This window comes from Streptomyces griseus (assembly GCF_001715295.1).
GTDB lineage: Bacteria > Actinomycetota > Actinomycetes > Streptomycetales > Streptomycetaceae > Streptomyces > Streptomyces griseus_G.
This window is the reverse complement of the sequence record NZ_MDKB01000003.1, coordinates 1,184,814-1,242,484: the sequence shown is the minus strand read 5'-3', so window position 1 is coordinate 1,242,484 and position 57,671 is coordinate 1,184,814. Positions and strand designations below refer to the sequence as shown.

Sequence of the window (57,671 nt, the reverse complement as noted above, 5' to 3'; positions counted from 1 at the left end):
GGGACCGGCCGAACGGGACCCGCGCGGAGTTCACCTATCCGGGTGGCGGGCCGGACGCCGCACAGGTCCGGAGGGGGTGACGGCCGTCGCCGGGTGGACAGCCGGGCACGGCTCGCCGACCCCGATGGGGGACGTCCCCCGTATCCTGTGGACGTCATCGACTACGAAAGCGGTCATCCATGCGTGTGTACGTCCCCCTGACGCTCTCCGGTCTTGCCGAGGCGCACAGCGCGGGCCTGCTCGGCCCGGGTCCGCTGACCGCCTACGCCGTGACGCCCGGACTGCGCGAGTGGTACGTCTCCGACGACATCGAGGAGCTGGAGTACGCGGCGCTCAGCCGGGCCGCCTCGGCCTCCCTGCGCCTGATCGCCGCGAGGCCCGACGAGCCCAGGCGCCGGGTCGTCGTGGCCGTGGACGTGCCGGACGGGGCTGCGGTCGCCGATCCGGACCACGTCCTGGACGCCTCGTCACTCGGTGAGGTGCGCGTCGCCGAGGCGGTGACGCTGGCGAAGGCCGCCGCCGTGCACGTGGACTCCGACGACGCCGAGAAGGACGTAGCGGCGGCAGCGGCCGCGCTGGGCGCGGCCGATCTCGGCGACGACGACGCGCAGTTCACCGTGGACGGCGCCGAGGACCACGAGCTGCTGTGGTTCGGCGTGCAGGAGATCCCCGGCCTGATCGGCTGAGCGCCGGGCCGCCGGGCGGCGGCCGGGGGAGAGGCACTGTCGTACCCGGCGGGTATTTTCTCTGTATGGCGACACCCGGGAAGCACCCCACCCATCTGGTCTGGGACTGGAACGGCACCCTGCTGGACGACGTCCACGCGGTCCTCGGGGCGACGAACGCCGCCTTCGCGGAGGTCGGCCTGGCGCCGATCACGCTGGAGCAGTACCGCGAGACGTACTGCGTCCCGATACCGAGGTTCTACGAGCGGCTGCTCGGCAGAGCGCCCACGCAGGCCGAGTGGGAGCGGATGGACGGCATCTTCCACCGCCACTACACCGAGCGGCGGGCCGCCTGTGCGCTGACGGAGGGGGTCGAGGAACTGCTGGCGCGGTGGTCCCGGGCCGGCCGGAGCCAGTCGCTGCTCAGCATGTACGGCCACGAGCACCTGGTCCCCGTGGTCCGGGGGTACGGCATCGAGCGTCACTTCGTACGCGTCGACGGGCGCACGGGTCCTTCCGGCGGCAGCAAGGCGCAGCACATGGAACGCCACTTCGAGGTGCTGGCGGGCCTGGAGGGGGCGGCCCGGGCCGCCCCCGAGCACGCGGTCGTCATCGGGGACGCGGTGGACGACGCCGTGGCGGCGGCGCACGTGGGGGCGCGAGCCGTTCTCTACACCGGCGGTTCCCACAGCCGCGCCAGCCTGGAGGCGGCGGGGGTACCCGTCGTGGACACCCTCGCCGAGGCCGTCGCGCTGGCGGAGCGGATGGCGGACTGACGGCGCATGCCGGGGACGGCCGGGGGCGTTCCCTCGGCGGGCCGGCGGGCTCCCGGCTCGCTGGGTGTGGGCCCGGGTGAGCTCGTCCGCGAGCGTGTCGGCAGGGGCGACGGCGCGCTCAGCCGACGGTGTCCGGAGAACGGGAGAGCCGAGGGCGTACGGCGAAGCACCCGGCGAACCTCCGGGTGAACCCTGGGGTGAGCGCGCCTGCCGATGGACCGGGCGAACATCCGGCCGGGGCATCCGGTGGGCGTCGGCGGGCGTACCTCTGTCGATGGACCGGGCGAACGCCCTGGCGAGGCAGTTGGCGAGCGCCTGCGGACGTGATTCTGCCGACATGTCGGGCGACCAATCCGCCGGGGCATCCGGTGGGCGTCGGCGGGCGTACCTCTGTCGATGGACCGGGCGAACACCCTGGCGAGGCAGTTGGCGAGCGCCTGCGGACGCGATTCTGCCGACATGTCGGGCGACCATCCGGCTGAGGCATCCGGTGGGCGTACCTCTGTCGATGGACCCGGCGAACACCCTGGCGAGGTAGCTGGTGAGCGCCTGCGGACGCGGTTCTGCCCACGTGTCGGGCGAACATCCGGGCGAGGCAGCTGAAGGGCGCCTGTGGACGTACTTCTGCCGATGGACCGGGCGAAGACCTGGCGGGGGCATAGGGTGAGCGTCTGTGGATGCGCCTCTGCCGGGGCACCCGGCGAACACCCTGCCGAGGCAGTCGGTGAGCACCTGAGGACGCGACCCTGGCGGACATCCGGCCGAGGCGCCCCGCGAGGGCTCCCGCGAACACCCGGCCGAGGCGTTTCGCGAAGGCTCCCGTGAACACCCGGCCGACGTACGCGGTGAACACCCGGCCGGGGCGCCCGGCGAAGCCGACCGCCCGGCCCAAGGGTGCCGACGGGCCGACGTGCCCGTCCTGGAGGCGGCGGCTGCACACGGGTCCCGATACGCGCCGGGACGGCCCGGCGCGATGTCCAGAGTGTCAAAGTTCGGGGTCATCTTTTGTACACATGCGGCCCATGACGGTGGTGGGTACGGGAGAGATAGCCTGGGTCCGTGATCAGCGCGATACGCCTCGGGGGCAGCGAAGCCCCCGGCCTGCGCCCGGAGTGCCACCGCACCCGGGCGATCCGCGATCTCCGCACCCCGGGCCGTCTGCCGAAAATGGCCGATATGGCCCCGGGTATCTCCCACGGCGGCATAGCGTCGACCGAGACCGGAAACCCCGTGTCGTGGCGGTACGTCGTCTTTTACACCTACGTCACGCAACGGCGCGCGACAGGAGCCAGAGGACATGCAGACCAAGCTGGACGAAGCCAAGGCCGAGCTGCTCGAACGGGCGGCCCGGGTAGCTGACAACAGTCCGGGCGGTGGTGTCGGTGGCCCGGGAGGTACCCCCCGGGTGCTCACCGCCCAGGCGGGCACAGGGGCGGACCGGGACGAGCGGCCGGGCCACGAGACGCTGCTCGCCTATCTCCAGCGCTACTACCTGCACACCGCTCCGGAGGACGTCGCCGATCGCGATCCGGTCGACGTCTTCGGTGCGGCCTCCTCCCATTTCCGTCTCGCCGAGAACCGCCCCCAGGGCACCGCGAACGTCCGCGTCCACACCCCGACCGTCGAGGAGAACGGCTGGACCTGCAGCCACTCCGTCGTCGAGGTGGTCACCGACGACATGCCGTTCCTGGTCGACTCGGTCACCAACGAGCTGTCCCGACAGGGCCGCGGCATCCATCTGGTGATCCACCCGCAGGTCGTCGTCCGCCGCGACGTCACCGGCAAGCTGATCGAGGTGCTCGCCGACGACCGGCCCGGGGGCAACGGCGTCAAGCGGACCAAGGGCGCCGAGGAGACCCGGGCCGAGCTGCCGCACGACGCGCTCGTCGAGTCGTGGATCCACGTCGAGATCGACCGCGAGACCGACCGCGCCGACCTCAAGCAGATCACCGCCGATCTGCTGCGCGTCCTGTCCGACGTACGGGAGACCGTCGAGGACTGGGAGAAGATGCGCGACGCCGCCCTGCGGATCGCCGACGACCTCCCCGTCGAGCCGCTCGACGACCTCGGGGACGACGAGGTGGAGGAGGCCCGTGAGCTGCTGCGCTGGCTCGCCGCCGACCACTTCACCTTCCTCGGCTACCGGGAGTACGAGCTCCGGGAGTCCGACGCGCTGACGGCCGTGCCCGGCACCGGCCTCGGCATCCTGCGCTCCGACCCGCGGCACAGCGAGGACGAGGCGCACCCGGTGAGCCCCTCCTTCGGGCGGCTGCCCGCCGACGCCCGCGCGAAGGCCCGTGAGCACAAGCTGCTCGTCCTGACGAAGGCGAACAGCCGGGCCACCGTGCACCGCCCCAGCTACCTCGACTACGTCGGCGTGAAGAAGTTCGACGCCGACGGCAACGTCATCGGTGAGCGGCGCTTCCTCGGGCTGTTCTCCTCCGCGGCCTACACCGAATCCGTACGCCGGGTGCCCGTGGTGCGCCGCAAGGTCGCCGAGGTGCTGGAGGGCGCGGGCTTCACGCCCCACAGCCACGACGGCCGTGACCTGCTGCAGATCCTGGAGACGTACCCGCGCGACGAGCTCTTCCAGACGCCCGTCGACCAGCTGCGGTCCATCGTGACCTCCGTGCTGTACCTCCAGGAGCGCCGCCGGCTGCGGCTCTACCTGCGTCAGGACGAGTACGGGCGTTACTACTCCGCACTCGTGTACCTGCCCCGCGACCGCTACACCACCGGTGTGCGGCTCCGTCTGATCGACATCCTCAAGGACGAACTGGGCGGCACCAACGTCGACTTCACCGCCTGGAACACGGAGTCGATCCTCTCCCGGCTGCACTTCGTCGTCCGGGTCCCCCCGGGCACCGAGCTGCCGCACCTCACCGACGCCGACGCCGACCGCATCGAGGCGCGTCTCGTCGAGGCCGCCCGGTCCTGGTCCGACGGCTTCCAGGAGGCACTCAACGCCGAGCTGGGCGAGGAGCGGGCCGCCGAGCTGATGCGCCGCTACGGCCACTCGTTCCCCGAGGGGTACAAGGCCGACCACTCGCCGCGTGCCGCCGTGGCCGACCTGGTCCACCTCGAAGCGCTCACGAGCGACAGCAAGGACTTCTCGCTCAGCCTGTACGAGCCCGTCGACGCCGGTTCCGGTGAGCGCCGCTTCAAGATCTACCGGACAGGTGAGCAGGTCTCCCTCTCCGCGGTCCTGCCCGCGCTCCAGCGGCTCGGCGTCGAGGTCGTCGACGAGCGCCCGTACGAGCTGCGCTGCGCCGACCGCACGCATGCCTGGATCTACGACTTCGGGCTGCGGATGCCGACGGTCGCCGGCAGCGGCGACTACCTCGCCGACGACGCCAGGGAGCGTTTCCAGGAGGCCTTCGCCGCCGTCTGGACCGGCCGGGCGGAGAACGACGGCTTCAACGCCCTCGTGCTCGGCGCGGGGCTGGACTGGCGTCAGGCGATGGTGCTGCGCGCGTACGCGAAGTACCTGCGGCAGGCCGGTTCGACGTTCAGCCAGGACTACATGGAGGACACCCTCCGCAACAACGTCCACACCACCCGGCTGCTGGTCTCCCTGTTCGAGGCCCGGATGTCCCCGAGCCGGCAGAAGGCGGGCACGGAGCTGACCGACGGGCTGCTCGAGGAGCTGGACGGCGCCCTGGACCAGGTCGCCTCCCTCGACGAGGACCGGATCCTGCGGTCCTTCCTCACCGTCATCAGGGCCACGCTGCGGACCAACTTCTTCCAGAGCGCGGACGCGGACGGCACCCCGCACGCCTACGTCTCGATGAAGTTCGACCCGCAGGCCATCCCGGACCTGCCCGCGCCCCGTCCGGCGTTCGAGATCTGGGTCTACTCCCCGCGCGTCGAGGGCGTCCACCTGCGCTTCGGCAAGGTCGCCCGCGGTGGTCTGCGCTGGTCGGACCGGCGGGAGGACTTCCGTACGGAGATCCTCGGCCTGGTCAAGGCGCAGATGGTCAAGAACACCGTGATCGTGCCCGTCGGCGCCAAGGGCGGCTTCGTCGCGAAGCAGCTCCCGGACCCGGCCGTCGACCGTGACGCCTGGATGGCCGAGGGCATCGCGTCCTACCGGACGTTCATCTCGGCGCTGCTCGACATCACCGACAACATGGTCACGGGCGAGGTCGTGCCGCCGGCCGACGTCGTCCGTCACGACGAGGACGACACCTACCTCGTCGTCGCGGCGGACAAGGGCACCGCGAGCTTCTCCGACATCGCCAACGAGGTGGCCGAGTCGTACGGCTTCTGGCTCGGCGACGCCTTCGCCTCCGGCGGTTCCGCCGGGTACGACCACAAGGGCATGGGCATCACCGCCCGCGGCGCCTGGGAGTCCGTCAAGCGGCACTTCCGGGAGCTGGGGCGTGACACCCAGACCGAGGACTTCACCGTCGTCGGTGTGGGCGACATGTCCGGTGACGTGTTCGGCAACGGCATGCTGCTCTCCGAGCACATCCGGCTGGTCGCCGCCTTCGACCACCGGCACATCTTCATCGACCCGGACCCGGACGCCGCCACCTCGTACGCGGAGCGGCGCCGGCTGTTCGAACTGCCGCGCAGCTCCTGGGCGGACTACGACCCGAAGCTGCTCTCCCCGGGCGGTGGCGTCCACCCGCGCTCCGCCAAGTCGATCCCGGTCAACGCCCAGATGCGGGAGGCGCTCGGCATCGACTCCAAGGTCACCAAGATGACCCCCGCCGAGCTGATGCAGAACATCCTCAAGGCATCGGTCGACCTGCTGTGGAACGGCGGCATCGGCACATACATCAAGTCGTCCGCCGAGTCGAACGCCGATGTCGGCGACAAGGCCAACGACGCGATCCGGGTCAACGGCGAGGACCTGCGGGCCCGCGTCGTCGGTGAGGGCGGGAACCTCGGGGCGACCCAGCTCGGCCGCATCGAGTTCGCCCGGTCCGGCGGCCGGATCAACACCGACGCCATCGACAACAGCGCCGGCGTGGACACCTCCGACCACGAGGTGAACATCAAGATCCTGCTCAACGGACTGGTCCGCGACGGTGACATGACCGTCAAGCAGCGCAACAAGGTCCTCGCGGAGATGACCGACGAGGTCGGACGGCTCGTGCTGCGCAACAACTACGCGCAGAACGTGGCGCTCGCCAACGCCTGCACGCAGGCGCCGTCGCTGCTCCACGCCCACCAGCGGTTCATGCGCAGGCTCGGCCGCGACGGCCACCTGGACCGGGCGCTGGAGTTCCTGCCGAACGACCGGCAGATCCGCGAGCTGCTCAACCACGGCAAGGGCCTCAGCCAGCCCGAACTGGCCGTACTGATCGCCTACACCAAGATCACGACGGCCGACGAGCTGATCTCCACCAGCCTGCCGGACGACCCGCACCTGCAGAAGCTGGTGCACGCCTACTTCCCGGAGCAGCTGAGCGCGGCGTTCCCCGAGGCGGTCGACGGACACGCGCTGCGCCGCGAGATCATCACGACCGTGCTGGTCAACGACACGGTCAACAGCGGCGGCTCGACGTTCCTGCACCGGCTGCGGGAGGAGACGGGCGCGTCGCTCGAGGAGATCGTGCGGGCGCAGTACGCGGCCCGTGAGATCTTCGGGCTCTCCGCGGTGTGGGACGCCGTGGAGGCGCTCGACAACCAGGTGGCCGCCGACGTGCAGACCCGGATCCGGCTGCACTCGCGCAGGCTGGTGGAGCGCGGCTCGCGGTGGCTGCTGGGCAACAGGCCGCAGCCGGTCGAGATCGCGGAGACGGTCGACTTCTTCCGTGAGGGGGTCGAGAAGGTCTGGGGCGAGCTGCCCCGGCTGCTCAAGGGCGCCGACCTCGACTGGTACCGGTCGATCCTCGGCGAGCTCACCTCGGTCGGGGTCCCCGAGGAGCTCGCGGTGCGGGTCGCCGGGTTCTCCTCGGCCTTCCCGGCGCTGGACATCGTGGCCATCGCGGACCGTACGGGCAAGGACCCGCTGGCCGTCGCCGAGGTCTACTACGACCTCGGGGACCGGCTGGGGATCGCTCAGCTGATGGACCGGATCATCGAGCTGCCGCGGGCCGACCGCTGGCAGTCCATGGCCCGCGCCTCCATCCGCGAGGACCTGTACGCGGCGCACGCCGCGTTGACCTCGGACGTGCTCGCCGTCGGCAACGGGACATCGGCCCCCGAGGAGCGGTTCGCCGCCTGGGAGGAGAAGAACGGGCCGATCCTGGCGCGGTCGCGGTCCACCCTGGAGGAGATCCAGAGCTCGGACGCCTTCGACCTGGCCAACCTGTCGGTGGCGATGAGGACGATGCGGACGCTGCTGCGTACCCACGCGTGATCCGGTGCGGCCCCGGGGCCGCTCACGGACGAGACCGCCGGACGGGCCGATGGGGCCCGTCCGGCGGTCTCGTCCTGTGGCCGGTGCGGTTCGTGTTACTTGCCGGCCTTGGAGGGTGCCGTGAACTTCTCGTAGGCCGCCACGACCACGTCGGCCGGGCCGTCCATCCGCAGGGTGCCCGCCTCCAGCCAGAGCGCCCGGTCGCAGGTCTCGGTGATGGACCTGTTGCTGTGGCTGACCAGGAAGACCGTTCCGGCCTCCTTGCGGAGCTCCATGATCCGGTCCTTGCTGCGCCGCTGGAACTTCGCGTCGCCGGTGGACAGGGCCTCGTCGATGAGTAGCACGTCGTGGCTCTTGGCGGCCGCGATGGAGAAGCGGAGCCGGGCTCCCATGCCGGAGGAGTACGTGCGCATCGGGAGCGTGATGAAGTCGCCCTTCTCGTTGATGCCGGAGAAGTCGACGATGTCCTGGTAGCGCTCGCGGATCTGCTCGCGCGTCATCCCCATGGCCAGGCCGCCGAGGACGACGTTACGTTCCCCGGTCAGGTCGCTCATCAGCGCGGCGTTCACGCCCAGCAGCGAGGGCTGGCCCTGGGTGTGGATCCGGCCCTGCGACGGGGGGAGCAGCCCGGCGACGGCCTTGAGGAGCGTGGACTTCCCGGATCCGTTGGAGCCGATCAGGCCGATGGCCTCACCCTTGTACGCGGCGAAGCTGACGCCCTTGACGGCGTGCACCGTGCGGGCGCCGCGGGGCTGCCGGCGCGAGACGATCCGGTTGAGGGCGGAGGTCGCGCTGCCCCTGCCGGTGCGGGCGCCGTTGACCGTGTAGGTGATGTGGACGTCGTCGACGACCACGGTGGGTACGCGGGTGTCAGGGGTCTCAGCCACGTCCGTATCGCTCCTCGGCCTTCCAGAAGTACACGAAACCGCCGATGCCGCAGACGAGCGCCCAGCCCGCCGCGACGGCCCATACGTGCGGGGGCATCTGGTCGCGGGTGAAGCTGTCGATCAGCGCGTACCGCATCAGGTCGATGTAGACGGCGGCCGGGTTGCACTCCAGTGCCAGCAGGACCAGCCGCGGAACCCTGTCCCCCGTGAGCAGGTTGTCGAGGCTCCACATCACGCCCGACGCGTACATCCACGTACGCAGTACGAAGGGCATCAGCTGGGCGATGTCGGGGGTCTTGGCGGTCAGCCGCGCCACGACCATGGACACCCCGGTGTTGAACAGCGCCTGCAGGGTGAGGGCCGGGACCGCGAGCAGCCAGGACGGCTGCGGGTACTGGCCGAAGGCGAGCAGGATCAGCAGGAGCGCGCCCAGCGAGAACATCAGCTGCTGGAGCTGTTGCAGGGCCAGGGCGATCGGCAGGGACGCGCGGGGGAAGTGCAGGGCGCGGACGAGTCCGGTGTTGCCGCTGATGGCCCGGGTGCCGGCCGTGATGGAGCTGGCGGTGAAGGTCCAGATGAAGACGCCGGTGACGAGGAAGGGCACGTAGTCGGCGACTCCGTGCTTGGTGTTCATCAGGACGCCGAAGATGAAGTAGTAGACCGTCGCGTTGAGCAGCGGGGTCATGATCTGCCAGATCTGGCCGAGCTTCGCCTGGCTGTACTGGGCGGTCAGTTTGGCGGTGGCGAACGCGGTGATGAAGTGCCGGCGGCCCCACAGCTGCCGTACGTACTCGGTGAGCGAGGGCCGGGCCCCGCTGACGGTCAGGCCGTGGCGGGCGGCGAGTGCGGCGAGCTCGCCGGGTTCGTACACCGGGAGGAGGGCGGGGGAATCGGGGCCCACCGGGGCCGGCGGTGCTGCTGTCTGGCTCACCGTGATCGCTTTCGACGGGGGGGTGAAGAACGGGGCGAACGGTGCGGACGCGTACGGGCGGATGGGACGGCACCGTATCGTCGCAACGCTGACAGTAGGACGTTTGTACGTCGCAACGCAACCGTTCCGTCGTCACGGTCTATCATTCGGGGATGACCAGCGAACGACGAACCGGGCGCCGAACCCCCGCGGGTGCCGCCGTGCTGCGCGAGGACGTCACCGACGCGATCCGCGCAGCCGTGTTCGAGGAGCTGGCCGCGGTCGGTTTCGCGCGGATGTCGATCGAGGGCATCGCCCGGCGCGCCGGCGTCGGCAAGACGGCGGTCTACCGCCGCTGGAAGTCCAAGCTCTCCCTCGTCCTCGACCTGGTCACGGCCATGGCGTCCCAGGGCATACCGGCTCCGGCCACGGGTTCGCTGTACGGAGACGTGCGCGCGGTCCTCGAACTGGCCGCGTACGCCCTGCGCCACCCCGTCGCCTCGCAGGTCATCCCCGACCTGCTGGTCGAGGCGGCCCGCAACCCGGAGATCTCCGGGGCCATCAAGGCCGCCCTGCTGGACCAGCAGCAAGGGGTGGCCGCCGTGGTCGTACGGGCGGCGGTGGCCCGGGGCGAACTGCCCGAGGACAGTGATCCGGACCGGGCCCTCGACCTGATCGTCGGACCGCTCTACTGGCGCCTCGTGGTGGTGCGCGGCGGGCTTCCCCCGGGCTACCTGGACGATCTGGCCGCCTCCGCGGTCCGGGCGCTCAAGGGCTGAGAACCGCCGGGGACCCGTCTCCCGGCCGTCGGGCGCCCACGGGCCCGGCCTCAGGGGCGGTCGGCGAGGAGCCGGTCCGCGACGCGCCGCGCCGCACCACCGTCGTCGAGGTCGCAGAACTCCCGCCGGAAGCCCTCGTACGCGTCCGGGTGGGCGTCCGCCCACGCCCCGGGGGACCGCAGGGCCCCGGCGACCTCGTCCGTGGTGGCGAGCAGCGGCCCCGGGGCCCGGGCCTCGAAATCGAGGCAGAAGCCGCGCACGGTGTCGCGGTAGTGCTCCAGGTCGTAGGTGTGGAAGAGCATCGGCCGGCCGGTGAGGGCGAAGTCGAAGACCAGGCCGGAATAGTCGGTGACGAGGACGTCGGCGATCAGCAGCAGCTCGGTGGCGTCCGGGTGCGCCGACACGTCACGCAGGCCCGGGACCGGCGGTACGCCGCCCGTCACCAGGGGGTGCCTGCGGACCAGCACGGTGGTGCGGCCGTCGAGCGAGCGGGCCAGCGCGGCCAGGTCGAGCGCGGGCTCCCAGCGGTACAGCGGGGGTGAGCCCTCCGGCACACTGCCCGGCGCGTGCGCCAGGTGATCGCGGTACGTCGGGGCGTACAGCACCACGCGGTGCCCGTCCGGGACCCCCAGCCGCCGTCGTACCCGCTCGGCCGCCTTGTCCCGGTCCGGAGCGAGGAGCAGGTCGGCGGCGGGGGAGCCCGCCTCCAGCACCTCCCCGCGGTAGGCCAGGGCGCGGCGCAGATGAGGGGTGGCGAAGCCGCTGGGGGAGACCAGGACCGACCACTGCGCCGAGCGGTGCGCCAGTGAGGAGAGATCCTGGTGGTCGGCGTACAGGGAGTCGGTGAGGTCCAGCCCGAAGCGGCCGAGCGGGGAGCCGTGCCACAGCTGCACGACGGTCTGGCCGGGGCGCCGTTCGAACCACGCGGGCAGCATGCCGACGGCGACGACGCGGCGGGCCCGTGCCAGTGCCTCGTACCAGCCGGTGCTGTGCGCCACCACGGGGACGGCGGTCGGCGGCACCTGGGCGGCCGCGCCCGCCGAGCCGTCGGTGACCCAGAGGTGCTCGACGTCGGCGCTCCGGCGCACGAGCTCGGCGTGGACGGCCCGTGAGCCCCCGCCGGCGGTCAGGCCGGTGTGCAGACCCGTGTAGAGGACGGCCTCACGGAGCGGCAGCCGGCGCTGCGCCGGATGGTGCGCCGTACGCAGCAGGCGCTGCCGGTACGCGCCCCGCTCGGCCTCGCCGAGCACCGGCTCGCCGTGCACGGTCAGCCGGTCGTCGTGGAGCCGGTCGACGCGGAACGCGGCGCCGGCGGGGCGGACCGGCAGCTGCGCGGCGAGGGCGGCCGTCACCCGCACGGCCGGACCGTCCAGGAGCACCTCCCACTCGCCTTCGCGGGGCGGGGGGACGAGGGTCGCGGAGAACCGTCCCGCCTGCCGTTCCACGGGGAGGCTCACGGTCTCGCCCAGGGTGGTGTGGCGCAGGACCAGGGCGCCGGGCGGGCCGTCGCCGGAGTCCGGGCGGGCCCGTCCGAGCGTCCCCCCGATGCGCGGCCCGCCCTCCGCCCCCGGTTCGGCCCGGTCCGCGCGCGGAGGGCCGGACACCTCCAGCACCAGCCTGCCCGAGGCGTCCGCCAGGGCCGGCGGCGGCAGGTCCGGGGCGGCGGCGAGGGGGACGCGGGCACCTCCGGTCAGGAGCCAGGCCTGCCACCGCGTCCCCGACCGGGAGTCGGCCTCACCTGCCGCACCGGGCTCCCGGGCCTCACCCGCACCACCGGCTCGCCCGGCTGCGGCAGGTACGGCACCCGGGCCCGCCGCCGGATCCACGAGATCCGCGAGCGGAATCCGTACGGTGAACCGCCTGCGGTCCCCCTGCCGATCGCTCTCTCCGTGCGCGCCGTCGCCCTGGCGCGGTTCGCCGCTCTCCTGCGCGTCGCCACCCCGGTGCGCGTCGCCGTCCTCCGCCCCGGCGGGCCTCCCGTGCCCCCCGTACTCCCGGGACTCCCCGGAATCCCCGTACCGCACCGGGCAGCTGCGCTCCGCCGATCCGGCGCGGGTCAGGACCAGGGCCGTGGGCCGGGCGCCGCCGTACAGCCGGCCGGTCAGCTCCAGGGTGCCGTCCGGCCCGGCGCGGTGGCCGTCGGCCAGGGCCGGGAGCCGTTCCACGGTCAGTTCGAGCCGGCCGCCCCGGTAGCCGAGCACCGCCCGCCCTCCGCCGCCCAGTTCGCGCACCAGCGGCTGGGCGGCGGCGGCCTCCACCGCGCGCAGGGCCGCCCGCCGGACGGCACCGCGCCCGGCCACCACCACGCCCACCTGCCAGCTGCCCGGACCGAGCCGTTCCGGGTCCAGGACCATCTCGAAGCCCGCGTGGTCGTAACAGTGCAGTTCCTGGCCCGAGTCGGCGGTCGCCGCCGGCATCAGGACCCTGCGGACCGGCACGCGCCGCAGCCGCCTGCCCCCCGCCTCCCGCACCAGCCCCACCGTGAGCGAGTGGCCGGCCGCCCGGGCCGGGAGGTTGCGGATGTACGCGTACCCGCGCAGCCTCAGCTTCCCGTCCTCGCCCCAGGACGCCTCCACCAGCCGTGCCACGGCGGGCAGGTCGCCCCGGCCGATCCGTACACCGGTACCGCCCGGCCCGCCCGGGACGGTGGGATGCGCCGCCCGCCGCCGGCCGGGAAGCCCCTGGACCGCGAACGTGCCCGTCCCGTTGGCCCGTTCGAAGGCGAGGACGGCCAGCAGCTCCTCCAGCCTGCGTTCCCGCACGAGCTGCCACCTGAGACGCGCCTCGGCCGGCAGCCCGGCCGCGGCGTCGCCGCCCGCCCGGTCGAGGAAGGCGCCCGCGCCCGCCATGAACGCGGCACGGTAGGAGGGCCCGCCCATCGGCAGGCCCTCCAGGAAGTACACGAAGTCGTCGCGCAGGCAGGACGCGTCGTACAGCCGTCGCTGCGCGGGGTCGCGGTCCGCCAGGAAGGCGCTGACCTGCTCGCAGGCCGCGATACGGTCGCGTACGCCCCGGACGTCCGTGCGCCGCCGGGTGATCGAGCCCTCCCTGACGCGCCAGTGGTAGACGTGGTCGTGGAGCACGTCCACCGAGGTGGCGAGGTAGTGCGCGGGGATCATCACGGGGGTGTCCTCGTAGAGCCTGCCCACCGGGAAGGTGAAGGCGTGCCGGTCCCAGAAGGCGCGCCGGAACACCTTGTTCCAGGCCACCCGGTCGGCCAGCAGCCGTGGGTCGCGGGTGATGTGCGTACGGGGGTGGTCGGCCGTCAGCCAGCGGTACTGCCAGGCCTGCTGCCCGCCCTGTCCGGTGAGCCGCAGGACGTTTCCCGTGGCCAGGTCCGAGCCGGTCGACTCCAGGGAGGCGACCATCCGTGCGTAGGCGTCCTGGACGACCACGTCGTCGCTGTCCGCGAACGCCAGGTAGGGAACGCCGGGCGTGGTGCGGGCCACCCCCGCGTTGCGCGCGGCGCTCAGTCCCGCGTTGGCCTGGCGCACACAGCGGAAGCGGTCGTCGCGGGCCGCGAACTCCTCCGCGATCCTGCCGCTGCCGTCCGTCGAGCCGTCGTCGACGAGCACCACCTCCATGGCGGCCAGGGTCTGGCCGGCCAGGGAGGCCAGGCACTCTTCCAGATACTCCGCGACGTTGTGCACGGGGACGACGACGCTGAGGAGTGGCTTCATGGACGGATCAACCCGGGGGAGCCGCCCGGGTCACCGGAGCTGACCCGAACGGATGAATGTGCGTCACGGAGGAGGCGTGTCCCGCACTACGCTCCGCTGCCATGCTCGTCAGTGTCGTCATGACCGCCCACCGCGTCCAGGGATACCTGAGGGCGGCCGTCGAATCCGTGCTCGGCCAGTGCGACGGGGGCTGGGAGCTGATCGCCGTCGGCGCCGGCCCGCCCGACGGGGGGCTGGCCGTCGCGCGGGAGTTCGCGGAGCGTGACCCCCGGGTACGGGTGGTCACGGAACGGGCGGGGAGCCCCCGCGGCCCGGCCGCGGCCCGCAACGCCGGCGCGGCCGAGGCGCGGGGCGCGTACCTGCTCTTCCTCGACGGCGACGACCTGCTGCTGCCGGGCGCGGTCCGGGAGATCACCGCGCGGCTGTCCCCGCAGCGGCCGAGCAGTCCCGTGCGCCCGGCCCCGGAGCGGCCCGATGGCCCCACGACCCCCGCCGAGGAACGGCCGGAGACTCCCTCCCGTGCGCACGCGGCACCGCCCGACGTGCTCCGTCTGGGCCACGACCGCGTCGACTGGTGGGGCCGTACGGAGCCCGGGGACGCCCTCCCCGCAGCCCGCAACCAGCTGTTCCGCCGCGCCTTCTGGGCCGCGCACGGTCTGGCCTTCACCGAGGACGAGGCCCCGTACGACGACGTCGTGCCCGTCCACCGCGCGGCCTTCCTCGCCTCGGACGCCGGCACCCTGGCCACCCTGGACCGTGTCTGCGTGCGCCACCGTCTGCGGCGCACCGGAACCTTCGCGACCGAACCCGGGCGCCGGCACTTCGCCGTGATCGGCGCCTACCACCGGCTGGCCGCCGAGACCGGCGGCGACCCCCGGGTCCTGCCCGCGCGCACCGCCCACCTGCGGGCCGTGCTCGACGACCCGGGCCGGATCGCCCCCGGCGACCGCGCGGCCTTCTTCCGGGAGGCCGGACTCCCGGGCCGGTACGCCGCGCACCGGGCGAAGGAGGCCGCCCGGGTGCGGCGCGCCCGGGCCCGAACCGCGCTGCTCGCCGCCCGCAGGACCCTGCGCGCCCGGGCCATGAGGGCCGCCTACCGCGCCGACCTGCACCGGCCGCTCGACCCGTGCCTCGCGGTCTACGGGGCCTACTGGAACCGCGGCGTCGCCTGCAACCCCGCGGCGGTCTACGAGAAGGCCCGTGAGCTGGTCCCGCACATCCGGGGCGTGTGGGTCGTCTCCTCCCGCCACCGCGACCGGATGCCACCGGGCGTGCCGTACGTGATCGAGGGGTCGCGCGCCTACTGGCGGACCATGGCCACCGCCACCTACCTCGTCAACAACTCCAGCTTTCCCGGCGGCTTCACCAAGCGCCCGGGCCAGGTCTACCTGCAGACCCACCACGGGACCCCGCTCAAGACGATGGGCCTGGACCAGCACCCGTACCCCGCCCTCACCAACGGGGTGAGCTTCGAGAGGATCGTCGCCCACACCGACCAGTGGGACTTCAGCCTCTCCGCCAATCCGCACACCACCGAGGTCTGGGACCGCGTCTACCCCTCCTCCTACGAGCACCTGCCCCTCGGCTACCCGCGCAACGACGTCTTCTTCACCGCGACACCGGAGCGGAGCGAGCGGATCCGGGCCGCACTCGGCATCGCGCCCGGCAGGACCGTGCTGCTCTACGCGCCGACCCACCGCGACTACCGCCGGGGCTTCCTCCCCCGGCTGGACCTGGAACGGCTCACCCGCGAACTGGGTGAGGAGTTCGTGGTGCTGGTGCGGGCCCACTACTTCTACGGGCGCTCGGCCGGGCAGCTCGCGGGGGACCGGGTCGTCGACGTGACCGCGTATCCGAGGACCGAGGAACTCTGCCTCGCCGCGGACGCGTTGATCACCGACTACTCGTCGCTGATGTTCGACTACGCCTGCCTGGACCGCCCGATCATCACCTACGCGCCGGACTGGGAGGCCTACCGGGCCGCGCGCGGCACCTACGTCGATCTCCTCTCCGGCCGCCCCGGTGACACCCCGGGGGCCGTCGCCACCACGGAGGACGGACTGCGGGAGGTGCTGCGGACGGGGGCCTGGCGCTCCCCCGGGGCGGACGAACTGCGCGCCGCGTTCCGCCGGCGCTTCTGCCCGTACGACGACGGGCGCGCGGCGGAACGCGTGGTGCGGCGGGTCTTCGCCGCCGGACCCGCCTGACGCCCGGCGTCACCCGTACGGGGCGTCCCCTGCGTGGCCCGCCGTCGTTGTCCTCAACAGCGCGTGTACACGGCAACGTTGGGAGAACGCCATGCACCGGTCCGCCTACGAGCAGATGGAACTCTGTGTCCGGGAGTATCTGCCCCCGTCCGGCAGGCACCGCGTCGTGGACCTCGGCTCACGGATCTCCGGCAAGCAGACCCGCACCCACAAGGGGCTGCTGGCGGACCACGACGTCGACTACGTCGGGGTCGACGTCCTCGACGGGCCCAACGTGGACGCGGTGATGACCCGGCCCTACCGCATCCCCGTCAGGTCGGGCACCGCCGACGTGGTCCTGTCCGGCCAGGCGTTCGAGCACATCCCCTTCTTCTGGGTGACGATGCTGGAGATCGCCCGGGTGCTGAAGCCCGGCGGCCACGCCTTCATCACCGCCCCCTCGCGCGGTCACGTCCACGACGCGCAGGACTGCTGGCGCTACTACCCCGACGGCTTCCGCGCGCTGGCGGCCCACTCGCGCCTCGAACTCCGCGAGGCGTACACGGACTTCCCGCCGGCCAGGGGCATCTGGCACGACTACGGGTCCATCGACGCGAAGGCCGCCTACTGGGGCGACTCCGTCGGCGTCTTCCGCAAGCCGCAGCGCTACCCCCGGCTGACCATGCTCGCCGTGCGGGAGACGGCGGTCTGGTGGGCCAACCGGGTCGGCGGGGTGGAGCGGGTCCCGCTGCCCCGCCCGCTGGACGGCCGGGACCGGTGCGGGCGGCGGGAGAGCCCCGCGGCCGCATCAACCACAGGTTGACGAAAGGTGACATGAGCCGCAAAGCGCGCGTACTGTCCGGCGGCATGGCTTGGCGCAACGCCGTCAACGGCGTCCTACAGCAACTCACCGGATACCAGCTCAGGCGCGCGACCGTGCCCGCACCGCGTACCGCCCCGGCGGCGAAGGCCGGGCAGCCCACCCCTCCGGTGCAGCGGCCCGCGGAACCGTCCCCGGCGAAGAAGCCCGCCGCGGCGAGGAAGCCGCAGTTCCCCGCGGACTACGACGACGAGGCGAAGGACATCATCCGTGCGGTCAAGCCGTACACGATGACCTCCCCGGAGCGGCTCAACGCCTTCGTCCTCGCGACCCGGCACATCGTCCGGCACGACATCCCCGGCGCCGTCGTCGAATGCGGTGTGTGGCGCGGCGGTTCCATGCAGGCCTGCGCGAAGACGCTGCTCTCGCTCGGCGAGACCGGGCGCGACCTGTACCTCTTCGACACGTACGAGGGCATGACGCCGCCCACCGCGGAGGACCTGCGGCGCGACGGCCGCCCCGCCCGGGAGCTGCTGGACGCGCAGGGCAAGGACCGGCCCATCTGGGCGGTGGCCTCGCTGGAGGACGTCAAGGCCGGCTTCGAGCAGGTGCCCTACCCGAAGGACCGCGTCCACTACGTACGGGGCAAGGTCGAGGACACCGTCCCGGACCTCGCCCCGGAGCAGATCTCGATCCTCCGGCTGGACACCGACTGGTACGCCTCGACCAGGCACGAACTGCGGCACCTGTACTCCCGCCTGGTGCGCGGCGGGGTTCTCCTCATCGACGACTACGGCTACTGGCAGGGCTCCCGCCAGGCGGTGGACGAGTTCCTGGAGGAGACCGGGGAGCGGTTGCTGCTGCTGCGCATGGACGAGGGCCGCATCGCGGTCAAACCCTGACCACCCGGTACGCGTCGTGAGCCCCGTGCCTCCCCGGCGCGGGGCTCGTTCGTTATGCAGAAGACCAGTTGATCCCCGTCCGCCCCGGAAGGATCGTGCGCAGCGCATGGCACCCCGTCTCACCGTCGTCGTCCCGCTCCACAACGTCGAGGAGTACCTCGGGGCCTGCCTCGAGTCGCTGGCCGCGCAGACCATGGCCGACCTGGAGGTCGTCATGGTCGACGACGGCTCGACGGACAACAGCGCCGACGTGGCGATGGAGTTCGCCCGCGGGGACACCCGCTTCCGGCTGATCAGGCAGGAGAACGCCGGACTCGGCGCCGCACGCAACGCGGGCGCCGCCCAGGCCCATCCCGGCGGGCGGTACCTGGCGTTCGTCGACAGCGACGACGTCGTACCGGCCGGCGCCTACGCCCGGATGCTGGCCGAACTCGACTCCTCCGGCTCCGACTTCGCGACCGGCAACGTCCTGCGGCTCCGGGCCGGCGGCGCGCTCGAACAGTCCCCGATGTTCCGCAGGCCGATGGAGACCCACCGCAGGGCCACCCACGTCACCCGGGACTGGATCCTCCTCGGCGACCGCATCGCCTGCAACAAGGTGTTCCGCAGGTCCTTCTGGGACGGCCACGCCTTCGCGTTCCCGACCGGGGTCCTGTACGAGGACATCGCCGTCGTCCTCCCCGCCCACTTCCTCGCCCGGAGCGTCGACGTCGTCGAGGAGCCCGTCTACCACTGGCGGGACCGGGACGGCTCGATCACCACCCGGCGCGCGGTGGCCCGCGGCATCCGCGACCGCGTCACGGCGGTCTCCACCGTCAGCCGGTTCCTGGCGGACCGGGGGACGACCGAGGCACGGCGGCGTTACGACGCACACGTGCTCTCCGGCGACCTGTGGCTGTTCATGGAGGCCCTCCCGGACGGCGGCGCCGACTTCCACGAGGCCTTCCTCACCCACGCCAACGCCTTCGCCGACACCGTCGAACCCGCCGTCCTGACCGGGCTGCCGCTGCACCTGCGGGTCAAATGGCAGCTCATCCGGGAGCGCAGGACGGCTGAGCTGCTCGCGCTCCTGGCCCACGAGTCCGGGGACCGGGACACCTTCCACGTCCGGGGTCTGCTCCGCCCGAGGGCCCAGTACCCGGGTGTCGAGGGCCCCCTCCCACGCCGGGTCACCGCGCTGTCCGCGGCGGACCTCCCGGTGCACGCGCACCTCACCGAGGCGGTGTGGCGGGACGGGAAGCTGCACCTGAAGGGGTACGCGTACGTCCGCAACGCCCCGGCCAGGTCGGCCGGGACCGGCTGGCTCAGGTCGGGCCGGCGGGTGCTCCCGCTGCGGATGCGTACGACGGTGACCGACGAGGCCGCCGCCCGGACGGGCCGCTCCGTGCACCGCTACGAGCGCTCCGGCTTCGAGACCGTGGTGGATCCCCGCAGGCTCGCCGTCAGGGGCTCCCGGACGGTCTGGAAGCTGGAGTCCGTGGTCGTCGCCGCGGGCCGGCCGCGCCGGGGCCCGATGCGGCTGCTGGGCAACCCGGCCGCGCCCGCCGTGCGGTACACCGACGAGCGCACCCGGATCGTCCCCGTGCTCAGCGGCAACAAGCTGGAACTGCGCGCCGAGCGGATCGACGCGGTGCTCGCCGGGCACGCGCCGGCCGCCGCCCGGGACGGGAGGGGTGACGCCGTCCGCCCCGCGGTGCGGATCGCGGTGCGGGTCGTGGGCGCGGACGCGCCGACGGGCCTGACGGCCCTGCGCCTCCAGGAGTGGCGCACGAAGGAGACCCGGGAGTTCCCGCTGGCGGCCGGCGACGGAACGGACGGCCGTACCCTCCTCGCCGACGTGCCGCTCGACACGTTCCTGGGGGCCGACGGCGACTGGGGCGTCCAGCTCGTGGGGGCGGGCCGCAGGCTGACCGTCGCGGCCCGCCCCGAGACCGACGCCGGGCGCTACCCGCTGGCCGGGGGCCGGGAGCTGTACGCGGCGGCCAACCCCTCCGGGGACCTCGTCCTCACCGACCGGGACGCGCAGCCCGTCGTCACCCGCGTGTCCTGGCCGGACGGCGGCGCCCTCGCCCTGGAAGGGACCCTTCCCGGCATGCCCGGACGGCCGCTCGAACTCGTCCTGCGCCACGCCGGCCACCAGGAGGAGACGACCTTCCCCGTGGAGTTCGAGGGGCCGGCGTTCCGTACGGCGCCGACGCCGTCGGCCGTCGAGGGGATCGGCGGCGCGCTGCCGCTCGCGGAGGGCCGCTGGTACCCCTTCCTGAGGGAGCGGGGCGAGCGGGACCCGGAACGCTACCTGCCGCTGCGCGCGGTCCCCCAGCTCCACGCCGCGCTGCCGGTGCACCGGGACTCCGGCGGCCGCCGCTTCACCCTGGAGCGGCGTTTCCACGACCGGCTGAGCCTGGAGTCCGGCAGCGCCCTGCCGCTGCGGGACCGGGGGGCGTACGGCCAGGGCCGGCTGCGCCGGGAGTACGCCACCGCACGCACCCGGGGGCTGCGCGAGGCCGTGCTCTACTCCAGCTTCGACGGGCGCCAGTACTCCGACTCGCCCCGGGCCGTCCACGAGGAACTGGCGCGCCGCGACACCGGCGTCGAGCACCTCTGGGTGGTGCGCGACCAGCAGGCCGCCGTGCCCGCCGGGGTGCGGGCCGTGGCCCTGCACAGCGCCGAGTGGCACGAGGCGCTGGCCCGCAGCCGCTGGATCGTCACCAACACCCAGCTGCCGGACTGGTTCGAGCGGACGGACGGCCAGTTCGTCGTCCAGACCTGGCACGGCACCCCGCTCAAGCGCATCGGCCGCGACCTCGAGGGCACCCCGTGCGCCGACGCCGCGTACATGGCGTCCATGCCCGCACGCGCCGCCCAGTGGAGCGTGCTCGTCTCGCCGAACACCTTCTCCACCCCCGTCCTGCGAGGTGCCTTCGGGTACACGGGCGAGGTACTGGAGTGCGGCTACCCGCGCAACGACCTGCTGTACGCCCCCGAGCGCGCGAAGACGGCCGTCGCCGTCCGGGAGGCCCTGGGCGTCCCGGACGACAGGCGGGTGGTGCTGTACGCCCCCACCTGGCGGGAGGACCGGCCCAGGCGGAGCGGCCGGTACGGTCTCGATCTCCAGCTCGACCTGGAGCGGGCGGCCGAGGAGCTGGGGGACGGCCACGTCCTGCTGGTGCGCCGCCACTACCTGGTCGGCGGCAGCGTCCCGGAGAGCGACTCCGTGCGCGACGTGTCGCGCTACCCGGACGTCGCCGAGCTGATGCTGATCAGCGACGCCCTGGTCACCGACTACTCGTCCCTGATGTTCGACTTCGCCCAGACCGGCCGCCCGATGCTCTTCCACACCTACGACCTGGAGCACTACCGCGACACCTTGCGCGGCTTCTGCTTCGACTTCGAGAGCCGTGCGCCGGGCCCCCTCCTCACCACCTCGGCGGAGGTCGTGGAGGCGTTGCGTGACCCGGAGGCGGCGGTCGCGGGCCACCGCGAGGCGTACGCGCGCTTCCGCGAGGCCTTCTGCGACCTCGACGACGGCACCGCGTCGGCGCGGGTCGTGGACCGGATGCTGAAGGGGGCGGGGGCGTGAGCACTCCCGACGTCAGCTGTGTGATCACCGCGGGCGCGGGCGGCGAGGCCGCCCTGCGGGAGTCCGTGGAGTCCGTGCTCGACCAGTCGCTGCGCGCCGTCGAGGCACTCGTCGTCCTGCCCGCCGACGGTGACGCGGCCCTCCGCGCCGCGGCCGGCGCGCTCGCCGGACGGTCCGGCGGCCGGGTCCGCGTCCTCACCGCCGAGGCGCCGGCGGGTGCCGTCGCCGTCCTGCGCAACACCGGGCTGGACGCGGCGGCGGGCACGTACGTCCTCGTCCTCGACGACGGCGAACTCCTCCGCCGCCACGCCTGCCGCAACCTGTGGGAGGCCGGGACGCGCACCGGCGCGGACCTCGTCGCCGGGCGCTGGAGCCGGCTGACCGGCGACGGGGCCAAGGAGCAGGAGCCGCACTGGCAGCACGCCCTGTTCGCCCGCTCCCGGGCCGTCGAGCGGTTCACCCAGGCTCCCGGACTCGCCGTGCACGACGCCCTGGTGACCGGATTCTGCCTGCGACGCGAGGCCCTGGAGCAGCACGGTCTGCGCTACGACGAGGACCTCACCCACAGCGGGATCCTCTTCGGCGCCCTGGCCGCGGCGGTGGTGGGCCGGATCGCGCTCGTCCGCCGCCGGATCGTCACCCGGCGCGCCCTGCCCGACGGCGGCCGGGACCTCGCCGGACTGGTCGAGGCGCACCGGCGGGTCGGCCATGTCCTGGTCGCGCAGGGTCCGGACGGCCTGTGCGAGGAGCGGGACCGCGCGTTTCTGAGGGACCACCTCGTGCCGTTGGTGCGCTCGTTCGTGCTGCGGCCCGCCGCCGAGCGCGACCGGATCACCGCGACGGCCGCCCGGGTGCTGCCCGGCTGCGTCACCGAGGACGCTCTGCTCACCCTCCCGCCCGTGGAACGCGTCGGCGTACGGCTGCTGGAGCGCGGCGATCCGGACGGGGTGCTCACGGCGGCGTACGCGATGCGCAGGCGCGGCACCGTGGCGGCACCGCTCACCCTCGGCGGGGACGGGCGGGTGTACTGGGGCAGCGGGGACGACCCGGTGCTGGACGTCACCGCGCTCGGCCACCAGCACCGCACGTTCGGCGAGCTGCGCCTGATGAACCGGGTCACCCGCTACGAGGCCGACGGCGGCAGGGTCCTGCTCGCGGGCCGGCTCGTCCTGCCCGGCCACACCGGCCCCGAGCCGGACGCCCCGCTCACCGCCCACCTGGAGTTCCGGGTGCGGGACGGCTCGCGCGCGTTCCGCTTCCCCGTCGACGAGCTGCGGCGCGACACCACCGGGGTCGCCTGGCGCACCCGGGTCCACCTGACCCGCGGGTTGCGCCCGTTCGGCGTCCGGGACACCGTGTGGGACGCCAGGATGGTGCTGGAGGACGGCCGTACCCGCTCGGTCACCGACCTGTTCGCCGCCCACGATCTGGTCGGTCCTGCGGACCGCTCGCCCGCTCTGCCCCGGCTGGGCCGCACGGCGGGGGACATCTGGCAGCCCTACGTCACACTCAAGGACCACCTGGCGCTCCGGCTCGACGCCCGCGGACGCCCCGCGCGTACGGCCCGGCGGCTCGTCCACTACGCCACGCACTTCCGCCCCGCCCGCAGGGTGAGGCTCCTGCTGCGGGCCCTGCGCACCCGCCGGGACCGGTTGCACGCCCGTGGCTTCAAGGCCCGCGTCTACGACTCCTGGCTGCTCCGGCTGCCCGTCCGCAAGGGGGCCGTGGTGTTCGAGAGCCACATGGGCAGGTGCTACGGCGACAGTCCCCGGGCCGTGTACGAGGAGGTGCGGCGCCGGGGGCTGCCCCTGCGCTGCGTCTGGTCGTACGAGAGTTCCCCGGCGGGCTTCCCGCCCGGTGCCCGGCTTGTCCGCCGGTGGTCCTGGCGGTATCTGTGGGCGCTCGCGCGGGCCGAGTTCTGGGTGGACAACCAGGGCTTCCCGCAGCAGCTGCGCAAGCCGTCCGGCACCACCTACCTCCAGACCTGGCACGGGTCGGCGTACAAGCGGATGGGCTTCGACGAGACGCGCGTGCGCATGCAGAACGCCCCGCAGCGCGAGCGGCTCCAGCGGGCGGTGCACCGCTTCGACCACTTCCTCGTCCGCTCCGAGCACGACGTACGCACCCTGGCCCGTGCCTACCGTCTCCCGGAGGAGGCCCTGCTGCGTACGGGGTATCCGCGCAACGACGCCCTGGTCGCGGCCCGCGCCCGGGACGAGGCGGAGGGGCGGTTTCCGCGGCCGTCGCTCGCGGCGGAACTGGGGCTCCCCGACCACCGCGAGGTCGTGCTGTACGCGCCGACCTTCCGCGCGGGGGGCGGCAGGCGCAGGCGCCGCCCGCTGCTGCTGGACGCCGCCCGCTTCGCGGAACGTTTCGGCGACCGGTACACGCTGCTGGTACGGGCCCACTACCTGGAGGCGGCGAGCCTTCCCGTGTGCCCGCCCGGCACGGTCGTGGACGTCTCCGGCCACCACGACGTCAGCGAACTGCTCGCGCTCGCCGACATCCTCGTCACCGACTACTCGTCGATCATGTTCGACTACGCGCTCCTGGACCGCCCGGTCGTCCTGTTCGCACCCGACCTCGACGCGTACGCCGCCGAGCGGGGCAGTTACTTCGACCTGCGGGAGAAGGCCCCCGGGCCGGTCGTCGGGACCGAGGACGAGCTCTTCGCCGTACTGGACCGGCCGAAGGCCGCGGACGCCGGCTTCCGGGAACGGCGCGCCGCCTTCGCCGAGGAGTTCGGCGGCTACGACCGGGGGGACGCCGCCCGTGCGGTCGTGGACACCGTGTTCGCCCGGCACATCGTCCCGGCCCGCAGGGCCCGTACCGGGGAGGCGGGCCGATGAGCGGCAGCCGTGAGGTCCGTGACGTCTTCATCGTCTCCAACAGCACGGACGAGCTCGGCGGGGTGACCGGCTGGACGCACCGCACCGCCCGGCTGCTGAGTGAGCGGGGCCACCGGGTGCACGTCGTGGGGATCCACGCCTCCGCACTGAAGATGGCCCTGCCGGAGCCGCTCGGCCACCCCGTCACGGCGCTGTACCCGGCCCATCCGCCGACGCCCTGGGCGCCCGAGGGGGCGTGGGACCGCCTCCGTGTCGCGGCCAGGCGCCGCGAGGCGGCCCGGGTGGCGGAGAAACGGCGTGCCGTCGCCCGGCTCTCGGAGCTCTTCCGCACCGCGCGGACCGGTGGTGTGGTGATCGTCAGTCAGGTCTGGGCGATGGAATGGGTCGGCGAGGCGGACACGTCCGGGCTGCGGGTCATCGGGATGAGCCACGAGTCCTACGACTACTCCCGGGCGAGCCACCGCTACCGCTGGATCAAGGACCACTACGCGAACCTCGACCGCTGGCTCGTCCTCACCGAGGAGGACGCCGACCTGTGGGCGGGCGACGGGATGGACAACGTCGGCTTCATGCCCAACGCCCTGGCGGCCCTGCCCGACGTGCCCTCTCCCCGGCGGGAGAAGGCGGTCGCGAGCATCGGCAGGCTCACCGACCAGAAGGGTGTCGACATGCTCCTGGACACGTGGGCGCTGGTCGCCCCCGAACGCCCCGACTGGCGCCTGGACGTGTACGGGGCCGGCGAGGACGAGGCGGATCTCCGGGCCCGGTGCACGGACCTGGGTCTGGACGGGTCGGTCCGCTGGAGGGGCCGCACGGACGACGTGCCCGGAGCGCTCGCGGCCTCCTCCGTCTTCGTCCAGTCCTCGCGCGGCGAGGGCTTCCCGCTCGCGCTGCTGGAGGCCATGGCCAGCGGGGTGCCGTGTGCGGCCTTCGACTGCGCGCCGGGGGTGCGGGAGATCGTGCGCGACGGTGAGGACGGGCTGCTCGCGCCCGCCGGGGACATCGTCGCGCTCGCGGACCGGCTGCTGCGGCTCACCGGCAACCCGCGGATGCGGGACGCGATGGGGGACCGGGCGCGGACCGCCGTCCAGCGGTTCTCCGAGGCGGAGATCATGGACCGCTGGGAGGACCTGTTCGCGTTCCTGGAGCGCTGAGCGGCAAGGGCGGGAGGCGGCGGGCCACGGGCGCCGGGCGGCAAAGGCCGCCGGCGCCGCGGCCGACGGGGTGCGGGGGCCGTCTCCGTACCCCTGCACCCGTCGCCCGGGGCTCACCCGCCGGTGTACTCCCGTACGGGCACCTGCCGGGGCACCCCGGGGGTCCCGCTGCCGGGGAACGGCGCGGGCCGGGGCAGTTCCGCGGTCTCGCCCAGGAAGACGCGGCGCACCACCCGCTCCGCCGCGTGCCCGTCGTCGTACGGGCAGAAGCGGGCCCGGAACGCGGCCCGGCGCTGCGCGGAGCGGGGGCCGCGCCAGTGGTCGGTGGAGAAGACCTCGTGCAGCTCGTCCTGGTCGCGGGCCACGGCACCGGGCGGGAATGCCTCCAGGTCGAAGTACGTGCCCCGGGCCGCCTCGTAGGCCTCCCGGTCCGACAGGTGCAGGACGACCGGCCGGTCCAGGTTGACGTAGTCGAACATCAGCGACGAGTAGTCCGTGATCAACGCGTCCGAGGCGAGGCAGAGTTCCTCGACGGACGGGTGGGCGGTGACGTCGATGATCCGGGGGTGGGAGGGACGGGGGACGCCGGTGCGGGAGGCCGCGTCGAGGTAGTGGGCGCGGGCCAGGATCACGTAGTGCGGGCCCAGCACGCGAACCAGCCGTTCCAGGTCCAGGGGGTGGTACGGGTCGCGCCGGTAGTCGCGGTGGGTCGGCGCGTGGAGCAGGGCGGTGCGGCCGGTGGGGATGCCCAGGCGCTCGCGCAGCCGTGCGATCTCGGCCGGGGGCGTGCGGTGGTAGACGTCGTTGCGTGGGTTGCCGTACTCCAGCGTGGTGTACCCGGAGGGGTAGGCGCGCTCCCACACGAGGGTGGAGTGCCGGTTGGCGGAGAGCGAGAAGTCCCACTTGTCGACGTTGCGCAGCAGCTGCTCGAAGTCCATGGAACCGGCGGCCGCCGGACGGTGCGCCAGGTCGGTGCCCATGCTCTTCAGGGGGGTGCCGTGATGGGTCTGGAGGAACACCTGGTCGCGTCTCTTCACCAGCCTGCGGTCGAAGTTGACGTTGTTCACGAGGTACTTGGAGCGGGCCAGGGCCGTCCAGTACGCGTACGTCCCCGGGTGCAGCACGCGTGTGGCGGACGGCACGGTGTGCGCGTCGCCGGGGCGGCAGATCCAGGAGGTGCGCAGGCCGGGGACCAGGGCCCGGGCGGTGGCCTCCAGCGCCGCCGGGCTGCAGGTGTAGCCGCGGTGCCAGTAGGCGGCGAACACCGCCTCCGCCGGGCGGACCGGCAGCCGCAGCTGGACGCGGTAGTGCAGCTGGAGGGCCGCTGCGCGCACCGCACGGCGCAGGGCGGTGGAGCGGCGGCCCAGCCGGCCGCGCAGCTGCTGCCCGGCCCACAGGGCGCGGTACGTGCGGTGGGCGCCCAGCCGGAACAGCGCGTGCCGCAGGCGGCTGCGGAACGGGACGGGGGCCCCGGGGGTGCGGTAGCGGCGGCAGTGGGCGCGGGCGCGGCGGAAGAACTCGGCGCGCGTGCCGCGTGGGAGCCGGCCCCGGGAGGTGAACAGCGTCGAGAAGTGGTCGAGCATCCGCCGGAACATCACCGGCCGCCAGGGCGCGAGTCCGGGGCGGGAGTCGATGAAGGCGAAGACGCGGTCGTACTGGTCGAAGACGTCGAAGTGCCTGCGGGTGGTGGTGGAGAGGATGTTGCCCCGGCGCCGCTGACGGTATCCGACGCACACCGCGTCCAGGACGGCGATCGATCCGGCGGCCATCAGCACGGGGTAGGTCCAGGGCGTGTCCTCGTAGTAACCGGGCGGGAAGGCGAAGCCCTCGGCCTCGATGAACTCCCGGCGGTACGCCTTGTTCCAGACGACCATGAGGACCTTGAGCAGTCCGGGGCGCTGGGCCAGCCGGAAGGTGGCCGGGCCGGTCTCCGCGAGGTGCTCGGCGAAGGTGTTGCGTACGGCCTCGCCCGACCAGTACGTACGGGCGTAGTCGTAGACCAGGACGTCGGGTCCGCCGGTGGCGTCCAGGCGGTCGGCGATGGTCTGCAGCGCCTCGGGGGTGAAGGTGTCGTCACCGTCCAGGAAGAGGAGGTAGTCACCGCTCGCCCGGGCGACCCCGGCGTTGCGGGCGGGGCCGAGACCGGAGTTGTGCGGGAGGTGCACGGCGGTGACCCGGGGGTCACGGGCGGCGTACTCGTCGGCGATCGGGCCGCAGGCGTCGGGCGAACAGTCGTCGACCACGATGATCTCGTAGTCCTTGTACGACTGGTCCAGCACGGAGTCGAGACACGCGTGCAGGTACGCCTGGACCCGGTACGCGGGCACGATGACACTGAACCGGGGCACAACACATCCAGAGGCGCTCGCGGGCGGGCAGGTGGCCCGCAAACGGCCGATGGAGTGACATGGTTACGCCGGACGTGGCATTCGGGGGAAGTACGAGGTAGGGCGGCCCGGTCACGAGTGACCGGGCCGCCCTGGGGTTGACGAACGTCTGTGCTGTCTGCGGTCCGCCGGTGTCGGAGTCCTGCTACTTGACCGCGCCCGCCATCACGCCGGAGACGAACTGCCGCTGGAAGGCGAAGAACACCACCAGCGGGATCACCATCGACACGAAGGCGCCGGGCGCCAGGACGTCGATGTTGTTGCCGAACTGGCGGACCTGCTGCTGCAGGGCCACCGTGATGGGCGGGGACTCCGAATCGGCGAAGATCAGCGCGACCAGCATGTCGTTCCACACCCAGAGGAACTGGAAGATGCCGAGCGAGGCGATCGCGGGTCCGCCGAGCGGCATGACCACCCGGGTGAACACCCGGATCTCGCCCGCCCCGTCCAGCCGCGCGGCCTCCAGGAGTTCGCGCGGGATCTCGGCGAAGAAGTTCCGCAGCAGGAAGATGGCGAACGGCAGGCCGAACGCCGTGTGGAACACGATCACGCCGAAGGTCGTCTCGAAGATCCCGATCGTGCCGAAGAGCTTGGAGACGGGGATCAGGGCGACCTGTACGGGCACGACCAGCAGGCCCACGACCAGCAGGAACCACCAGTCGCGGCCGGGGAACTCCATCCAGGCGAAGGCGTATCCGGCGAGCGAGCCGATCACCACCACCAGGAAGGTGGCCGGGACCGTGATCATCACCGTGCTGAGGAGGGAATCGGTGATGACCGAGTTGTCCAGCAGGCGCTGGTAGTTCTCGAAGGTGAGATCGGTGGGGGCCGTGAGGACCTTCCACCAGCCGCTCGCCGCGATGTCGTCGGCCCCGCGCAGCGAGGAGAGCAGCAGCCCGATGGTAGGCATCAGCCAGAAGAGGGCCACCAGCACCAGGAAGACCCGCATGACCCCGCCGCCCGCCCGTGCGGCGAGCCGGGAGCCCAGGGGCTGCCGGAGCGGCGGGGCGCCGGCCGTGGTCACCGTCTGTGCCGCCTTCGGGGCGGGTACCGCCTGAGCGGCCTCGTTCGTGGTCACCGTCGCCCCTCCTTCCGTATCCGGCGGATGTTGAACAGCATCACCGGGATCACCAGCAGCAGGAGGAGGACGGCGATGGCGCTGCCGACCCCGAGATCCGCGTCCGTGCCGAACGAGGACCGGTACAGCTGCAGCGCCAGGACGTTCGCGTCGTCCTGCGAGGAGCCCGGCGCGATGATGAAGACCAGGTCGAAAATCTTCAGGACGTTGATCATCAGGGTGACGAGCACCACCGCCAGGACGGGCGCCAGCATCGGCACCGTGATCCGGCGGAACACCTGCCACTCGTTCGCCCCGTCCACCCGGGCGGCTTCGAGGAGTTCGCGGGGCAGTCCCGCGAGGCCCGCCGCGATCAGGACCATCGCGAAGCCCGCCCACATCCAGACGTAGCTGCCGATGATCCCGGGGGTCACCAGGGACGGGCCGAGCCAGTCCACGCCGTTGTAGGGCTCCCGGAAGTTGTCGGCGGGCAGGCGCAGGTGCGCCCCGTCCGCGGACGCGGGCAGCGTGAAGACGCCGTCGGCGCCGGCCGTGGCCGAGGCGACGACCTTGCCGTCCTTGACGGCCTCGACCTTGATGCCCTTCAGCCCGAGTTCCGCGGGGTCGACGCTGTTGGGCTTGCCGCCCCCGCCCTTGGTGAAGTCGAGCCAGGCGGTGCCCGTGACGCCGTCGCCCGACGCGGAGGCGGCCTTCGCCGGCACCGCGTCGTCCGGCATCTTCGCGGGCGCCACCCCGACCAGCGGCAGCAGCGCCGGCCGGCCGGCACGCACCGGTTCCTCGGTGACGAACGAGCCGCCACCGCCCGCCTTGAGCGGGTGCACGGGCAGCGGGTGCGCCTTCGGGAACGCCGACGACGCGGCGAACGTGTCGTGCACGCCCACCGCCACGGCGTTGGCGACCCCGCGCTCCGGCGCCTGGTCGTACACCAGCCGGAAGATGATGCCCGCGGCCAGCATGGAGATCGCCATCGGCATGAAGACGATCAGCTTGAAGGCCGTTCCCCAGCGGATCCGCTCGGTGAGCACCGCGAAGATCAGTCCCAGCACGGTGGAGACGGTCGGTGCGACCACCACCCATACCGCGTTGTTCTTGACCGCCGTAAGGATGGTGTCGTCGGTGAACAGCGCCTTGTAGTTGTCGAGGCCGGCGAAGCCCGTGCCCGCCTGGTCGAAGAACGACCGGTAGACGGAGTACACGATCGGGTAGACGACGAGGGCGCCGAGCAGTACGAGGGCGGGCAGCAGGAACGCCGCCGCGATGACCCTACGGGTGCCGGTTACACTCCGCCGTGAACGCCCGGGTCCGGGGCCGCCGGGGGGCTTTTCGGCAGGGGGCACCGCTGCGGTGCCCCCCGTGGTCGCTGTCGTCATCCCGTCAGCTCGTGTAGGCCTTGGCCGCGTCGGACTCCAGCTTCGCCTGGGTCCCCGCGATGTCCTTCGGGTTCTTCAGGAAGTCCTGGAGGGTCTTCCACTCACCCTTGCCGGGCGTGCCGCCGAACGACTGCGGGGCCTGGTCGGACATGTCGAACCGGACGTCGTCACCGGCGTCGATCAGTGCCTCGGCCATCGTGCGCTGCACGTCGTTCGGGTACGCGGCCGCGTCCAGCGACTTGTTGGGCGAGATGAACCCGCCCGCCTCGGCCCAGATCTTCGCCGCGTCCTTGGAGGCGAGCCAGGTCAGCAGAGCCTGGGCGCCCTTGCTGTCCTTGAGCGCCACCGCCGCGTCGCCGCCGGTCACGACGGGGGAGTCCGTGCCGACCGCCGGGAAGGGGAACACCTTGGCGTCCGTACCGACCTTCGCCTCGGTCTGGGCGATGTTGACGGCGACGAAGTCGCCCTCGAACACCATCGCACCCTTGGGCTGGTCGCCCCCGGTGAACGTCTGCGTGACGGAGGCCGGGAACTCGGTCTGCAGAGCCCCGTCCGCGCCGCCCGTGATGAGGTTCGGCTTGCCGAACAGCTCGGCCAGGGTGGTCAGCGCGTCCTTGACGGACGGGTCCGTCCACTTGATCTCGTGCTTGGCCAACTGGTCGTACTTCTCCGGACCCGCCTGGGAGAGGTAGATGTTCTCGAACCAGTCGGTGAGCGTCCAGCCGTCCGCGCCGCCGACCGACACGGGAGTGACACCGGAGGCGGACACCGTCTCGGCGGTGGCCAGGAAGTCCTTCCAGGTCTTCGGCTCGCTCGCGCCGGCGTTCTCGAACGCCTTGGCGTTGTACCAGATCAGGGACTTGTTGGCGGCCTTGAAGTAGACACCGTACTGGGTGCCGTCCACCGCGCCGAGGTCCTGCCAGACCTTCGCGTAGTTCTGGCCGAGCTGGGCCCGCGCCTCGGGGCCGACCGGCTTGGCCCACTTCTTGGCCACCGCCTGCTGGATGGCTCCCACCTGCGGGATCATCGCGACGTCCGGGGGCTGGCCACCCGCGATCTTCGTACCGAGGAAGTTCACGATCGGGTCCTGCGCCGGGACGAAGGACACCGTGGCGCCCGTCCGCTTCTCGAACTCCTTCAGGACCTTGGTGAAGTTGGCCTGCTCCGGGCCCGTCCAGACCGCCGCGACCGATATCTTCTCGCCGTCCAGTTTCGGCAGGGTGACGCTCGACGGGCTCTCCTTGCCCGCCCCGGAGCCCTCGCCCGCCTTCTTCTCCTTGCCACCGTCGTCACTGCAGCCGGTGAGTGCCAGTGCCCCGATCGCGGTGAATACCAGTGCGGCCCTACGCATACGAGCGCTTCTGCGCATCCCTTGCCCCGTCTCTCCTGCACGCGCATGCGGGCGGAGCGGCACCACCGGTTGGGACCCGGCGGTGCCGCCCACGCCTCCACATCGTGCGGCTCACGTCGTTCGTGCGCACAGTCCTATGCCCGGTACTCCGGACTCGCAATACCGCTACAGGTTCCTGTCAATTGATCGTGATGGGCTCGTGACGTGACGTCAGGAACGCACGGGTGCCCGGGCGCTGTGTTCAGGACGGTGAAGGCGGCGGGAGCAGCGGTGGAAGCCGCTCGGCGTTCACCGAGCGGGCCGCCCGCTCCAGGGCGCTGGCCAGCAGGGCCAGATCCGTGGGGCCGTTGCCCAGTTCGCGCAGCGGCCGGCGGGTCGGCGGATCGCCCATCCGCTCCCACTCCAGGGGGACGACGGTCGGGCGCAGGGTCGCGGTGCGCGGGATGCGGCCGGTGACCCTGCCCCCCTGGAACGGCGTCACCCGGCCGTCCGGATGCCCGAGCCGGCCGCGGCCCGGCGCCGCCTCGTCGGGGGAGGGCGGTACGACGGGCGGGTCGAGCACGATGCGCAGCCGGGCCCCGCGCGCCAGCTCCGTGTCCTCGGTGCGGTCCGGGCGGCCGGAGGTGGCGACCAGGTGGACGCCGAGCAGCCCGCCGTCCCTGGCCACGGCTTCCAGCACGCGGACGACGGAACCGGCGGACGGGCGGCCGGGGCTGCCCAGCGCCGGGGCGACCAGGGCGTCGAAGTCGTCGGCCAGGACGACGAGCCGGGGCAGCGGGGACGGGCCCGGGTCCGCCGTGCGGGTGGCGGGCCGCAGCCGCAGGGTGCCGGTGGCCGGGGAGTCGAGGTCGCCGCGCTGCTCGGCGGCGGAGGAGCGCCGCCCGGCGGTGGGCGCCTGCGAGCGGGCGTACCGTTCGTGCCATTCGGTGAAGCCGAGCCCGCCGAGCAGCTCCGCCCGGCGTTTCAGCTCGCCCCCGAGCGCCTGGGCGAACTCGCGCATCCGTACGGGGTCCGAGGCGACGAGGTGGGTGACGACGTGCGGCAGTTCCGTACAGGGACGCAGTCCCTCGCCGCGCTCCCCGTGCTCGCCGGCCGAACCGTCGATCAGCAGGATGCCGAGCCGGTCGGGGCGGGCGGCGGAGGCCAGCGAGGCCGCGACCGCCCGCAGCAGTTCCGTACGGCCGCTGCCCGCCGGTCCCTCGATCAGCAGGTGCGGTCCCTCGTCGGCCAGATCGACGGAGAGCGGGCCCCGGGGTCCGGCGCCGAGCACGATCACCGGGCGACCCGCACTGCCGGCGGTCGTGCCGGCGCCCGGCCCGGGCAGAGGCCCGCCGTCACGCCGCTGGGCGAGGATCCGGGGGCTGCCGCCGCTCCCGGCCGTCGTGGTGGTTCCGGTCGTGGGCGACGGGTGGCCGGAGCCGGTGGCCCCGCGCTGCGGGCCCACCCGGGGCCCGGTGCTCAGGGTGCGGCCGGAACCCGTCGGGTCCGGGTCCGCCCCGGCGGGGGCCGCCGGGGGCGGTGTGGCGCCGGGTTGCTGCTCCGCCGTGGAGGCCCACCGGGCCATCAGGGAGGCCGGGGTGGCCCTGGCCAGGCCCAGCTCGTCCAGGAGGCGGGCGGAGGGGGGCAGCGTCGCGGCCATGGGCCTGCCCGGCAGTACGGCCGCGCCCTCGTCCCGCAGCGGAGCGAGGGCGCGTGCGAACCGCTCGGCCCAGGCCGGCGACACCGCGTCCACCGTGGCGACGGTGCCGTGGCCCGCCGTCCGGCCGCCCGCCGTGCGCAGCAGGCGCAACGCGGTCGCCACGTCGCCGCTGAGCAGGGCGACCGCCCCGCACTCCCGGAAGGGGAGCGAGGCACGGCACGCGGTGTCGTACGTCGCGGTGACCGGCGAGGTGGGTGAGGCGGCCGGGGTCTCGGCGAGGCAGATCAGGTGGATGCCTGCCGCGGCTCCGGTGCCCGCGAGCCCTGCCGTGGTCTCGCGCAGCTCTGCGGAACCCGGGTCGCCGTCCACGATCACCACCGTGTACGGCCCCGGGTGGCGGCCGGCGGCCTCGGTGACGGCCGCCCGGTCGGCGCTCGCCCAGGCCGGGCCCAGCGGCCCCTCCTCCAGACGGCGCACCAGCTCCGCCGTCCGGGCGGCCGCCTGCTCACGGTCGTACGCCAGCAGCAGCCGGCAGTCCTGGCCGTGCATGGGGCGCAGATGGGGCAGCCACCCGAGCCAGGACCACTCGCGCCGGCGCTCCTCCGCGCTCCGCGTGCGGTCCGTGCTGATCAGCACGATCTCCAGGTCGAACGGGGAGTGCAGGGCCGCGAGCTGGGCCACCGCCGAGCGGGCCAGCCCGGACAGCCGGGCCCTGGGGCCCGCGAGCCCGAGCGAGCCGGCTTCCCGCAGGCCGACGGTGACGGGTACGGCCGGCAGCCCGGCCCGCTCCGCCGTCCCCAGCCGCACGACCAGCGCCTCCGGGTGCGCGGGGTCGCGCTCCCACAGACGGGGGCCGGGCCCGAGCGCCGTGAGGAGGACGGCCGCGGGGTCGGGCCAGGTCCCGGCGGGGCCCCGCCGGGACGGGGCGAGGTCACCGGACTCGGCGGGCGTGCCGCCGGGGCCGGTGTGCGCGGGGCCGTCCGGGGGCCCGGACGTGGCCCGGCCGGGGTCGCCCTGGCCCTGTTCGCCCTTGCCGCCCGCCAGGCGGCGCGCCCAGGCGCCTATGCCACGCCGGGGCGCGTCGCCGTCCGCGAGGCCGGAGCCGCGCCCGTGGGTGGCGTGGGCGGCCGGTGCGCCGGACCGGCCGTGGCCCGCCGGCCCGCCGTCGTACGGATCGGGGGCACCGTGTCCGGCGGGCGCGGTGCTGCGGCCGTGGCCGTCGCCCGCACCGCCGCCGTATCCCTCCGCTGCGGCGCCGTGCTTCGCGCCGTCCGGCCGGGCCACCCGCAGATGTCCCTCCCCGTCCGGGGTCGTCGTCAGGGCCGGCGCGGGCGCGCCCGGCGTGAGGCGCAGCGCGGACTCGCCGAGGCGCAGCAGCGCGCCCGGGGCCAGCCGGACCGGGGTGTCGTGGACCTCCGTGCCGTCCAGGGAGGTGCCGTTGGTCGAGCCGAGGTCGGCGACCGACACCCCGCCGTCCTCGGAGACCGTCACGGCGCAGTGCAGCCGGGACACGTCGGGATCGTCGAGCGGGACGTCCGCCTCGGCGGAGCGTCCGATGCGGATGCGGCCGCCGTGCAGCAGGTGAACGCCGCCGGCGTCGGGGCCCGCGATCACGTGCAGCTGCGCGGGGACGGAGTCGTCCGCCGCCTCGTCCTCGCAGGGCACCAGCAGGGAGAGGACCGTGCCGTCCACCAGGGGCGGCTCGCCGAGGGCGCAGCGCTGCGGGTCGAGCCGCTCCCGCCCCGCGTACAGCACCACGGCGCCGCCGCCCGGCGAGGCCTCCGGGCCGGACACGGCCGTGGCCAGGCCGGAGGCGACGGCTGCGAGAGCCGTCCCCGCGGGGGCGGTGACGAGCACGTCGCACGCGCGTGGCGGGGTCTGGCCGCTGCGCGGCGCGAGGACGGTCAGCCGGATCTGCATCGCCGTCAGCGGTCCCTTCTGCGCGGGGCGCCCGGCAGGGGAGAAGCCCTGTGATTCCCCCCACCCGGCACGGACGCGTCGTCCGGTACAGGTCGTCACGGAGCGCGAGGCACCCGGCCACACAGTTCCGTGCTGGAGGCATCCTCGCACCTGCCACTGACAACACGCCCGGGTGTGACCGCTTAGTGATCTTGGATGGCCGACTGTGGGCGCAAAAGTGCCTGCTTGGTCCTGCGGCGGGCGTACTGCACACTCGTTCGGCAACCAACCCCTCGCTGTCCGCGTCTTCCCCCGGACATGGTGGTGACGCGACCGGAAGTCCCCCGAAGGCGCTCCGTCCGGCGGCCTCACGGCCGGCGGGCAGGTCGTTAGAGTGGGCCGGGACATCCGGGCGGGGCCCGGGGATCCGCCAGCACATCGATCAGCAGGGAGCGCGTGACGTGCGGCCAGTCGGCAGCAAGTACCTGCTCGAGGAGCCGCTCGGACGCGGCGCCACGGGCACCGTCTGGCGAGCCCGCCAGCGGGAGACCGCGGGCGCCGAGGCGGCCGTCGCCGGGCAGCCCGGCGAGACCGTCGCGATCAAGGTGCTCAAGGAGGAGCTCGCCAACGACGCGGACGTCGTGATGCGCTTCCTCCGCGAGCGCTCGGTGCTGCTGCGGCTCACCCACGCCAACATCGTCCGCACCCGGGACCTGGTCGTCGAGGGTGACCTCCTGGCGCTGGTCATGGACCTGATCGACGGCCCCGACCTGCACCGCCACCTCCGCGAGAACGGCCCGTTCACCCCGGTCGCCGCGAGCCTGCTCACCGCCCAGATCGCGGACGCGCTCGCCGCCAGCCACGCCGACGGCGTCGTCCACCGCGACCTGAAGCCCGCCAACGTGCTGCTCGACGAGCGCAACGGCGAGCTGCACCCGATGCTCACCGACTTCGGCATCGCGCGCCTCGCGGACTCCCCGGGGCTGACCCGGACCCACGAGTTCGTCGGCACGCCCGCCTACGTGGCGCCCGAGTCCGCCGAGGGCCGACCGCAGACCTCCGCCGTGGACGTCTACGGCGCCGGCATCCTGCTGTACGAGCTGGTCACCGGCCGTCCGCCGTTCGCCGGGGCCACCGCGCTCGAGGTCCTGCACCAGCACCTCAGCGAGGAACCCCGGCGCCCCGGCTCCGTTCCCGAACCCCTGTGGACGGTCATCGAGCGCTGTCTGCGCAAGGACCCCGGCCAGCGGCCCAGCGCCGTGAACCTCGCCCGTGCCCTGCGCACCGTCGGAGCGGGCATCGGGGTGCACGCGAACTCGGCGCAGATCGCCGCGGCCGAGGGCGTGGGGGCCCTGCTCGCCCCCGACCCGGCCCCCGCCGCCGTCCCGGAGACCCCGGGCGCGGCCGACGCGACGCAGGTGCTGCCGGGCAACGCCGGGTCCTACGACCCGGCGGCCCCCACCAGCGTCCTGCAGCAGACCCCGGGCGGGTACGGCGGACACGCCGACCCGACGGCGGTCATGCCCCCGGTACCCCCGCATCCCGACGGCCCCCCGCGCCCCGACGAGCCGCACCCCTGGCAGTCCCAGCTCCGGGCGGCGCGGGACCGCAACGAGCAGACGCAGGTCCAGTACCTCGACCCCAGCCAGGACCCGCTGCGCCGGCGCCCGCAGCGGCAGCAGCCCCCGCAGCAGAGCCAGCAGCCCCCGCAGCGGCAGCAGCCGCAGCCCCAGCCGCCGCAGTACGCGCAGCAGCAGCCCCAGCGCCACCAGCCCCCGCAGCAGCCCCGGCGGCAGCAGTACGCGCCCGCGCCCCCGCAGCAGCCCGCGCCCCCGCAGCCGGCCCCGCGTCAGCCGAGGCAGCGCAACGCCAACCCGATGCGCATCCCGGGCCTCGGCTGCCTCAAGGGGTGCCTGTTCACGATCGTGCTGCTCGTCGTCGCCGGCTGGCTCATCTGGGAGCTGACCCCGCTCCAGGACTGGGTCGACCAGGGCAAGGGCTACTGGGAGGCCATCGGGGACGGCATCTCCACCGTCACCGGCTGGTTCAAGGAGCTCGGCGGCAGTACCCCGAGCTGAGTTCCCGGGTGCCCGGGGGCAACGGCCTTTCTGTGGCTTTGTCGACTTCCGCCGACCGGATCCGCCCGCGGAAGTCGAGGTCGGAGCCGTCCGCGGCACGCAACACCCCGATCGCCGCGTAACTTTGTCGACCGGGGGGTCAACGCCAGCCGCTGAGGGAGCAGTCTTGGCACGGAATATCGGCAGCCGGTACACCGCCCACCAGATCCTGGGGCGCGGCAGCGCCGGCACGGTGTGGCTCGGCGAAGGGCCCGAGGGCCCGGTCGCCATCAAGCTGCTCCGCGAGGACCTCGCGTCCGACCAGGAGCTCGTGGGCCGTTTCGTACAGGAGCGCACCGCGCTGCTCGGTCTCGATCATCCGCACGTCGTCGCCGTCCGCGACCTCGTGGTGGACGGCAACGACCTGGCACTGGTCATGGACCTCGTACGGGGCACCGACCTGCGGACCCGCCTCGACCGGGAGCGCCGGCTCGCGCCCGAGGCGGCCGCCGCGATCGTCGCGGACGTCGCCGACGGTCTCGCCGCCGCCCACCGGGCCGGAGTCGTGCACCGCGACGTCAAGCCGGAGAACATCCTGCTCGACATGGAGGGCCCCCTCGGACCCGGTGGCTCGCACCCGGCCCTGCTCACCGACTTCGGCGTCGCCAAGCTGATCGACACCCCGCGCCGCACCAAGGCCACCAAGATCATCGGTACGCCGGACTACCTGGCCCCCGAGATCGTCGAGGGCCTCCCGCCGCGCGCCGCCGTCGACATCTACGCCCTCGCGACGGTGTTCTACGAGCTCCTCGCCGGCTTCACGCCCTTCGGGGGCGGTCACCCCGGGGCAGTGCTGCGCCGCCACGTCACCGAGAGGGTCGTCCCGCTCCCGGGCATTCCCGAGGAGCTGTGGCAGCTGCTGGTCCAGTGCCTGGCCAAGGCCCCGGCGTCCCGGCTGCGCGCCTCCGAGCTGGCGTCCCGGCTGCGCGAGCTGCTCCCGCTCCTGGCCGGGATACCCCCGCTCGACGTCGATGAGCCGGACACCGAGTCCGAAGCGCAGGCGCACGACGAACAGAATCACGTCCCCGCCCAGGAGCAGCCCCGCCGCCGCGGAGCCGTTCCCCTGGTCCCCGGCTCCGCCCCGGACTCCAACAGGGACACCCACACGAGCATGCGCGTGCCCGCCCCCGACGAACTGGCGGGCGGCCCCCTCGGTACGGCGAGGGCCCCGCGCGCCCCGGGCCGCCCCCGGCCCGGCTCGGCCCGGAACAGGTCCGCCGCCGTCCGCAAGCGCCGCATCACCCTCGGTGCGGCGGCGGTGGCCCTGTGTGCGGTGATCGGTGTCGGCGGCTGGTTCGCCACGAGCGGGGACGACGGGGGGCCGGAGCCGAAGGACACGGGGAATTCGGCTCCCCCGCCCCCCTGAGGGCCGCCCGGCGGGGGCCGGGGTCCCGGGGGAGGAACAGGTTCACTCGTCCAGCCGTTACGCTGGACCCGTGGCAGTCGTCGATATTTCCGAAGAGCTGAAGTCCCTCTCCTCGACCATGGGGTCGATCGAGGCCGTCCTGGACCTGGACTCCCTGAGGGCCGAGATCGCCGCGCTCGAGGAGCAGGCGGCGGCGCCGTCCCTCTGGGACGACCCGGAGGCGGCCCAGAAGATCACCAGCAAGCTCTCGCACCTCCAGGCCGAGGTCCGCAAGACCGAGGCCCTCCGCGGGCGCATCGACGACCTCGGCATCATGTTCGAGCTCGCCGAGGACGAGGGTGACGCCGAGGCGCTGGGCGAGGCGGAGGCCGAGCTCGAGTCGGTCAGGAAGGCGCTGGACGAGATGGAGGTCCGCACCCTCCTCTCCGGCGAGTACGACTCGCGTGAGGCGCTGGTCACCATCCGCGCCGAGGCCGGCGGCGTCGACGCCGCGGACTTCGCCGAGAAGCTGCAGCGCATGTACGTCCGCTGGGCCGAGAGGCACGGCTACAAGACCGAGGTCTACGAGACGGCGTACGCCGAGGAGGCCGGCATCAAGTCGACCACCTTCGCCGTCGAGGTCCCGTACGCCTACGGCACCCTCTCCGTCGAGCAGGGCACCCACCGTCTCGTCCGGATCTCCCCCTTCGACAACCAGGGCCGCCGCCAGACGTCCTTCGCGGGCGTCGAGGTCCTCCCGGTGGTCGAGCAGACCGACCACATCGAGATCGACGAGTCCGAGCTGCGCGTGGACGTGTACCGCTCCTCGGGTCCGGGCGGCCAGGGCGTCAACACCACGGACTCCGCGGTGCGTCTGACCCACCTGCCCACGGGCATCGTGGTCTCCTGCCAGAACGAGCGCTCGCAGATCCAGAACAAGGCGTCCGCGATGAACGTCCTCCAGGCGAAGCTGCTCGAGCGCCGCCGCCAGGAGGAGCAGGCGAAGATGAACGCTCTCAAGGGCGATGGCGGCAACTCCTGGGGAAACCAGATGCGTTCGTACGTCCTGCACCCGTACCAGATGGTCAAGGACCTGCGTACGGAGTTCGAGATGGGCAACCCGGAAGCGGTCTTCAACGGCGAGATCGACGGCTTCATCGAGGCGGGCATCCGCTGGCGCAAGCAGAGCGAGAAGTAGCCGTACGCGTACGGCGGCCGGGCCCGGGCAGGGGAATCCTGCCCGGGCCCGGACCGTTCTCCCGCCGGTGACCGGGAAGTTGGGCGGGTCGTGTGGCGAATGAGTCACAGTCGTGATTCCGATTGCCCGTCAAGAACCCCCATAGCGGCGCTTATGCCGTGGAACGACCTTGACGTAGTCCTTAACTCTGGACAGGCTGCTAGGGCAGCACGCGTATGTCTGGGACAGGTGTGACGGGGGGCGGGGCGGGATGACCACGGTACGACGTGGGCCCCGCGGAGACCGCGACCCCGCAGGGCCGTGGACCGCATAGGGCTGCTCCACTGACGAGATCGGCTACTGGGGGTAGCAACAGATGACCAAGAAGACGCGAGTCCGCATTGCGCGGATAGCCGCTGGTGCGGTTATCGCCGCGGGCGCCTCGCTCACTGTCACCGGTGCGGCGCAGGCCGCCGGTTACCTCACCGGAGACAGCGTCGCGGACAACACCACCATGACCGAGGGCGAGCCCGAGGTCATCGGCGGTCTGCTCGGTGGCGTGGACGCCGGCGCCGAGGGTGGTGCGGGCGACCAGGGTGGTGCCGGTGACCAGGGTGGTGCGGGTGACCAGGGTGGTGCGGGCGACCAGGGTGGTGCGGGCGACCAGGGTGGTGCCGGTGACCAGGGTGGTGCGGGCGACCAGGGTGGTGCGGGCGACCAGGGTGGTGCGGGTGACCAGGGTGGTGCCGGTGACCAGGGTGGTGCGGGTGACCAGGGTGGTGCGGGTGACCAGGGTGGTGCCGGTGACCAGGGTGGTGCGGGCGACCAGGGTGGTGCGGGTGACCAGGGTGGTGCCGGTGACCAGGGTGGTGCGGGCGACCAGGGTGGTGCCGGTGACCAGGGTGGTGCGGGCGACCAGGGTGGTGCCGGTGACCAGGGTGGTGCGGGCGACCAGGGTGGTGCGGGCGACCAGGGTGGTGCCGGTGACCAGGGTGGCGCGGGCGGCGGTGACACCGGCTCCGTGACCGGCGGTGACACCGGATCCGCCACCGGCGAGACCGGTGCCGGCACCTGCACCGTCGACCTGGACGGCGCCGCGTGCGCCGACAACACCGACACCGACAGTGTCGGCAACCAGCCGGCCGAGCAGAGCAAGGGCAAGGACGAGCTCGCCGAGACCGGTGCGGCCGAGACCACGTTCCTGCTGGTCGGCGCCGCGACGATGATCGCCGGCGGTATCGGCTTCCGCATCCTGCCGCGTCTGGCGGGCGGCGGTCGTACCGTCGCCTAGAGCGTGAGCGCACGGTGAAAGGGCCTGGGGGAGCCGCTGAGACTCTCCCAGGCCCTTTCGTGTGCCCGCCTGTACCCGCAGGCGTCCGGACCGCTCCTGCGGCCGTGAGCGCCTGCGCGGTGCCTCTTGCTCAGACCTGGTGCGCGAGCAGTGCCAGCGCGGCCACAAGGATCACCATCAGCGCGATCAGCATCGCCGGATTCAGCCCGGAGAACGGGCCCTGCTCCTGCATCCGCTCCCGGCTCGCCCGGCAGACGCGGCAGCGTCCCTCGCTCACGGGTGCCGCGCAGTTGGCGCACACCAGTCGGTCGTAGGTCATGCGCATTCCTCCTCACTGCGCGGCGGAGCCGCGTTCACGTCCTCTCCGCACAACGCTCGGGGAAACGCGACCGTTCCCCCTTCCACTGTGCCAGCTCGCGCCGGTTTCGGCGCGGCCCGCAGGGCGGGGTCCGGCACGCCCCGTTTCGTTCCCTGCCGCGTTCCGTCATAAAACCCTCATAGAGGGACGCCGACTGCACGCGTCAGCCCGGTTCGCGTATGGTCACGCACACCTACTCCCGGCCGACCGTGGTGCATCCGTGATCCGATTCGACAACGTCTCCAAGACCTACCCGAAGCAGAGCCGTCCAGCTCTCCGGGACGTCTCACTCGACATCGAGAAGGGCGAGTTCGTCTTCCTGGTGGGCTCCTCCGGCTCCGGCAAGTCCACCTTCATGAGGCTCATCCTTCGCGAGGAGCGCGCCAGCCAGGGCATGGTCCACGTGCTGGGCAAGGACCTCGCGCGCCTGTCCAACTGGAAGGTGCCGCAGATGCGCCGCCAGCTGGGCACGGTCTTCCAGGACTTCCGCCTCCTGCCCAACAAGACGGTCGCCGAGAACGTGGCCTTCGCGCAGGAGGTCATCGGCAAGCCCCGCGGCGAGATCCGCAAGGCCGTGCCGCAGGTCCTCGACCTCGTCGGTCTCGGGGGCAAGGAGGACCGCATGCCCGGCGAGCTCTCCGGTGGTGAGCAGCAACGCGTCGCCATCGCAAGGGCGTTCGTCAACCGGCCGATGCTGCTGATCGCCGACGAACCGACGGGCAACCTCGACCCGCAGACCTCCGTGGGCATCATGAAGCTGCTGGACCGGATCAACCGGACCGGCACCACCGTGATCATGGCGACCCACGACCAGAACATCGTCGACCAGATGCGCAAGCGCGTCATCGAGCTCGAGCAGGGCCGTCTCGTCCGCGACCAGGCGCGCGGCGTCTACGGCTACCAGCACTGAGGGCCGTCCCGCCCTTGGGGCGTGTTTCGCAGGTCTCGCCCGCACGGGCTCCGGAACACGCCCGGCAAAGGCTTCGCCCCTTCACGCACCTGCACGAGCATCGAGTACTGAAAGGACGCCATGCGCGCCCAGTTCGTCCTGTCGGAGATCGGCGTCGGTCTCCGCCGCAACCTCACGATGACCTTCGCGGTCGTGGTCTCCGTCGCCCTCTCGCTCGCCCTGTTCGGCGGCGCGCTGCTGCTGCGCGAGCAGGTCGGCTCGATGAAGACCTACTGGTACGACAAGGTCAACGTCTCGATCTTCCTCTGCAACAAGAACGACGCCAAGGACGTGCCCAAGTGCGCCAAGGGTGCCGTCACCGCGGACCAGAAGAAGGAGATCAAGGCCGACCTCGAGAAGATGGACGCGGTGCAGAAGCCGGTCCTCTTCGAGACGGTCGACGAGGCGTACAAGCACTACCAGGAGGAGTTCGGCGACTCGCCGATGGCCGGCAGCATCACGCCGGACCAGATGCAGGAGTCGTTCCGGGTCAAGCTCAAGGACCCGCAGAAGTACAAGGTCGTCGCGACGGCCTTCGCGGGCCGTGACGGGGTGCAGTCCGTCCAGGACCAGCGGAGCATCCTGGACAACCTCTTCGAGCTCATGAACGGCATGAACGTCGCCGCGATCTTCCTGATGGCGCTGATGCTGATCATCGCGCTGATGCTCATCGTGAACACCGTGCGCGTCTCGGCGTTCAGCCGCAGACGGGAGACCGGCATCATGCGGCTGGTGGGGGCCTCCGGCTTCTACATCCAGATGCCGTTCATCATGGAGGCGGCGTTCGCCGGGCTCATCGGCGGACTGCTCGCCTGCGTGATCCTGCTCGCCGGCCGGTACTTCCTCATCGACGGCGGACTCGCGCTGCAGGAGAAGCTGAACCTGATCGACTTCATCGGCTGGGACGCCGTCCTCACCAAGCTCCCGCTGGTGCTCGCGATCGGGCTGCTGATGCCCGCCGTTGCCGCTCTCTTCGCCTTGCGCAAGTACCTCAAGGTGTGACGATCGCCCCGTGCGGCGTGCGGCCGACGGGCCGTGCGCGGCAGGGGCGTTGTCCTAGACTCGGCGCCATGCCGGGCCTCATGCATTCCTTGGTACCCCGCGGTGTCGGCCGCGGGGCGGCGCTGACACTGGTCTTCGCGAGCGTGCTCGCCGCCGGCGCGGCGACCGGGTCCCTGCCCCAGGAGGACGACGCGGGCACCGAGATGAAGGCCCGTTCCGTCTCCTCCACCGTGGGTCCCGTGGACCGCCGGGAGATGGTGGCCGCGGCCGCCGAGGCCGCGGCGGACGGGAAGTCCGGGGCAGACGCCGCGGAGGAGGTCGTCAGCCGCAGCGGGGACCGCTGGGGCGCGGTCTACGACGAGCGGGAGTACGAGGAGTTCGAGCGGGCCCTCGACGGCTCGTACACGGGGGTCGGGGTCTCCGCGCGCCGCACGGCGGACGGAGCGGTGACCGTCAGCGGCGTCCAGCCCGGTGGTCCCGCGGACCGGGCGGGGATACGCCCCGGGGACCAGCTGCGCACGGTCGACGGCAGGCCGGTGGGCGGGCGCCCCGTCTCCGAGGTGGTCGCCCTGCTGCGCGGGGACGGGACGGAGGCGGTCGAGGGCACGTCCGTCGTCCTGGGGCTGAGGCGCGGCAGGCACGTCTGGACCGAGTCCTTGCGGCGTGCCAGGCTGACGCCCGAGCCGGTGACCGTCCGGCGGCTGGGCGGTGACCCGTCATCCGCCGTACTGGTCAAGGTCGCCGCCTTCACCAAGGGCGCGGGCACGGCGGTGCGCGACGCCGTGGACGCGGCCCCCGAGCGGGCGGGCATCCTCCTGGACCTCCGGGCCAACTCCGGCGGCCTGGTCACCGAGGCCGTCACCGCCTCCTCGGCCTTCCTGGACGGCGGCCTGGTCGCCACGTACGACGTGCACGGTGAGGAGCAGGCGCTCTACGCCGAGCCCGGGGGGGACACCGAGCGGCCCGTGGTCGTCCTGGTGGACGGTGGCACGATGAGCGCCGCCGAACTGCTCACCGGCGCCCTGCAGGACCGGGGGAGGGCCGTGACCGTCGGCTCGCGCACCTTCGGCAAGGGGGCCGTGCAGATGCCCAGCGAGCTTCCGGACGGCTCGGTGGCCGAGCTGACCGTCGGGCAGTACCGCACCCCGGCGGGCCGGAGCGTCGAGGGGCACGGCATCACGCCGGACGTCGGGGCGGGCCGGGGGGCCCAGAAGCGGGCCGAGACGGTATTGAGTGGCCTCGGGGGTGGGTCGTAGTGCGAAAATGACCGCACTATGGCCAAGGAAAAAGACACCGGGCGCAAGATGATCGCGCAGAACAAGAAGGCGCGGCACGACTACCACATCCTCGACACCTACGAGTGCGGCCTCGTGCTCATGGGCACGGAGGTCAAGTCGCTGCGGATGGGCAGGGCGTCGCTGGTCGACGGCTTCGTCCAGATCGACAACGGTGAGGCGTGGCTGCACAACATCCACGTCCCCGAGTACGTGCAGGGGACCTGGACCAACCACGCGGCCAAGCGGAAGCGCAAGCTGCTCCTGCACCGGGCCGAGATCGACAAGCTGGCGTCCAAGTCGCAGGAGAGCGGCCACACCATCGTGCCGCTGGCCCTGTACTTCAAGGAGGGCCGGGTCAAGGTCGAGATCGCGCTCGCGAAGGGCAAGAAGGAGTACGACAAGCGGCAGACGCTGCGCGAGAAGCAGGACACGCGGGAGACGAACCGCGCGATCTCGGCGGCCCGCCGGCGCCAGCGGAGCGCGTGACCGGGGTCCGCACGGCGCGCTCCGGGGCTTCGGTCGCGGGGCCGCCGGAATACGGTGGCATCCGTGTGCGTTGGTCACGTACGATGGGCCGTGCGCCTCCCAGAAGGTGCACGTTTGAAAAATCAACATGGGGATGATCGGTTTCGACAGCGGATGTCGAAGCAGGGGAAGCGAGTCGAGGAAGCGGCAATGATCTCGTAAACCATATGTCGCAACCAATAATCGCCAATTCCAAGCGCGATTCCTCCGCCTTCGCCCTCGCTGCCTAATTAGCAGCTAAGCGAAGACTCTGCGGAGTGTCAGCCCGGGGGTGATCCCGACCCGGATCCTGGCATCATTCAGGGATCTAAACTTCTGAGCCCGGTCACGGGGCCCAGAAGGAAATCAAACAGTGACTGAGCCTGTCGGAGGCTTGTTCGCGTGACCTCCGGGGCCGAGAAAAGCGCAGCGAACTGCACTCGGAGAAGCCCTGGTTCTGCACCGTTGGACGCGGGTTCGATTCCCGCCATCTCCACCACCCCATGTAAGCCTCCGCCCCGCGAGTTCACTCGCGGGGCGGAGGCTTTTTCACGTCCCGGCCGGCCGGTTCGGGGACGGCGGGCCGCCGGCGCGGGTACCTCCGCGTCTCGGTGAGGGGCCGCGGGCGGGCGGAACGCGGCGCGGAATGTGCGAAGGCGCGAGGACGTTCATGCGCCGTCCGTGGCGCCCGGTGCGGGCCGGCGCGGCGCCGCGAACGGGACCGCCGCGATGACCAGGGCCAGGGCCGCCGCGCACAGCGGTGCCGCGTAACCCGTGGCCGTACCCGCGTGTTCCACCAGCCAGCCGCCGGTCGCCGAGCCTGCCGCTATGCCGCCCAGGAGCGCGGTGACGGCGAGTGTCATGCCCTCGTTGAGTTGTGCCTGCGGGGTGAGTCGCTGGATCAGTGTCATGCCGGTGACCATGGTGGGCGCCGTGGCCGCGCCCGCCAGCAGGAGGCAGCCCGCCAGTACCGGCAGGGAGCCGGTGGTGGACGCGGCGATCAGCGGGAGGGACATCAGCGCGGTCATGCCCGTGAGGCAGAGGACCAGCCGGCGCTCGACGCTCGCGGCGGGACGCAGCGACCCGTAGAGCAGTCCGGCCACGCAGGAGCCGCCCGCCTGGAGGGCGAGGATCGCGCCCCCGGCATGGGCGATCGAGACCACCTCCATGGCACCGAAGACGGCACCCGTGGCGAGGAAGACGGTCAGCAGGGCGGGCATGCCCCGGGCCCGCAGCGGGGAGCCCGCGCGGGTGTCGCGGGGGGCCACCGGGGGTTCGGTCGCCCGCTGGGCGGCGAAGACCACGACGCCCGTCATCAGCAGGACCGCACCGGTGAGGGTGCCGGCCTCGGGGAAGAGCGCCCCGCACAGAGAGGCGGCCAGCACGGGGCCGAGCATGAAGCACAGCTCGTCGACGGCCTGTTCGAAGGAGTTCGCGGTGTGCAGGGCGGCCGGATCGCCCTTGTGCAGGTGCGCCCACCGGGCCCGGGACATCCCGCCGGTGTTGGGCGTGGTGGCCGTGGCCGCGTAGGAGGCGAAGAGGGTCCAGACGGGGGCGTCGTAGTGCACGCAGAGCACGAGGGCGAGCGAGCCGAGCGCGGCGACGGCGGTGGCGGGCACGGCGATCCTGGCCTGCCCGTACCGGTCGACGAGCCGGGCCGTCCAGGGGGCGACCACGGCGGTCGCGGCCAGCCCGGTCGCGGTGACCGCTCCGGCCAGGGCGTACGACCCGTGCGCCCCGGCGATCATGATGACGGCGCTGACGCTGAACATCCCCATGGGGAGCCGGGCGATGAGGTTGCCCGCGGTGAAGGCGCGCGCGCCGGGGGTGGCGAGCAGCCGGCGGTACGGGTTGCCGGGCTCGGCCGCAGGCCTGGCGATGGGTGCGGGCGCGGCAACGGGCGCGGGAGGCGTGGACAGGCGGGGCGGAGGCGGGGTGGCGAGGGTTTCGTCGGGCACGCGTCAACTCTCACCGCGCCGGGTCCGGACCGTCCAACACCTGCTCCGCACCGATTCACGCACTCCCGTTGTAAATTTCTGGGATGGCACCCTCCGACATCGACCCCCGGCTCCTGCGCGCCTTCCTCGCCGTGGCCGAGGAACTGCACTTCACCCGGGCCGCCGCCCGGCTCTACCTGGCGCAGCAGGCGCTGAGCCGGGACATCCGCCGACTGGAGCGCGAGCTGGGCAGGGAGTTGTTCGTACGCACCACCCGCCAGGTCTCCCTCACGCCGGACGGGGAGAGGCTCCTGCCGTACGCGCGGCGGGTGCTCGACGCGCAGGACCACCTCGCCGCCGCGTTCGCCGATCCGGCCGCCCGGCCGTTGCTCGTGGACCTCAACACCGACGGGATGGCGGCGGCCAGGGTGCTGGCCAGGGCGCGTGAGCTCGCGCCCGAGTGCGAGTTGATGGCCCGCTTCGAGAGCGGCCTGACCTACGCGGCCGGCGAGGTGCTCGCCGGCCGTCTCGACGTCTCCTTCGGGCGGGCCGCCGGGCTCGAACCGGGCGTGCTCGCCCGCCTCCGCGTACAGCCGGTGCGGTACGAGCCGATGGCCGTCATGCTGCCGCGCGAGCATCACCTCGCCGCCCGCCCGGTCGTCGCCATGGACGAGTTGTCCGGCGAGACCGTCTACGCGGGGGCGGGCAACACGCGCACCCTGGAGTGGACGGATCTGGCCTCCCGGCTGTTCGCGGAGTGGGACATCGTGCTCGCTCCCCCCGCTCCGCTCGCCGTGGGAGTGGCCGAATTCCAGCGGGTGATGGCGAAGTCGGGGAATCCGGTACTGGCCGTCGTCGACTTCCCGCCGCTGCCCGGCACGGTGGTCCGCCCCCTGGTGCGCCCGGTGCCCCTGTCGCCCCTGATGATGGTGTGGCGCGCCGGACCGGACCATCCCGGACTGGGTGCCCTGCGGGCCGCCGCGGCCGAACTGGCTGCCGCGGAGGGATGGATGGTGAGGCCACCTGAATCGTGGCTGCCCGAAACCGACGCATCACTCATGCGTCACCGTTTCTTCACAACCACTGAGACGCGGTCCTGAATGTGGCGGTGGTGCGCTACATTCGGAGCCCCGGTGCACGGTGGTACGTGGCGCGAGGGCAGGGTGGGGGCCCGTCCGACGGCAAGAAACCAGTCATTTCCGCGCGCCTGTTTCACTGAGTGGGGGAAGAGCGAACACCCGTGGAAAATTGGCGCGAAGATACCCGTACCGGGCATACCCACGAGCCGCACGAGGTCACGATCCAACTGGGCGCACTCGGCCGGCACCTCTCCGAACTGCCCGCCGACCCACGCGTCCCCGGCCTTGCCGACGGGCCCGTCTTCGTCGACGAGAGCGGACGCCGCAGCAAGACGTACCGGCGGCTGGGCTGGCTGCTCGCAGGGATCTGCGCCGCCTACGCCGTGACCCTGGTGGTCGCCGTGCTCGGCGGGAACTCCTCGGCCCCGTTGCTTCCGCTCTCCGGGCAGGAGGAGCAGAAGGCGGGCGACGTCGGGGTACGGCCCGTCCCCACCGGGAGCGCGGCGGAGGAGGTTCCGGGCGCCGGCCCCGACGCCTCTCCCTCCGCCCCCACGGACCTCCCGTCCGCCGCCTCCTCCGGCCTCCTCCCGGCGGGCCGCGGCGCGCCGGCCTCGGCCCCCGGGACCAGTGCTCCGCCCAGGACGGAGGACGCACCCGCGGCGCCCGTCCCCGAGACCCCGGCCCCCGCCCCGTCCTCCGGCAGTCCCACGCCGTCGGCCGGTACCGGGAGCCCCGTCGAGGAGAGCGCGCCGGCGCTCCCGGACCCCGCCGCCCCACCGGTGCAACCAGGAGAAGGCGCCCAGTAGATGACACCCCCCGCCCCGCGGGCCGGGCAGCACAGGAAGAAGCGGACCGCTCGGCGCAGGCTCCCCATGCGCTACCTGCTCCCCTCGCTCCTCCTCGTCGCCCTCCTCGCCATGCTGATGCTGCGCGGGTACGTGCACAGCGAGATCCTCGCCGACCACCGCGTCCAGCCTCCCGCTCCGACCACCCAGGTGCCCCCCGAGGTCCTCGACGGCGGACCGGTCATCGACGCCCGCACACCCGGCAAGGCCGGGACTCTCCGGATACCCGACCACCGGATCGTCCTGACCTTCGACGACGGTCCGGACCCGGTCTGGACCCCCCGCGTCCTGGACGAGCTCAAGGAGCACCACGCGCACGGGGTGTTCTTCGTGACCGGCACCATGGCCTCGCGCTACCCGGGCCTCGTACGGCGCATGGTCGACGAGGGCCACGAGGTGGGGCTGCACACCTTCAACCACCCCGACCTCTCCTTCCAGTCGGCCCGCCGCATCGACTGGGAGCTCTCCCAGAACCAGCTGGCGCTGGCCGGGGCGGCGGGCATCCGCACCTCCCTCTTCCGGCCCCCCTACTCCTCGTTCTCCGACGCCATGGACGACAAGTCCTGGCCGGTGACGCAGTACATCGGCGGCCGCGGCTACCTCACCGTCGTGAACGACACCGACAGCGAGGACTGGAAGCGCCCCGGTGTCCGGGCGATCATCGAGCAGGCCACGCCCGAGGACGGCAAGGGCGCCGTCATCCTGATGCACGACTCCGGCGGCGACCGCTCGCAGACCGTGGCCGCCCTGGGGAAGTTCCTGCCGCAGATGCAGGAGCGCGGCTACGAGTTCACCAACCTCACCGCGGCTCTCGGCGCCTCCAGCGCCCACACCCCGGTCAGCGGCTTCGCGCTCTGGAAGGGCAAGGCGTTCGTCTACGGTGTCGGCATCTCCGAGCACGTCACCAGCGTGCTCGTGGTCGGCCTCGCGGTCATCGGGGTCCTCGTCATGGTCCGCTTCGGCCTGATGCTGCTGCTGTCCTTCCTGCACGCCAGGAAGGTGCGCCGCAGGGGCTTCTCCTGGGGCGAGCCGTTCACCCGCCCGGTGTCGGTGCTGGTGCCCGCGTACAACGAGCGCAAGTGCATCGCGTCGACCGTGCGCTCGCTCGTGGCCAGCGACTACCCGATCGAGGTCATCGTCATCGACGACGGCTCGACGGACGGTACGGCCGACGTCGTCGAGGCGATGCGGATACCGAACGTCCGCGTGGTCCGGCAGGCCAACGCCGGCAAACCGGCGGCCCTCAACAACGGCATAGCGCACGCCCGTCACGACATCGTCGTGATGATGGACGGCGACACGGTCTTCGAGCCCTCCACCGTGCGCGAGCTCGTCCAGCCGTTCGCCGACCACCGGGTCGGGGCCGTCGCCGGCAACGCCAAGGTCGGCAACCGCGATTCGCTGATCGGCGCCTGGCAGCACATCGAATACGTCATGGGCTTCAACCTCGACCGCAGGATGTACGACCTGCTGGGCTGCATGCCCACCATCCCCGGCGCGGTCGGCGCCTTCCGCCGGGACGCCCTGGACCGGATCGGCGGGATGAGCGAGGACACCCTCGCCGAGGACACCGACGTCACCATGGCCCTGCACCGCGACGGCTGGCGGGTCGTCTACGCGGAGAACGCCCGGGCCTGGACCGAGGCGCCGGAGTCCGTGCAGCAGCTGTGGTCCCAGCGCTACCGGTGGTCGTACGGCACGATGCAGGCCATCTGGAAGCACCGCAGGGCGGTCGTCGAGCGGGGGCCCTCGGGCCGTTTCGGGCGCGTCGGACTGCCGTTCGTCTCCCTGTTCATGGTGGTGGCCCCGCTGCTCGCCCCCCTCATCGACGTCTTCCTGCTGTACGGGCTGGTCTTCGGCCCGACGGGGAAGACGGTCGCCGCCTGGTTCGGCGTGCTGCTGGTGCAGGCCGTCTGCGCCGCCTACGCGTTCCGGCTCGACAAGGAACGCATGACCCACCTGATCTCCCTGCCGCTTCAGCAGGTCCTCTACCGGCAGCTCATGTACGTCGTACTGCTCCAGTCCTGGATCACCGCTCTCACCGGCGGCCGGCTGCGCTGGCAGAAGCTGCGCCGTACGGGAGTGGTCGAGGCCCCCGGCGGTACACAGAACCGCAGGAACGCGGAGAGGGACCGGAGGCCGGTCGCATGACCCACCCGAACGAACCCTGGCAGGACGGCCACGGCGGCGCCCGGCCGGGGGAGGGCGGCACCCGGGCCCAGGACGGCGGCGCCCTGTCGGCGTCGCCCGGCCGCGCCCCGGCGGCCCGCGGCCCGTACCCGCCGAGCGGCGGCCACCCGAGCCACGTCGGGTCGCCCCCGGCGCCCGGTGGCGCGTACCCGCAGCGTGGTACCCCGTACCCGCCCGGTGGCGGCGCGTACCCGGCGCCCGGTGGCGCGTACCCGCAGCGCGGCACCCCGCACCCGGCCGGTGGCGCGTACCCGGCGCAGGGCGCCGCGCATCCGGGAGGCGGCCCCGCCCCGGCGCCGGCCGAGTCCGTGCCCGGGGGGACCCGTACCGCCCCGCAGCCCGCCGCCCCGGCCGCGTACCCGGCCGAGGACGCCCCGGCGCCACCGGGGTCCGCCGACCCCGCCGTGGCGCCCGCCGCCGGGAAACCGGGACGCGACCGCTACCTGGACCTGCTCCGGGCCGTCGCCCTCGTCCGCGTCGTCTGCTTCCACCTGTTCGGCTGGGCCTGGCTGACCGTGCTCTTCCCGTCCATGGGCGTGATGTTCGCGCTGGCGGGCTCCCTGATGGCCCGCTCGCTGGCCCGTCCCGCGGCGAGCGTCATCCGCGGCCGGCTGCGCAGGCTGCTTCCCCCGCTGTGGGCGTTCTCCCTCATCGCCGTACCGGTGATGTTCGCGCTCAGCTGGAAACCCGTCCGCGAGGAGGGGCTGTGGTGGTTCGTCAAGATCGGCTACTACCTCCTCCCGGTCGGCACCCCTCCCTACCCCGAGGAGAGCGGCTCGGCAGGCGGCTGGCTCGAGGTGTCCTGGGCGGACCAGGCGGCGGGACCGCTCTGGTACATCCGCGCCTACCTCTGGTTCGTGCTCGCCTCGCCCCTGCTGCTCAAGGCCTTCCGCAGGCTGCCGTGGGTCACCCTGCTGGCCCCGGTGGTCCTCACGGCGGTCATCGGCACCGAGCTCGTCACGGTCCCCGGCGAGGGGGGCGAGGTACTGATCGACTTCGCCGTCTTCGGGTCCTGCTGGATCCTCGGCTTCGCCCACAACGACGGACTGCTGGAGGAGATCCCCCGCTACCTGGCGGTGTCCTGCGCCGCGATCGTCATGGGCTTCGGCCTCTGGTGGGCGTCCGGCCACCTCACCGAGGAGGGCTGGAACCTCGACGAGATCCCGCTGGCCCAGGCCACCTGGTCCCTCGGCTTCTGCGCGATCCTGCTCCTGTACGCGCCCTCCTGGAAGCAGCTTCCCGGGAAGCTCGCCGGCTGGGACAGCCTGGTCACCCTCGCCAACAACCGGGCCGTGACGATCTACCTGTGGCACAACATCCTGCTGATGGCGGCCGCGCAGATCATCGACCAGTCCTGGAACATCCCGTGGTTCGGCGACACGTTCGGCTCGTACGTCGAGATGGCGTACGACGGCCTCATCCTCGTCCTGATCTGGCCGCTGCTCGGTGTCGCGATCCTGGCCTTCGGCTGGGTCGAGGACGTGGCCGCCAAGCGCCGGCCGCGCCTGTGGCCCAACGGGGCGGACAAGGGCCCCCGCCGTGCCTGAGCGCCTGTGGGTGGCCTCTGACCGAGCGGCCACGCACCGGACCGCGTCCGCCGTACGGTCCCGGGTCCCCCGACAGGCGCTGAGCCCTCCGGGAGGGGTGCGGCGGGCACGGCTCACCGCGTCCCGGCCCGCGGAGTGAGAGCAAGGTTGCGCACCGGTCACCTCGTGGCACCGCGCCGAAACGCGGACTCCCTAGCGTCGGGACCACAACACCCCGACCCCTGTGGAGGCGCGTGATGGCCGGTCGTTGGATCGAGCAGTGGGAGCCGGAGGACGAGACCTTCTGGCGTGGGACGGGCGAGCGTGTCGCCCGGCGGAACCTGTGGTTCTCGGTGCTCTCGGAGCACATCGGCTTCTCCGTCTGGTCCCTGTGGTCCGTCATGGTCCTGTTCATGGGACCGGAGTACGGCATCGACCCGGCCGGGAAGTTCTTCCTGATCTCCACGGCCACCCTGGTCGGGGCCGTCGCCCGGGTGCCGTACACCTTCGCCGTCGCCCTGTTCGGCGGGCGCAACTGGACGATCTTCAGCTCGTTGTCGCTGCTCGTACCGACCGTCGCCGCCTTCGTGGTCATGGAGCCGGGGACCTCGTACACGACGTTTCTCGTCGTCGCCGGGCTCACCGGCATCGGCGGCGGCAACTTCGCCTCCTCGATGACGAACATCAACGCCTTCTTCCCGCTCCGCAGGAAGGGCTGGGCGCTCGGACTCAACGCGGGCGGCGGCAACATCGGCGTACCGGTCGTGCAGCTCGTCGGCCTCCTGGTGATCGGCACGGCGGGCGCGGCGCACCCGCGGATCGTGCTCGGCGTGTACGTGCCCCTCATCATCGCCGCCGCGCTCTGCGCCGCCTTCCGCATGGACAACCTCAGGCCCGTGCGGAACGACACGGGGGCCGCTCTCCAGGCCGTGCGCGATCCGCACACCTGGGTCATGTCGTTGCTCTACATCGGCACCTTCGGCTCGTTCATCGGGTACAGCTTCGCCTTCGGCCTGGTCCTGCAGACCCAGTTCGGCCGGACCCCGCTGCAGGCCGCCTCGCTCACCTTCATCGGCCCGCTGCTCGGCTCCCTGATCCGTCCCGTGGGCGGGCGGCTGGCCGACCGGTACGGCGGCGCCCGCATCACCCTGTGGAACTTCGCGGCGATGGCGGCGGCGACCGGTGTCGTCGTCCACGCCTCCGGCACCGAGTCGCTGGCCGTCTTCCTCGTCGGCTTCATCGCGCTGTTCGTGCTCACGGGACTGGGCAACGGATCGACGTTCAAGATGATCCCGGGCATCTTCCACGCCCAGGGAGTCGCCAAGGGTTTGCGGGGCGAGGAGGCGGCGGCCTACGGGCGGCGCCTCTCCGGTGCGGCCATGGGGCTCATCGGCGCCGTCGGCGCACTGGGCGGCCTCGCGATCAACCTCGCGTTCCGGCAGTCGTTCGCGACCTCGGGCGCCGGCACGGCCGCCTTCTGGGCCTTCCTCGTCCTCTACGCCGCCTGCTTCACCGTCACCTGGGCGGTATACCTTCGGCGCACCGCGGAGACGCCCGCGAAGCACCGGCTCGGCTATGCCGAGGTGTGACGATGGCCAGGGGGCGTCAGGTGACGTAACGGGCGGGAAACGCAAGTGAACCGAGCCTGTCACGCAGGGTTGGCAGTCTCGGTCCTCCGCAGCATCGAGCACCAGCGGGACGAGAGCCGGGTATCACGCCATGCACGACGACGCACAGCACGGGCCCCTCGCGGGCTTCACGGTCGGGGTGACCGCCGCCCGTCGCGCCGAGGAGCTCGGGACGCTCCTCGCGCGCAGGGGCGCCGCGGTCCTGCACGCGCCCGCGCTCCGGATCGTGCCCCTCGCGGACGACAGCGAACTCCTGGCCGCCACCGAGGAACTGATCGGTCACGCCCCCGACGTCGTCGTCGCCACCACCGCCATCGGCTTCCGGGGATGGGTGGAGGCCGCGGACGGCTGGGGCGTCGGCGAGGCGCTCCTGGACCTGCTGCGCGGCGTCGAACTGCTCGCCCGCGGCCCCAAGGTCAAGGGCGCCGTCCGGGCCGCCGGCCTCACCGAGGCGTGGTCGCCCGGCTCCGAGTCGATGGCCGAGGTGCTGGACCGGCTGCTGGACGAGGGCGTCTCGGGCCGCAGGGTCGCCCTCCAGCTGCACGGCGAGCCCCTGCCCGGCTTCGTCGAGGCGCTCCGCGCGGCGGGCGCCGAGGTGGTCGGCGTACCCGTCTACCGCTGGATGCCCCCGGAGGACATCGCACCCCTCGACCGCATGCTGGACGTCACCGTCGCCCGCGGCCTCGACGCCCTCACCTTCACCAGCGCCCCCGCCGCCGCCTCCTACCTGAACCGGGCCGAGGCCCGGGGCATGCTCCCCGAGGTGCTGTCCGCCCTGGGCCACGACGTCCTCGCGGCCTGCGTGGGACCGGTCACCGCCCTTCCGCTGCAGGCGCGGGGCGTCGACACCGTCCAGCCGGAACGCTTCCGCCTCGGCCCGCTCGTCCAGCTGCTCTGCGCCCAGCTGCCCGCCCGCTCCCGCACACTGCCGGTCGCCGGGCACCGGGTCGAGATCAGGGGACACGCGGTCCTCGTCGACGGGGCGCTGCGCCCGGTACCTCCCGCCGGCATGGCCCTGCTGCACACGCTCGCCCGCAGACCGGGCTGGGTCGTCTCCCGCGCCGACCTGCTGGGGGCGCTGCCGGGCAGCGGCACGGACGAGCACGCGGTGGAGACGGCGATGGCCCGGCTGCGCTCGTCGCTCGGGGCGCCGCGGCTGGTCCAGACCGTCGTCAAACGCGGCTACCGGCTGGCACTTGACCCCTCGGCCGACACCAAGTACGCGGGCACCTGAGGCGCGTACGCCGGCTGCCGAACCCCGTACGCCCTCGCATCCCGGGGCGGTTACCGTGCGGGGATGACCGACGACATCCACCCCTTGACCGCCGGCGTCCGGCTGAGGCCCGCGGTGCTCGGCGACGCCGCGTCCTTCGCGCAGGCGCTGACCCGCAGCCGTGCCTTCATGCGTCCCTGGGAGCCCGTGCGTCCCGAGAGCTACTACACCCCCGAGGGTCAGGCGCAGCGCCTGGCCGGGCTGCTGGCGGACCGGGACGCCGGGCGCGCGATGCCCTGGGTGCTGGCCGACGAGGAGGACCGGGTCGTGGGCGCGATGACGCTCGCGTCCATCGAGCGCGGGGCGTTCCGCAACGCCCGGCTCGGCTACTGGGTCGACGTCGGCCGGGCGGGCCAGGGGCTGGCGACGGCCGCCGTCGGCCGCGTCTGCGAGGCTGCGCGGGACACCCTCGGGCTGCACCGGATCGAGGCGGGCACGGTGGTCGACAACGCGGCCTCGCAACGGGTGCTGGCCAAGTCGGGCTTCGAGAGGGTCGGTACGGCGCCGCGCTACCTGCACATCAACGGCGCGTGGGCGGACCACCACCTGTTCCAGAGGATCCTGCACGACGGCCCGCCGCAGCGCTGAACCCCGGCGCCGGGGTCCCGGCGCGGTCTGCGGCGACCGGGGGCGGGTGGCCGGGCACCGGCGCCGCCTCGCGGCGTGCGGTACGTGCCCGCCGGCCCTTCCCGGTTCGCGCCGCGCCACCCGTGACCGCCGGGGTGGCGGGGGAGAGGAGGCACGGCCCGCAGGCCGGATCAGGCGGAACGAGGCGAAGCGCCTCAAAAAGAACCGGGTCGCGGGTGCACGGGGGAGCCCCCCTGTCGCGTAGGGTTGACGGCTGCCCGATGCACGTCAGAAGGGGGCCTCGGTGGCCGCGCAGGATGCCGCTGTCGATTCGTTGCGGGACCGGGAGACCGGTGTCGAGCAAGAACATCTGGACCGGGTCTACCACCGCCTCGAGGAGAAGATCCACGAGGCCGAATTCCTCATGCGTGACGCCAGTCAACGGGGCCAGGTGGGTACCCCCGGCGCGCTCGCCGAGCGCGACGCCCAGGTCTTCCGCGCCGGCGTCCACCTCAACCGGCTGAACAGCGAGTTCGAGGACTTCCTCTTCGGGAGGATCGACCTGCTGGCCGGCAAGGACGGCGTGCGCGGCCCGGACGGCGCGTTCACCTCGGTCGAACCCGCTGACGACGCCGTCCGGGAGGACGGCACCGCCGACATCGCCGAGACGCTCCACATCGGCCGCATAGGGGTCCTCGACGCCGACTACGCGCCGCTGGTGATCGACTGGCGGGCCCCGGCCGCCGCACCGTTCTACCGGTCGACGCCCAGGGATCCGGGCAGGGTCGTACGCCGGCGGGTCATCCGCTCCAAGGGCCGCCGGGTCCTCGGGGTGGAGGACGACCTGATGCGTCCGGAGCTGACCGCGTTCCTGGGCGGTGAGACGCTGCCCGTCATCGGCGACGGCGCCCTGATGGCCGCACTGGGCCAGGCCCGCAGCCACACCATGCGCGACATCGTCTCCTCCATCCAGGCGGAGCAGGACATGGTGATCCGCGCCCCCGCCGCCTCCGTCACGGAGGTGTCCGGCGGGCCCGGCACCGGCAAGACGGCGGTCGCCCTGCACCGGGCCGCGTACCTGCTCTACCAGGACCGGCGCCGGTACGCGGGCGGCATCCTCGTGGTCTCTCCGACCCCGCTCCTGGTCGCTTACACCGAAGGCGTGCTGCCCTCGCTGGGCGAGGAGGGCCAGGTCGCGATCCGCGCGGTCGGCTCCCTGTCCGACGAGGCGGCGGGCGTCGAGGGGGCCACCACGTACGACGAGCCCGCCGTCGCCCGGATCAAGGGTTCCTCCCGGATGCTGCACGTGCTGCGCAAGGCCGCCCGGGGGGCCCTGGAGCAGCCCGCTCCCCGCCCCGCGGCCCAGGACGGGCAGCTCGCG

Annotated in this window: 36 protein-coding genes and 1 other RNA gene (1 of these 37 only partly in view); 27 read left to right on the top strand and 10 right to left on the bottom strand. The window is 72.9% G+C overall.

Annotated features, from left to right (window positions below; all coding sequences use genetic code 11):
- Window positions 1–179 precede the first annotated feature (179 nt).
- The 3 genes from BA175_RS21545 (at window position 180) to BA175_RS21535 (ending at window position 7,754) form a co-directional block, all read left to right on the top strand.
- On the top strand, window positions 180–686 hold the full coding sequence (locus BA175_RS21545) for a DUF6912 family protein (protein ID WP_069173056.1): 507 nt from the start codon (window positions 180–182) through the stop codon (window positions 684–686).
- Between the two features lie 65 nt (window positions 687–751).
- A complete protein-coding gene (locus tag BA175_RS21540) occupies window positions 752–1,441 on the top strand; it encodes an HAD family hydrolase (protein ID WP_069173055.1) in 690 nt (229 codons plus the stop codon).
- A 1,297-nt stretch (window positions 1,442–2,738) separates the two neighbouring features.
- The gene (locus BA175_RS21535; protein ID WP_069173054.1) at window positions 2,739–7,754 is read left to right on the top strand and encodes an NAD-glutamate dehydrogenase; all 5,016 of its coding nucleotides are present in this window, start codon (window positions 2,739–2,741) and stop codon (window positions 7,752–7,754) included.
- 95 nt (window positions 7,755–7,849) lie between these two features.
- Here BA175_RS21535 and BA175_RS21530 read toward each other — a convergent pair whose 3' ends face one another.
- Complete coding sequence (locus BA175_RS21530; protein ID WP_069173053.1) at window positions 7,850–8,641, bottom strand: ABC transporter ATP-binding protein; 792 nt, start codon at window positions 8,639–8,641, stop codon at window positions 7,850–7,852.
- On the bottom strand, window positions 8,634–9,572 hold the full coding sequence (locus BA175_RS21525) for an ABC transporter permease (RefSeq protein WP_069173052.1): 939 nt from the start codon (window positions 9,570–9,572) through the stop codon (window positions 8,634–8,636). The genes BA175_RS21530 and BA175_RS21525 overlap by 8 nt, the downstream gene beginning before the upstream one ends.
- A 152-nt stretch (window positions 9,573–9,724) precedes the next feature.
- On the opposite strand from BA175_RS21525, the gene BA175_RS21520 reads away from it, so the two are divergent.
- On the top strand, window positions 9,725–10,330 hold the full coding sequence (locus BA175_RS21520; RefSeq protein WP_069173051.1) for a TetR/AcrR family transcriptional regulator: 606 nt from the start codon (window positions 9,725–9,727) through the stop codon (window positions 10,328–10,330).
- 50 nt (window positions 10,331–10,380) lie between these two features.
- Here the strand turns inward: BA175_RS21520 and BA175_RS21515 are convergent, their stop codons facing one another.
- Window positions 10,381–14,010: a CDP-glycerol glycerophosphotransferase family protein gene (locus BA175_RS21515; RefSeq protein ID WP_069173050.1), complete on the bottom strand. Its 3,630-nt coding sequence runs from the start codon at window positions 14,008–14,010 to the stop codon at window positions 10,381–10,383.
- Between the two features lie 101 nt (window positions 14,011–14,111).
- Here BA175_RS21515 and BA175_RS21510 point away from each other — a divergent pair, with 101 nt between their 5' ends.
- The 6 genes from BA175_RS21510 (at window position 14,112) to BA175_RS21485 (ending at window position 25,501) form a co-directional block, all read left to right on the top strand.
- A complete protein-coding gene (locus BA175_RS21510) occupies window positions 14,112–16,217 on the top strand; it encodes a bifunctional glycosyltransferase/CDP-glycerol:glycerophosphate glycerophosphotransferase (RefSeq protein WP_069173049.1) in 2,106 nt (701 codons plus the stop codon).
- A 91-nt stretch (window positions 16,218–16,308) separates the two neighbouring features.
- Complete coding sequence (locus BA175_RS21505; protein ID WP_069173048.1) at window positions 16,309–17,019, top strand: methyltransferase domain-containing protein; 711 nt, start codon at window positions 16,309–16,311, stop codon at window positions 17,017–17,019.
- An 11-nt stretch (window positions 17,020–17,030) separates the two neighbouring features.
- On the top strand, window positions 17,031–17,918 hold the full coding sequence (locus BA175_RS21500; protein ID WP_175420879.1) for a TylF/MycF/NovP-related O-methyltransferase: 888 nt from the start codon (window positions 17,031–17,033) through the stop codon (window positions 17,916–17,918).
- 106 nt (window positions 17,919–18,024) lie between these two features.
- Window positions 18,025–21,498, top strand: coding sequence for a bifunctional glycosyltransferase/CDP-glycerol:glycerophosphate glycerophosphotransferase (locus tag BA175_RS21495; RefSeq protein WP_069173047.1), 3,474 nt, complete (start codon window positions 18,025–18,027; stop codon window positions 21,496–21,498).
- Window positions 21,495–24,347, top strand: a complete 2,853-nt coding sequence (locus BA175_RS21490; RefSeq protein WP_069173046.1) for a bifunctional glycosyltransferase/CDP-glycerol:glycerophosphate glycerophosphotransferase — start codon at window positions 21,495–21,497, stop codon at window positions 24,345–24,347. Before BA175_RS21495 ends, BA175_RS21490 begins: the two co-directional genes overlap by 4 nt.
- Window positions 24,344–25,501 carry a glycosyltransferase gene (locus tag BA175_RS21485; protein WP_069173045.1) on the top strand — a complete coding sequence of 386 codons (1,158 nt, stop codon included), beginning with the start codon at window positions 24,344–24,346 and terminating at the stop codon, window positions 25,499–25,501. Before BA175_RS21490 ends, BA175_RS21485 begins: the two co-directional genes overlap by 4 nt.
- Before the next feature lie 113 nt (window positions 25,502–25,614).
- On the opposite strand, the gene BA175_RS21480 is transcribed toward BA175_RS21485, so the two are convergent.
- The 5 genes from BA175_RS21480 to BA175_RS21460 all read right to left on the bottom strand — a co-directional run bounded on the left by BA175_RS21480 (window position 25,615) and on the right by BA175_RS21460 (window position 35,246).
- Window positions 25,615–27,849, bottom strand: a complete 2,235-nt coding sequence (locus BA175_RS21480; RefSeq protein ID WP_069173044.1) for a bifunctional glycosyltransferase/CDP-glycerol:glycerophosphate glycerophosphotransferase — start codon at window positions 27,847–27,849, stop codon at window positions 25,615–25,617.
- A gap of 184 nt (window positions 27,850–28,033) precedes the next feature.
- Window positions 28,034–28,912, bottom strand: a complete 879-nt coding sequence (locus BA175_RS21475) for a carbohydrate ABC transporter permease (RefSeq protein WP_175420897.1) — start codon at window positions 28,910–28,912, stop codon at window positions 28,034–28,036.
- Window positions 28,913–28,962: 50 nt separating this feature from the next.
- Complete coding sequence (locus BA175_RS21470; RefSeq protein ID WP_069173042.1) at window positions 28,963–30,336, bottom strand: carbohydrate ABC transporter permease; 1,374 nt, start codon at window positions 30,334–30,336, stop codon at window positions 28,963–28,965.
- A gap of 4 nt (window positions 30,337–30,340) precedes the next feature.
- Window positions 30,341–31,687, bottom strand: coding sequence for an ABC transporter substrate-binding protein (locus BA175_RS21465; RefSeq protein WP_438947351.1), 1,347 nt, complete (start codon window positions 31,685–31,687; stop codon window positions 30,341–30,343).
- A 241-nt stretch (window positions 31,688–31,928) separates the two neighbouring features.
- Window positions 31,929–35,246: an FHA domain-containing protein gene (locus tag BA175_RS21460; RefSeq protein ID WP_069173041.1), complete on the bottom strand. Its 3,318-nt coding sequence runs from the start codon at window positions 35,244–35,246 to the stop codon at window positions 31,929–31,931.
- Window positions 35,247–35,686: 440 nt separating this feature from the next.
- On the opposite strand from BA175_RS21460, the gene BA175_RS21455 reads away from it, so the two are divergent.
- The 4 genes from BA175_RS21455 (at window position 35,687) to BA175_RS21440 (ending at window position 41,155) form a co-directional block, all read left to right on the top strand.
- Complete coding sequence (locus BA175_RS21455; RefSeq protein WP_069173040.1) at window positions 35,687–37,303, top strand: serine/threonine-protein kinase; 1,617 nt, start codon at window positions 35,687–35,689, stop codon at window positions 37,301–37,303.
- Between the two features lie 166 nt (window positions 37,304–37,469).
- The gene (locus BA175_RS21450) at window positions 37,470–38,708 is read left to right on the top strand and encodes a serine/threonine-protein kinase (protein ID WP_069173039.1); all 1,239 of its coding nucleotides are present in this window, start codon (window positions 37,470–37,472) and stop codon (window positions 38,706–38,708) included.
- A 70-nt stretch (window positions 38,709–38,778) separates the two neighbouring features.
- The gene (gene prfB, locus BA175_RS21445) at window positions 38,779–39,885 is read left to right on the top strand and encodes a peptide chain release factor 2 (RefSeq protein ID WP_069173038.1); all 1,107 of its coding nucleotides are present in this window, start codon (window positions 38,779–38,781) and stop codon (window positions 39,883–39,885) included.
- A 355-nt stretch (window positions 39,886–40,240) separates the two neighbouring features.
- Window positions 40,241–41,155, top strand: coding sequence for a hypothetical protein (locus BA175_RS21440; RefSeq protein WP_069173037.1), 915 nt, complete (start codon window positions 40,241–40,243; stop codon window positions 41,153–41,155).
- Between the two features lie 130 nt (window positions 41,156–41,285).
- On the opposite strand, the gene BA175_RS21435 is transcribed toward BA175_RS21440, so the two are convergent.
- Window positions 41,286–41,474 (bottom strand): hypothetical protein, encoded by a 189-nt coding sequence (locus BA175_RS21435; protein ID WP_069173036.1) that lies wholly within the window; start codon window positions 41,472–41,474, stop codon window positions 41,286–41,288.
- Between the two features lie 259 nt (window positions 41,475–41,733).
- On the opposite strand from BA175_RS21435, the gene ftsE reads away from it, so the two are divergent.
- The 5 genes from ftsE (at window position 41,734) to ssrA (ending at window position 45,744) form a co-directional block, all read left to right on the top strand.
- The gene (ftsE, locus tag BA175_RS21430; protein ID WP_014046319.1) at window positions 41,734–42,423 is read left to right on the top strand and encodes a cell division ATP-binding protein FtsE; all 690 of its coding nucleotides are present in this window, start codon (window positions 41,734–41,736) and stop codon (window positions 42,421–42,423) included.
- A 120-nt stretch (window positions 42,424–42,543) separates the two neighbouring features.
- On the top strand, window positions 42,544–43,464 hold the full coding sequence (gene ftsX / locus BA175_RS21425) for a permease-like cell division protein FtsX (protein WP_069173035.1): 921 nt from the start codon (window positions 42,544–42,546) through the stop codon (window positions 43,462–43,464).
- A 68-nt stretch (window positions 43,465–43,532) separates the two neighbouring features.
- Window positions 43,533–44,720 (top strand): S41 family peptidase, encoded by a 1,188-nt coding sequence (locus BA175_RS21420; RefSeq protein WP_069173034.1) that lies wholly within the window; start codon window positions 43,533–43,535, stop codon window positions 44,718–44,720.
- An 18-nt stretch (window positions 44,721–44,738) separates the two neighbouring features.
- Window positions 44,739–45,227 (top strand): SsrA-binding protein SmpB, encoded by a 489-nt coding sequence (smpB, locus tag BA175_RS21415; protein ID WP_069173033.1) that lies wholly within the window; start codon window positions 44,739–44,741, stop codon window positions 45,225–45,227.
- Between the two features lie 129 nt (window positions 45,228–45,356).
- Window positions 45,357–45,744, top strand: a transfer-messenger RNA (tmRNA) gene (gene ssrA / locus BA175_RS21410).
- 169 nt (window positions 45,745–45,913) lie between these two features.
- Here ssrA and BA175_RS21405 read toward each other — a convergent pair.
- The gene (locus tag BA175_RS21405; protein ID WP_069173160.1) at window positions 45,914–47,164 is read right to left on the bottom strand and encodes an MFS transporter; all 1,251 of its coding nucleotides are present in this window, start codon (window positions 47,162–47,164) and stop codon (window positions 45,914–45,916) included.
- Window positions 47,165–47,286: 122 nt separating this feature from the next.
- Here BA175_RS21405 and BA175_RS21400 point away from each other — a divergent pair, with 122 nt between their 5' ends.
- The 8 genes from BA175_RS21400 to BA175_RS21365 all read left to right on the top strand — a co-directional run.
- A complete protein-coding gene (locus tag BA175_RS21400) occupies window positions 47,287–48,282 on the top strand; it encodes a LysR family transcriptional regulator (RefSeq protein WP_069173032.1) in 996 nt (331 codons plus the stop codon).
- 140 nt (window positions 48,283–48,422) lie between these two features.
- Window positions 48,423–49,067, top strand: coding sequence for a hypothetical protein (locus tag BA175_RS21395; RefSeq protein WP_069173031.1), 645 nt, complete (start codon window positions 48,423–48,425; stop codon window positions 49,065–49,067).
- Window positions 49,068–51,257 carry a glycosyltransferase gene (locus tag BA175_RS21390; RefSeq protein WP_107407601.1) on the top strand — a complete coding sequence of 730 codons (2,190 nt, stop codon included), beginning with the start codon at window positions 49,068–49,070 and terminating at the stop codon, window positions 51,255–51,257. It begins immediately after the preceding gene.
- Window positions 51,258–51,604: 347 nt separating this feature from the next.
- Complete coding sequence (locus BA175_RS21385) at window positions 51,605–52,843, top strand: acyltransferase family protein (protein WP_438947358.1); 1,239 nt, start codon at window positions 51,605–51,607, stop codon at window positions 52,841–52,843.
- Window positions 52,844–53,079: 236 nt separating this feature from the next.
- Window positions 53,080–54,411 (top strand): nitrate/nitrite transporter, encoded by a 1,332-nt coding sequence (locus BA175_RS21380; protein WP_069173028.1) that lies wholly within the window; start codon window positions 53,080–53,082, stop codon window positions 54,409–54,411.
- 130 nt (window positions 54,412–54,541) lie between these two features.
- A complete protein-coding gene (locus tag BA175_RS21375; protein ID WP_069173027.1) occupies window positions 54,542–55,684 on the top strand; it encodes a uroporphyrinogen-III synthase in 1,143 nt (380 codons plus the stop codon).
- A 63-nt stretch (window positions 55,685–55,747) separates the two neighbouring features.
- Entirely contained in the window at window positions 55,748–56,311 is a 564-nt protein-coding gene (locus BA175_RS21370) for a GNAT family N-acetyltransferase (RefSeq protein WP_069173026.1), read from the top strand.
- A 283-nt stretch (window positions 56,312–56,594) separates the two neighbouring features.
- Window positions 56,595–57,671, top strand: the 5' end (the start) of a protein-coding gene (locus BA175_RS21365; protein ID WP_069173025.1) for a HelD family protein. The gene runs 1,299 nt beyond the window's last position; 1,077 of the gene's 2,376 nt are visible here — the first part of the coding sequence; its start codon is at window positions 56,595–56,597; the stop codon falls past the right edge of the window.

What these genes read in the sequence shown, in the direction of transcription:
- BA175_RS21545 (WP_069173056.1), top strand. Translation starts at nt 180, where the DNA reads ATGCGTGTGTACGTCCCCCTGACGCTCTCCGGTCTTGCCGAGGCGCAC.
- BA175_RS21540 (WP_069173055.1), top strand. Translation starts at nt 752, where the DNA reads ATGGCGACACCCGGGAAGCACCCCACCCATCTGGTCTGGGACTGGAAC.
- BA175_RS21535 (WP_069173054.1), top strand. Translation starts at nt 2,739, where the DNA reads ATGCAGACCAAGCTGGACGAAGCCAAGGCCGAGCTGCTCGAACGGGCG.
- BA175_RS21520 (WP_069173051.1), top strand. Translation starts at nt 9,725, where the DNA reads ATGACCAGCGAACGACGAACCGGGCGCCGAACCCCCGCGGGTGCCGCC.
- BA175_RS21515 (WP_069173050.1), bottom strand. Translation starts at nt 14,010, where the DNA reads ATGAAGCCACTCCTCAGCGTCGTCGTCCCCGTGCACAACGTCGCGGAG.
- BA175_RS21510 (WP_069173049.1), top strand. Translation starts at nt 14,112, where the DNA reads ATGCTCGTCAGTGTCGTCATGACCGCCCACCGCGTCCAGGGATACCTG.
- BA175_RS21505 (WP_069173048.1), top strand. Translation starts at nt 16,309, where the DNA reads ATGCACCGGTCCGCCTACGAGCAGATGGAACTCTGTGTCCGGGAGTAT.
- BA175_RS21500 (WP_175420879.1), top strand. Translation starts at nt 17,031, where the DNA reads ATGAGCCGCAAAGCGCGCGTACTGTCCGGCGGCATGGCTTGGCGCAAC.
- BA175_RS21495 (WP_069173047.1), top strand. Translation starts at nt 18,025, where the DNA reads ATGGCACCCCGTCTCACCGTCGTCGTCCCGCTCCACAACGTCGAGGAG.
- BA175_RS21485 (WP_069173045.1), top strand. Translation starts at nt 24,344, where the DNA reads ATGAGCGGCAGCCGTGAGGTCCGTGACGTCTTCATCGTCTCCAACAGC.
- BA175_RS21470 (WP_069173042.1), bottom strand. Translation starts at nt 30,336, where the DNA reads ATGACGACAGCGACCACGGGGGGCACCGCAGCGGTGCCCCCTGCCGAA.
- BA175_RS21465 (WP_438947351.1), bottom strand. Translation starts at nt 31,687, where the DNA reads ATGCGTAGGGCCGCACTGGTATTCACCGCGATCGGGGCACTGGCACTC.
- BA175_RS21460 (WP_069173041.1), bottom strand. Translation starts at nt 35,246, where the DNA reads ATGCAGATCCGGCTGACCGTCCTCGCGCCGCGCAGCGGCCAGACCCCG.
- BA175_RS21440 (WP_069173037.1), top strand. Translation starts at nt 40,241, where the DNA reads ATGACCAAGAAGACGCGAGTCCGCATTGCGCGGATAGCCGCTGGTGCG.
- BA175_RS21435 (WP_069173036.1), bottom strand. Translation starts at nt 41,474, where the DNA reads ATGACCTACGACCGACTGGTGTGCGCCAACTGCGCGGCACCCGTGAGC.
- ftsX (WP_069173035.1), top strand. Translation starts at nt 42,544, where the DNA reads ATGCGCGCCCAGTTCGTCCTGTCGGAGATCGGCGTCGGTCTCCGCCGC.
- BA175_RS21420 (WP_069173034.1), top strand. Translation starts at nt 43,533, where the DNA reads ATGCCGGGCCTCATGCATTCCTTGGTACCCCGCGGTGTCGGCCGCGGG.
- smpB (WP_069173033.1), top strand. Translation starts at nt 44,739, where the DNA reads ATGGCCAAGGAAAAAGACACCGGGCGCAAGATGATCGCGCAGAACAAG.
- BA175_RS21400 (WP_069173032.1), top strand. Translation starts at nt 47,287, where the DNA reads ATGGCACCCTCCGACATCGACCCCCGGCTCCTGCGCGCCTTCCTCGCC.
- BA175_RS21390 (WP_107407601.1), top strand. Translation starts at nt 49,068, where the DNA reads ATGACACCCCCCGCCCCGCGGGCCGGGCAGCACAGGAAGAAGCGGACC.
- BA175_RS21380 (WP_069173028.1), top strand. Translation starts at nt 53,080, where the DNA reads ATGGCCGGTCGTTGGATCGAGCAGTGGGAGCCGGAGGACGAGACCTTC.
- BA175_RS21375 (WP_069173027.1), top strand. Translation starts at nt 54,542, where the DNA reads ATGCACGACGACGCACAGCACGGGCCCCTCGCGGGCTTCACGGTCGGG.
- BA175_RS21370 (WP_069173026.1), top strand. Translation starts at nt 55,748, where the DNA reads ATGACCGACGACATCCACCCCTTGACCGCCGGCGTCCGGCTGAGGCCC.